Annotated in this window: 55 protein-coding genes and 1 pseudogene (2 of these 56 cut by a window edge); 32 read left to right on the forward strand and 24 right to left on the reverse strand. The window is 73.5% G+C overall.

Annotated elements, in window-relative coordinates; translation table 11 throughout:
* Window positions 1-477 carry the 5' portion of a hypothetical protein gene (locus tag ACIO5E_RS26995; RefSeq protein WP_400672455.1) on the reverse strand. The gene continues 273 nt to the left of window position 1, outside the view, so only the first 477 of its 750 coding nucleotides appear in the window; the start codon lies at window positions 475-477; its stop codon lies beyond the left edge, outside the window.
* Between the two features lie 97 nt (window positions 478-574).
* Window positions 575-1060, reverse strand: coding sequence for a cysteine/serine endopeptidase inhibitor (locus tag ACIO5E_RS27000; protein WP_400672458.1), 486 nt, complete (start codon window positions 1058-1060; stop codon window positions 575-577).
* A 255-nt stretch (window positions 1061-1315) separates the two neighbouring features.
* Between ACIO5E_RS27000 and ACIO5E_RS27005 the strand changes: the two genes are divergently transcribed.
* A complete protein-coding gene (locus ACIO5E_RS27005) occupies window positions 1316-1534 on the forward strand; it encodes a hypothetical protein (RefSeq protein WP_400672461.1) in 219 nt (72 codons plus the stop codon).
* A 16-nt stretch (window positions 1535-1550) separates the two neighbouring features.
* On the opposite strand, the gene ACIO5E_RS27010 is transcribed toward ACIO5E_RS27005, so the two are convergent.
* The gene (locus ACIO5E_RS27010; protein WP_400672463.1) at window positions 1551-2360 is read right to left on the reverse strand and encodes an SMP-30/gluconolactonase/LRE family protein; all 810 of its coding nucleotides are present in this window, start codon (window positions 2358-2360) and stop codon (window positions 1551-1553) included.
* A 552-nt stretch (window positions 2361-2912) separates the two neighbouring features.
* On the opposite strand from ACIO5E_RS27010, the gene ACIO5E_RS27015 reads away from it, so the two are divergent.
* Window positions 2913-3566, forward strand: coding sequence for a 4'-phosphopantetheinyl transferase (locus ACIO5E_RS27015; protein WP_400672465.1), 654 nt, complete (start codon window positions 2913-2915; stop codon window positions 3564-3566).
* Between the two features lie 41 nt (window positions 3567-3607).
* Window positions 3608-3991: a barstar family protein gene (locus ACIO5E_RS27020; protein WP_400672467.1), complete on the forward strand. Its 384-nt coding sequence runs from the start codon at window positions 3608-3610 to the stop codon at window positions 3989-3991.
* Window positions 3992-4048: 57 nt separating this feature from the next.
* Here ACIO5E_RS27020 and ACIO5E_RS27025 read toward each other — a convergent pair whose 3' ends face one another.
* A complete protein-coding gene (locus ACIO5E_RS27025; RefSeq protein ID WP_400672470.1) occupies window positions 4049-4945 on the reverse strand; it encodes a polysaccharide deacetylase family protein in 897 nt (298 codons plus the stop codon).
* 264 nt (window positions 4946-5209) lie between these two features.
* Complete coding sequence (locus ACIO5E_RS27030; protein ID WP_400672472.1) at window positions 5210-7894, reverse strand: hypothetical protein; 2685 nt, start codon at window positions 7892-7894, stop codon at window positions 5210-5212.
* 78 nt (window positions 7895-7972) lie between these two features.
* On the opposite strand from ACIO5E_RS27030, the gene ACIO5E_RS27035 reads away from it, so the two are divergent.
* Together ACIO5E_RS27035 and ACIO5E_RS27040 are read left to right on the forward strand one after the other, a co-directional pair.
* Window positions 7973-8323 (forward strand): hypothetical protein, encoded by a 351-nt coding sequence (locus ACIO5E_RS27035; protein WP_400672475.1) that lies wholly within the window; start codon window positions 7973-7975, stop codon window positions 8321-8323.
* A 135-nt stretch (window positions 8324-8458) separates the two neighbouring features.
* Complete coding sequence (locus ACIO5E_RS27040; protein ID WP_400672478.1) at window positions 8459-8953, forward strand: ATP-binding protein; 495 nt, start codon at window positions 8459-8461, stop codon at window positions 8951-8953.
* Between the two features lie 44 nt (window positions 8954-8997).
* Here the strand turns inward: ACIO5E_RS27040 and ACIO5E_RS27045 are convergent, their stop codons facing one another.
* Window positions 8998-9456 carry a DinB family protein gene (locus ACIO5E_RS27045; protein WP_400672968.1) on the reverse strand — a complete coding sequence of 153 codons (459 nt, stop codon included), beginning with the start codon at window positions 9454-9456 and terminating at the stop codon, window positions 8998-9000.
* Window positions 9457-9736: 280 nt separating this feature from the next.
* Between ACIO5E_RS27045 and ACIO5E_RS27050 the strand changes: the two genes are divergently transcribed.
* Window positions 9737-10549: a class I SAM-dependent methyltransferase gene (locus tag ACIO5E_RS27050; protein WP_400672481.1), complete on the forward strand. Its 813-nt coding sequence runs from the start codon at window positions 9737-9739 to the stop codon at window positions 10547-10549.
* Window positions 10550-10837: 288 nt separating this feature from the next.
* Complete coding sequence (abc-f, locus tag ACIO5E_RS27055) at window positions 10838-12505, forward strand: ribosomal protection-like ABC-F family protein (RefSeq protein ID WP_400672484.1); 1668 nt, start codon at window positions 10838-10840, stop codon at window positions 12503-12505.
* 88 nt (window positions 12506-12593) lie between these two features.
* Here the strand turns inward: abc-f and ACIO5E_RS27060 are convergent.
* Together ACIO5E_RS27060 and ACIO5E_RS27065 are read right to left on the reverse strand one after the other, a co-directional pair.
* Window positions 12594-12758, reverse strand: a pseudogene (locus ACIO5E_RS27060) (IS30 family transposase); the annotation flags it as partial.
* Window positions 12759-12844: 86 nt separating this feature from the next.
* On the reverse strand, window positions 12845-13174 hold the full coding sequence (locus ACIO5E_RS27065; RefSeq protein ID WP_400672486.1) for a transposase: 330 nt from the start codon (window positions 13172-13174) through the stop codon (window positions 12845-12847).
* A 60-nt stretch (window positions 13175-13234) separates the two neighbouring features.
* Here ACIO5E_RS27065 and ACIO5E_RS27070 point away from each other — a divergent pair, with 60 nt between their 5' ends.
* From ACIO5E_RS27070 to ACIO5E_RS27085, 4 genes are all read left to right on the forward strand, one after another.
* The gene (locus ACIO5E_RS27070) at window positions 13235-14578 is read left to right on the forward strand and encodes a condensation domain-containing protein (protein WP_400672488.1); all 1344 of its coding nucleotides are present in this window, start codon (window positions 13235-13237) and stop codon (window positions 14576-14578) included.
* Window positions 14579-14731: 153 nt separating this feature from the next.
* A complete protein-coding gene (locus ACIO5E_RS27075) occupies window positions 14732-15703 on the forward strand; it encodes an NAD-dependent epimerase/dehydratase family protein (protein WP_400672491.1) in 972 nt (323 codons plus the stop codon).
* Window positions 15704-15726: 23 nt separating this feature from the next.
* Complete coding sequence (locus tag ACIO5E_RS27080) at window positions 15727-16257, forward strand: GNAT family N-acetyltransferase (protein WP_400672971.1); 531 nt, start codon at window positions 15727-15729, stop codon at window positions 16255-16257.
* A gap of 98 nt (window positions 16258-16355) precedes the next feature.
* Window positions 16356-17204, forward strand: coding sequence for an aminoglycoside N(3)-acetyltransferase (locus ACIO5E_RS27085; protein WP_400672494.1), 849 nt, complete (start codon window positions 16356-16358; stop codon window positions 17202-17204).
* A 100-nt stretch (window positions 17205-17304) separates the two neighbouring features.
* Here ACIO5E_RS27085 and ACIO5E_RS27090 read toward each other — a convergent pair whose 3' ends face one another.
* The 4 genes from ACIO5E_RS27090 to ACIO5E_RS27105 form a co-directional block, all read right to left on the reverse strand.
* Window positions 17305-18837: a M1 family metallopeptidase gene (locus ACIO5E_RS27090; protein ID WP_400672497.1), complete on the reverse strand. Its 1533-nt coding sequence runs from the start codon at window positions 18835-18837 to the stop codon at window positions 17305-17307.
* A gap of 220 nt (window positions 18838-19057) precedes the next feature.
* Window positions 19058-19930 carry a sulfurtransferase gene (locus ACIO5E_RS27095; RefSeq protein ID WP_400672499.1) on the reverse strand — a complete coding sequence of 291 codons (873 nt, stop codon included), beginning with the start codon at window positions 19928-19930 and terminating at the stop codon, window positions 19058-19060.
* 130 nt (window positions 19931-20060) lie between these two features.
* The gene (locus ACIO5E_RS27100; RefSeq protein ID WP_400672501.1) at window positions 20061-20387 is read right to left on the reverse strand and encodes a hypothetical protein; all 327 of its coding nucleotides are present in this window, start codon (window positions 20385-20387) and stop codon (window positions 20061-20063) included.
* A gap of 177 nt (window positions 20388-20564) precedes the next feature.
* Window positions 20565-21428: a polysaccharide deacetylase family protein gene (locus tag ACIO5E_RS27105; protein ID WP_400672503.1), complete on the reverse strand. Its 864-nt coding sequence runs from the start codon at window positions 21426-21428 to the stop codon at window positions 20565-20567.
* 227 nt (window positions 21429-21655) lie between these two features.
* Between ACIO5E_RS27105 and ACIO5E_RS27110 the strand changes: the two genes are divergently transcribed.
* The gene (locus ACIO5E_RS27110; protein WP_400672505.1) at window positions 21656-22516 is read left to right on the forward strand and encodes an SAM-dependent methyltransferase; all 861 of its coding nucleotides are present in this window, start codon (window positions 21656-21658) and stop codon (window positions 22514-22516) included.
* A 140-nt stretch (window positions 22517-22656) separates the two neighbouring features.
* Here the strand turns inward: ACIO5E_RS27110 and ACIO5E_RS27115 are convergent, their stop codons facing one another.
* Window positions 22657-23526 carry an Fpg/Nei family DNA glycosylase gene (locus tag ACIO5E_RS27115; protein ID WP_400672507.1) on the reverse strand — a complete coding sequence of 290 codons (870 nt, stop codon included), beginning with the start codon at window positions 23524-23526 and terminating at the stop codon, window positions 22657-22659.
* 163 nt (window positions 23527-23689) lie between these two features.
* On the opposite strand from ACIO5E_RS27115, the gene ACIO5E_RS27120 reads away from it, so the two are divergent.
* The 5 genes from ACIO5E_RS27120 (at window position 23690) to ACIO5E_RS27140 (ending at window position 27052) form a co-directional block, all read left to right on the forward strand.
* The gene (locus ACIO5E_RS27120; RefSeq protein WP_400672510.1) at window positions 23690-24142 is read left to right on the forward strand and encodes an SRPBCC family protein; all 453 of its coding nucleotides are present in this window, start codon (window positions 23690-23692) and stop codon (window positions 24140-24142) included.
* 98 nt (window positions 24143-24240) lie between these two features.
* On the forward strand, window positions 24241-24900 hold the full coding sequence (locus ACIO5E_RS27125; protein ID WP_400672512.1) for a hypothetical protein: 660 nt from the start codon (window positions 24241-24243) through the stop codon (window positions 24898-24900).
* Window positions 24901-24998: 98 nt separating this feature from the next.
* On the forward strand, window positions 24999-25790 hold the full coding sequence (locus ACIO5E_RS27130) for a DsbA family protein (RefSeq protein ID WP_400672515.1): 792 nt from the start codon (window positions 24999-25001) through the stop codon (window positions 25788-25790).
* Window positions 25787-26404 carry a vitamin K epoxide reductase family protein gene (locus tag ACIO5E_RS27135; RefSeq protein WP_400672518.1) on the forward strand — a complete coding sequence of 206 codons (618 nt, stop codon included), beginning with the start codon at window positions 25787-25789 and terminating at the stop codon, window positions 26402-26404. Before ACIO5E_RS27130 ends, ACIO5E_RS27135 begins: the two co-directional genes overlap by 4 nt.
* 84 nt (window positions 26405-26488) lie before the next feature.
* Complete coding sequence (locus ACIO5E_RS27140) at window positions 26489-27052, forward strand: dihydrofolate reductase family protein (RefSeq protein ID WP_400328764.1); 564 nt, start codon at window positions 26489-26491, stop codon at window positions 27050-27052.
* Between the two features lie 69 nt (window positions 27053-27121).
* Here ACIO5E_RS27140 and ACIO5E_RS27145 read toward each other — a convergent pair whose 3' ends face one another.
* Window positions 27122-28114 carry an adenosine deaminase gene (locus ACIO5E_RS27145; protein ID WP_400672521.1) on the reverse strand — a complete coding sequence of 331 codons (993 nt, stop codon included), beginning with the start codon at window positions 28112-28114 and terminating at the stop codon, window positions 27122-27124.
* Between the two features lie 216 nt (window positions 28115-28330).
* Here ACIO5E_RS27145 and ACIO5E_RS27150 point away from each other — a divergent pair, with 216 nt between their 5' ends.
* Together ACIO5E_RS27150 and ACIO5E_RS27155 are read left to right on the forward strand one after the other, a co-directional pair.
* Window positions 28331-28609 carry a DUF6158 family protein gene (locus ACIO5E_RS27150; protein ID WP_280685048.1) on the forward strand — a complete coding sequence of 93 codons (279 nt, stop codon included), beginning with the start codon at window positions 28331-28333 and terminating at the stop codon, window positions 28607-28609.
* Between the two features lie 134 nt (window positions 28610-28743).
* Window positions 28744-30132 carry an NADP-dependent succinic semialdehyde dehydrogenase gene (locus ACIO5E_RS27155; RefSeq protein WP_400672524.1) on the forward strand — a complete coding sequence of 463 codons (1389 nt, stop codon included), beginning with the start codon at window positions 28744-28746 and terminating at the stop codon, window positions 30130-30132.
* A 48-nt stretch (window positions 30133-30180) separates the two neighbouring features.
* On the opposite strand, the gene ACIO5E_RS27160 is transcribed toward ACIO5E_RS27155, so the two are convergent.
* Window positions 30181-30462, reverse strand: coding sequence for a hypothetical protein (locus ACIO5E_RS27160; protein ID WP_280685050.1), 282 nt, complete (start codon window positions 30460-30462; stop codon window positions 30181-30183).
* A gap of 45 nt (window positions 30463-30507) precedes the next feature.
* A complete protein-coding gene (locus tag ACIO5E_RS27165; RefSeq protein ID WP_400672527.1) occupies window positions 30508-31497 on the reverse strand; it encodes a Ku protein in 990 nt (329 codons plus the stop codon).
* A 134-nt stretch (window positions 31498-31631) separates the two neighbouring features.
* Here ACIO5E_RS27165 and ACIO5E_RS27170 point away from each other — a divergent pair, with 134 nt between their 5' ends.
* The 3 genes from ACIO5E_RS27170 to ACIO5E_RS27180 all read left to right on the forward strand — a co-directional run bounded on the left by ACIO5E_RS27170 (window position 31632) and on the right by ACIO5E_RS27180 (window position 35048).
* Window positions 31632-31856: a hypothetical protein gene (locus ACIO5E_RS27170; RefSeq protein ID WP_400672530.1), complete on the forward strand. Its 225-nt coding sequence runs from the start codon at window positions 31632-31634 to the stop codon at window positions 31854-31856.
* A 265-nt stretch (window positions 31857-32121) separates the two neighbouring features.
* The gene (locus ACIO5E_RS27175; protein ID WP_400672533.1) at window positions 32122-33561 is read left to right on the forward strand and encodes an amino acid permease; all 1440 of its coding nucleotides are present in this window, start codon (window positions 32122-32124) and stop codon (window positions 33559-33561) included.
* Window positions 33562-33767: 206 nt separating this feature from the next.
* Window positions 33768-35048, forward strand: coding sequence for a helix-turn-helix domain-containing protein (locus tag ACIO5E_RS27180; RefSeq protein ID WP_400672536.1), 1281 nt, complete (start codon window positions 33768-33770; stop codon window positions 35046-35048).
* 97 nt (window positions 35049-35145) lie between these two features.
* Here the strand turns inward: ACIO5E_RS27180 and ACIO5E_RS27185 are convergent, their stop codons facing one another.
* Complete coding sequence (locus tag ACIO5E_RS27185) at window positions 35146-35934, reverse strand: S1 family peptidase (RefSeq protein WP_400672538.1); 789 nt, start codon at window positions 35932-35934, stop codon at window positions 35146-35148.
* Window positions 35935-36136: 202 nt separating this feature from the next.
* Here ACIO5E_RS27185 and ACIO5E_RS27190 point away from each other — a divergent pair, with 202 nt between their 5' ends.
* The 4 genes from ACIO5E_RS27190 (at window position 36137) to ACIO5E_RS27205 (ending at window position 42493) form a co-directional block, all read left to right on the forward strand.
* Entirely contained in the window at window positions 36137-36973 is an 837-nt protein-coding gene (locus ACIO5E_RS27190; RefSeq protein ID WP_400672541.1) for an EI24 domain-containing protein, read from the forward strand.
* 539 nt (window positions 36974-37512) lie between these two features.
* The gene (locus ACIO5E_RS27195) at window positions 37513-38181 is read left to right on the forward strand and encodes a transglycosylase SLT domain-containing protein (RefSeq protein WP_400672544.1); all 669 of its coding nucleotides are present in this window, start codon (window positions 37513-37515) and stop codon (window positions 38179-38181) included.
* A 198-nt stretch (window positions 38182-38379) separates the two neighbouring features.
* Window positions 38380-39384, forward strand: coding sequence for a glycosyltransferase family 2 protein (locus ACIO5E_RS27200; RefSeq protein WP_400672546.1), 1005 nt, complete (start codon window positions 38380-38382; stop codon window positions 39382-39384).
* A 196-nt stretch (window positions 39385-39580) separates the two neighbouring features.
* On the forward strand, window positions 39581-42493 hold the full coding sequence (locus ACIO5E_RS27205; protein ID WP_400672548.1) for an FAD-binding and (Fe-S)-binding domain-containing protein: 2913 nt from the start codon (window positions 39581-39583) through the stop codon (window positions 42491-42493).
* 7 nt (window positions 42494-42500) lie between these two features.
* On the opposite strand, the gene ACIO5E_RS27210 is transcribed toward ACIO5E_RS27205, so the two are convergent.
* The 4 genes from ACIO5E_RS27210 to ACIO5E_RS27225 all read right to left on the reverse strand — a co-directional run bounded on the left by ACIO5E_RS27210 (window position 42501) and on the right by ACIO5E_RS27225 (window position 46610).
* Entirely contained in the window at window positions 42501-43007 is a 507-nt protein-coding gene (locus ACIO5E_RS27210; protein WP_400672549.1) for a hypothetical protein, read from the reverse strand.
* A gap of 96 nt (window positions 43008-43103) precedes the next feature.
* Window positions 43104-43577 (reverse strand): CBS domain-containing protein, encoded by a 474-nt coding sequence (locus tag ACIO5E_RS27215; protein WP_400672552.1) that lies wholly within the window; start codon window positions 43575-43577, stop codon window positions 43104-43106.
* Between the two features lie 76 nt (window positions 43578-43653).
* On the reverse strand, window positions 43654-44622 hold the full coding sequence (locus ACIO5E_RS27220) for an SPFH domain-containing protein (protein ID WP_400672555.1): 969 nt from the start codon (window positions 44620-44622) through the stop codon (window positions 43654-43656).
* A 278-nt stretch (window positions 44623-44900) separates the two neighbouring features.
* Window positions 44901-46610 carry an Imm49 family immunity protein gene (locus ACIO5E_RS27225; RefSeq protein WP_400672557.1) on the reverse strand — a complete coding sequence of 570 codons (1710 nt, stop codon included), beginning with the start codon at window positions 46608-46610 and terminating at the stop codon, window positions 44901-44903.
* A gap of 273 nt (window positions 46611-46883) precedes the next feature.
* Here ACIO5E_RS27225 and ACIO5E_RS27230 point away from each other — a divergent pair, with 273 nt between their 5' ends.
* The gene (locus tag ACIO5E_RS27230; protein WP_400672560.1) at window positions 46884-48392 is read left to right on the forward strand and encodes a serine hydrolase domain-containing protein; all 1509 of its coding nucleotides are present in this window, start codon (window positions 46884-46886) and stop codon (window positions 48390-48392) included.
* Between the two features lie 162 nt (window positions 48393-48554).
* Window positions 48555-49334, forward strand: coding sequence for a uracil-DNA glycosylase (locus ACIO5E_RS27235; protein WP_400672563.1), 780 nt, complete (start codon window positions 48555-48557; stop codon window positions 49332-49334).
* Between the two features lie 43 nt (window positions 49335-49377).
* On the opposite strand, the gene ACIO5E_RS27240 is transcribed toward ACIO5E_RS27235, so the two are convergent.
* Window positions 49378-50265 carry a CHAD domain-containing protein gene (locus ACIO5E_RS27240; RefSeq protein ID WP_400672565.1) on the reverse strand — a complete coding sequence of 296 codons (888 nt, stop codon included), beginning with the start codon at window positions 50263-50265 and terminating at the stop codon, window positions 49378-49380.
* On the opposite strand from ACIO5E_RS27240, the gene ACIO5E_RS27245 reads away from it, so the two are divergent.
* The 4 genes from ACIO5E_RS27245 to ACIO5E_RS27260 all read left to right on the forward strand — a co-directional run bounded on the left by ACIO5E_RS27245 (window position 50264) and on the right by ACIO5E_RS27260 (window position 53079).
* Window positions 50264-50455: a hypothetical protein gene (locus tag ACIO5E_RS27245; RefSeq protein ID WP_400672568.1), complete on the forward strand. Its 192-nt coding sequence runs from the start codon at window positions 50264-50266 to the stop codon at window positions 50453-50455. The two genes, ACIO5E_RS27240 and ACIO5E_RS27245, sit on opposite strands and share 2 nt — an antisense overlap.
* A gap of 249 nt (window positions 50456-50704) precedes the next feature.
* On the forward strand, window positions 50705-51379 hold the full coding sequence (locus ACIO5E_RS27250; RefSeq protein WP_400672571.1) for a hypothetical protein: 675 nt from the start codon (window positions 50705-50707) through the stop codon (window positions 51377-51379).
* 153 nt (window positions 51380-51532) lie between these two features.
* Window positions 51533-52360, forward strand: coding sequence for a DsbA family protein (locus ACIO5E_RS27255; protein WP_400672574.1), 828 nt, complete (start codon window positions 51533-51535; stop codon window positions 52358-52360).
* Between the two features lie 68 nt (window positions 52361-52428).
* Window positions 52429-53079 (forward strand): vitamin K epoxide reductase family protein, encoded by a 651-nt coding sequence (locus ACIO5E_RS27260; protein WP_400672577.1) that lies wholly within the window; start codon window positions 52429-52431, stop codon window positions 53077-53079.
* 7 nt (window positions 53080-53086) lie between these two features.
* Here the strand turns inward: ACIO5E_RS27260 and ACIO5E_RS27265 are convergent, their stop codons facing one another.
* Both ACIO5E_RS27265 and ACIO5E_RS27270 read right to left on the reverse strand, forming a co-directional pair.
* Entirely contained in the window at window positions 53087-53584 is a 498-nt protein-coding gene (locus tag ACIO5E_RS27265; protein WP_400672580.1) for an NUDIX domain-containing protein, read from the reverse strand.
* 107 nt (window positions 53585-53691) lie between these two features.
* Window positions 53692-53813 carry the 3' portion of a serine hydrolase domain-containing protein gene (locus tag ACIO5E_RS27270; RefSeq protein WP_400672583.1) on the reverse strand. It continues 952 nt past the right edge of the window, so only the last 122 of its 1074 coding nucleotides appear in the window; the start codon falls outside the window, past its right edge; the stop codon is at window positions 53692-53694.

The raw sequence follows: 53813 nt of genomic DNA on the forward strand, positions 1-53813 counted from the left end.
GCCGGCCGGAACCGGCGCCGCACTGGGGAGTTGGACCATCCTGTACGCCGGGGTCGGGTAGTAGTTGTCCGGCAGGTAGGTCGGCCGCACGAGGTTGCGGCCGTCGAAGTGGACGACGGGCCTGCCCGTGGTGGCGTCCGTCAGGGATCTGCCGCCCAGCGGCGCCTTCAGCTGCGCCGTGATCCGTCCGTAGCCGCCGAGGTCGCAGAAGCCGGGTGCAACCGTGTGCCGGATGGACACCTTCACCGTGTCGGCGGTCTCTCGGACCACGAGGTCGGGTTGCCTCTCGCAGCTCCAGCCGATGCTGAGCGTCAAGGTGCGGCCGTCGGCGCTGACGAGCAACTGGCCGGCCGTGGCGCCCTCGTGGACCTTCATGCCGGGAGGCTGGAACACCCACGCCGCGACCGCGACGCCACCCATCACGACGCCTGCGGTCACCGTGGCGGCCGGATTCCTGCGCCGTCGAAGCCTCACCATGCGACGAACAGTACCGAACACGGGCGCGGCCGGCGCCGGGTGCCGCGCCCCCACGGCTTCGCGGGAGCGCGACACCCGGCGTCGCGGGGCCGCAGGATCAGCCGGTGGTGGAGCCGGCGATGGGCGCGGAGAGTTCGACGGTCTTGCCGTTGAGGCCGGTCTTCACGAACTGCCACGTGAGGCCGTTGATGACGCCCTGGCCGAGCGGGGCGAACTGGGCGAAGGCGGGCTGGCTGAGGTCGATGTGGGTGGATTCGCAGGAGAAGCACTTGTCCCGGACCGGGACGGTGACGGTCTTGCCCTGGTAGGTGACCTTGACCGAGATGCCCTGACACAGGGGGTCGTTGTTGGGGTTGGCGGCGGTCCACCAGGCGGGGGAGACGGCGACGAGCATCTGGCTGGACGCGTTGATCTGGGTGCCGCAGGCGCCGTAGCCGGCGTCGGTGTAGTAGGTGGCCTTGCCGGTCATGGGCTGGTTGATCGGTATCGCGGCGCTGGCGGTACCGGCGGTGAGGGCGATGAGGGCGGCGGCCGCGAGCGGGGCGCCCGCGAGGATCCTGAGGTTCTTGCTGATGGCGCGCATGGTTGCCTCCGTTCGATAGCCATGGGCATGACAGACGAAAGTCGCCGAAGCCGCAAGGGAGTTCGGCGGAGCCATGCCCATCCGAGTAACGGGAACGTATGCGCTCGACATTGGTGTGGTCCAGACCTCCGCCATGTTGGCATGAACACAAGGCATGAATCTTTACCAATGCGGCCGAAGGGGCGAAGATACGTGACCGCTCCGCAACGCAGGGTGTTGACAGGCCATCACGCCCGCCTACGGAGGCTCCGTCACATGCGCACCACACTCGCCGCCCTACTCCTCGGCGCCGTCCTGATCCCGGCCACCGCCACCCCTGCCACCGCCACCCCGGCCACGGCCGCACCCACCGCCGCCGCACCCCGCGAGGTGAACCAGGGCTACAGCATCCCCGTCGGCGCCGTCACCGATCTCGGCGCCCTGCCCGTACTCGGCAGCCTCGGGCTGGACTTCGCCCGGCTCCTGGGGCAGTAGCCGGGGCCGTGGGGGATCAGAGCCGAACGCTGAACAGCCCCCCGGAGAGCGGGTGCTGGTCCGACCGGGCGGAGGTGATGTAGAGCGTCCGCCCGTCCGCCCCGCCGAAGGCGCAACTGGTCACGCGCGGCACCGGCAGCTCCACCGAGGCCAGCACCACGCCCCCCGGCGAGAGGCAGTGCACCGCCCAGCCGTCCCAGAACGCCACCCACAGGTTGCCGTCGGCGTCGAGCGTCATGCCGTCCGGTGAGCCCGGCAGGTGGGAGACGTCGAGCGAGCGGATCCGCTCGACGACCGGGCCGTGCTCGGGGTACGCGTAGAGGGCGATGCGGCGTGTCGTCGTGTCGATGTGCCAGAGCCGGTCGGGCTCCGGCCAGGCCAGGCCGTTGGGGATGTCGAGCCCGCCGAGGATCGCCCGGACGCCGCCGTCGGGCTCCAGGCGGTACAGCGATCCGGGCTCGCGCGGTTCGCCGCGCCCCATCGTGCCGGCGACCGGGCGGCCGTACGGGTCGGTCTTGCCGTCGTTCATCCGGCGGTCCGGGCGGTCGGCCTCGACGGCGGCGACCAGCGTGGTGCGGCCGGTCGCCGGGTCGAACAGCTCGAAGCCCCGCTCGGTGGCGAGCATCAGCTCTCCGTCGCCGTACGGCATCAACGTGCCGGGGGTCACGTCGAGTTCGACGGACCGGATCTCGCCCGAGGACGGCTCCAGGGTGAGCACCCGCCGGTCGGGGATGCCGATCCAGCGCAGCAGTTGTGGGCCGGGTTCCCACAGCGGGCCCTCGCCCAGGTCCACGTAGGGCGTATCGGCGACGGGTTCGGCACGCACGGCAGGGCTCTCCTCAACAGGCGTCAGCGCAGCAGGACTTCGGGCGGCAGCGCGGTCATCCCACGGTCCACGGCGGGGCGGGCGCCGCCGGCGAACGACGGTTCCTCGCTCGCCGGGAAGCCGACCGCCCGGGCGGACCTCGGCTACCCGGGCGACCTCGGCCACGCTGCCGAGCCGCCCCGGTGGGGACGACCGTAGCACCGCCGCGCTCGGCTGCGGATCCGTCCGCACCTGCCCGCTCCGCCCGACCGGAACGACGTCGGGCGCACGCGTTGGCGGCCTGCACCAGGAGGCCGACCAGGGCGCCTCCGTCTCGCACGGTGCCCGGCACTCCGTCACCTACCCCCCGGCGCACCGGCCCCGTCCCCTGACGCGGTCGCCCAGGCGCTGCGCGAGGCGGGGCAGCGGCGGCCTTCGAGGAGCGGCGCCGGTGGTTCCAGTGATCCCGGTGGTCCCGATGGCGCTTCCCCCGAAGGCCACCGGGACCACCCCCACCCGGGTTAGGCTCGGTCCGCGCGGCGTCCGTCCGCGCCACCGACCGAGGGGGAGCGTGTGATCGGGGACCTGCTGCCGGACGCCGTCGTCACCGAGGTGGCCTACGACGACCCGCCGGAGGCCCGGCTGGAGCCCGCCGAGGCGGAGGCCGTCGCCCAGGCCGTCGCCAAGCGCCGCCGCGAGTTCACCACCGTCCGCCACTGCGCCCGCACCGCCCTCACCCGCCTCGGCGTCCCCTACCGCCCGCTGGTCCCCGGCCAGCGCGGCGCCCCGAGCTGGCCCGACGGCGTCGTCGGCAGCCTCACCCACTGCGACGGCTTCCGCGCCGCCGCCGTCGCCAGGGCGGACGACCTCGCCTCGGTCGGCATCGACGCCGAGCCCGCCCTCCCGCTCCCGGACGGCGTCCTGGACGTCATCGGGCTGCCCGACGAGCGCAAGCGGATCGCCGAGCTGCTCGCCGAACACCCGGACACCCCGTGGGACCGCATCCTGTTCAGCGCCAAGGAGTCCGTCTACAAGGCGTGGTTCCCGCTGACCGGGCTGTTCCTGGACTTCAGTGAGGCCGACCTGGTCCTCTCCCCCGACGGCTCCTTCACCGCCCGCCTGCTGGTCCCCGGCCCGACGGTCGGCGACCGCCGCGTCGAGGGCTTCGACGGCCGCTGGACCGTCCGGGACGGCCTGCTCGCCACTGCCATCGCGGTGGCCCGGTAGTGCGGCCCGCCGACGACCGCACTCGGCATATCCTCGACCCCGTGACCGTGACCTATGTGATAGCCGGCGCCCGGATCCACACGCTGGAGGACTTCTGGGACGTCGTCGGGGAGACCATCGGCAGCGACGGCTACTTCGGCCGGAACCTCGACGCCTTCGCCGACTGCCTGCGCGGCGGCTACGGCACCCCCGAGGACGGCGACTACCTGATCGAGTGGCGCGACCACGAGGTCTCCCGGCGTAACCTCGGCTACCCGGAGACGGTCCGCCAGCTGGAGCTGCGGCTGGGCCACTGCCACCCCGCCAACCGCGAGCACGTCCGCGCCGACCTCGCCGCCGCCCGGGCCGGAAAGGGGCCGACGGTCTTCGACTGGCTCGTCCGGATCATCGAGGAGGAGCACCCCGGAGGCCTCCGACTGGCCTAACGCGCCGCTGGATCCTGCCAGGCCCAGCACGACAGCCCGTGCGTCAAGCCCGGCACGTCAGCCCAGCACGTCCGACAGCCGGACGAAGCGCCGCCCCGCCGCCAGCAGCCCCGGCACCGCCGCCGCCACACCGGGGGCGGTGCCGCCGCCCGGGTGGTTCATGTGGCCGATCACGATCGACCCCGGCGGGGCCGCCGCGACCTCCTGCCGCACCTCCGAGGCGCTGAGCGTCGCCCCGCCGTCGCCGTTCACGGTGAAGCCCGCGACGCGCTCCCCCAGGTCGGCGACCATGCGGGTGGCGACGTCGTCGTAGTGCGCGGTGCCGGAGCGGAAGAACCGCACCGGGTGGCCGAGCAGCCCGGCGAGCTGGTGCGCGTTGCCCACCACCTCGTCGTACACCTCGCCGACGTCGCGGGTGCCGGCGATGCCGTAGGCGGAGCGGCCGCTGACCGAGAGCGGGCGGTGGACGGTGCCGTGGTTGCCGATCTCGAAGAGCGGGTCGGCGGCGAGCCGCTCGAACACGTCCGGGTTGGCGGCGATCCAGCGGGCGTTCAGGAAGAGCGTGGCCGGGACGGAGCGCGCCCGCAGGAAGTCGATCAGTTCGGCGTCGTAGCCGTTCCCACCGGGGCCGCCGCAGGCGTCGAAGGTGAGCGCCGTCGCCCGTTCGCCGTCCGGCAGCGCGGTGATCACCCCGGCGACCTCCAGCCCCCACTCCTTCGGCGCCGTGCCGCCGTACCGGTCGACCAGCTCCGCCCGGGTCGGCTCCCGGCGCGCGGCCGGGGTGGCCGTCGCAGCCGGGGTGGCCGTCGCAGTCAGGGCAGCCGTCGCGGCCGGAGTAGCCGTCGCGGAGAGCGCCGGGGACGGATCCCCCACCCCGCCTCGTGCCGATGGCCGGCACCCCGCCAGCGCGCTCCCGGCCACCGCCGCCAACAGCACCCGCCGGCTCAGTGCCACACCCGTCTCCTCCGCGACGATCCGGTCCTCATCATCCTCAGGAGAATGAACCGACCGATCGTCGCCACGTGCAACTCGCCGCCCCGGCGCCCGTGCCCCCTTCACCGACCCGCCCCACGCCCGTGGGCCCCGGCTCGCCCCTGATGCACCGCCACCGGTGGGGAGCAGACGGACCCGCCCGCCCCGGCCCGGAGGACCCGATGCCCGCCGACCACGGCACCCAGGACAAGGCCGCCGTGACCGGCGCGGCCCGGGCGCGATCGGTCAGAGCGACGGGGTCCGCAGCGCCAGTCGTTCGCGCAGAACCTGCTCCCAGCCGGCCAGCGCCCGGTCCCGCTCGGTCCAGTGTTCCTGACGCAGCACCGGCTCGGCCGGGTGCAGCCCGCGGACGGCCAGCCAGCGCTCGGCGATCTCGCCGAGCCCGGGGTGGCAGTCCGTCTCCCGCACGTACGCGATCAGGCGGTCGCCCGCCGCCAGGGCGCCCTGCCGGGTGCCGTCCACCAGCTCGTGGAACAGCAGCGCCAGCAGCACCATCCAGCGGTCCGCGCCGCCGTGCGTCTCGGCCAGTCGCCGCTCGCCCTCCGCGAGGTGCGTGCGGACCTCGGCTGCCGTGCCGTAACCGGTCCGGGCGACCCCGCGGAAGAGGTACGTCTGCGCCACCCCGACCGCCGCCTGCATCTCCTGGTTGACCTCAAGTGCCCGGTCCAGTACGGCGATCGCCTCCAGCGGGCGGATCCAGGAGAGCACCATGCCGAGGTGCCGCCAGCCGCCGTCCCGTCCGATGCCGGCCGCCGCCAGCTCGGGATCGTCCACCTCCGCACGCAGATGGCGCTCGGCGTCCGCGAACTCCCCCTGCAGATAGCTGAACTGGCCCAACAGGTCGAGCGCCTGGGCACGGTGGAAGCCGATGGCCGAGTCGAGGTGCGCCCGCGACCAGTCCACCAGCCGTCGGCCGTCGCCGCGCAGCCACTGCACCCAGGCCAGGTCCTTCTCCGCCGTGCTGCGCAGTGGGCTCTCGACCTCCGCCGCCTGCGCGATCAGCCGTTCCGCCTCCGCGTAGCGGCCGGCCTCCTCAAGTGCCTTGCCCAGCCGGTGCCGGACGAACAGGCTGGGGTAGCCGCCGCCGGCCAGCGCCGGGTGGGCGTCGGCCCGTTCCAGCAGCTCCAGCGCGGTGGCGCGACTGCCCAGGTTGCGCTGGGCGATGCCCTGGCAGGCGAGGGCGAAGGCGGCCGTGGGGCCGTCCGCCGGGACCGGCCAGTCGGCGGTGTCGGCGAGCACCTGGGTGCCGAACCGCAGCCGCAGGCCGTAGGCGAGGTCGTAGAGCCAGTCGGGGACCTCGCCGGTCTCGGCGGTGAGCAGCCCGGCGGTGGTGAAGCCCTCGGCCAGCCGGGCGCGGTCGGCCGTGGTCGGGTCGGCGGCGGTCTCGGCCAGCTGCCCGCCGAGGTGGCCGACCATGCGCTCGGCCGCCCGGCGCCACTCGGCCGTGGACCAGGCGTCGTCGGTGTCCTGGTCGTGCGCGCGGACCGCCTCCCGGACGTATTCGTCGACCGAGTGCCGCAGCCAGCCGGTGCTCCGCTGCTGCACGATCGGGCGGGCCAGGAAGCGGCGCAGCGCACTGTCCCGGGCGTCCGGGACGGCGGCGTTCAGCAGGTCGGCGTCGAAGCCGTGCACCAGCGAGGCGGCGCGCAGCAGCGCCCGCTCCTCGCGGTCCAGGTCGCGCATGATCCGAATGAACATCTCGGCGAAGGTCCCTCCGAAATCGGCCGGTTGGGGCGTTCGTCCGTCGGCGCTGAGCTGGTCGAAGTACTCGGCCGACAGCTCCAGATACAGCGGAGCTCCGCCGGAGGCCACGATGACGGCCTCGCGGATGTCCGCAGGGATCGCGGGCTCGCCACGCCGGGTCAGCCGCAGCCTCAGGTAGGTGTCGGCGTCGGTCGGCGAGAGGCCGGTCAGCTGGTGCTGGGCGCCGTGGTAGCCGGCCACCTGGAGGTCTCCTTGCCGCTGCTGCGGGAGGGTGACGGCCAGCGTGGGCCAGTAGTTGGGGCCCGAGTAGTGGATCGCCGGGTGGTGCCGGTCGCCCCAGTCGAGCCGGTTGCGCCCGGTGGCAACGAACAGCACGTTGGGCAGCAGGTAGACCAGTCTGGCCAGCCGGTCCTCGAATCCGCCGCCCATCCGCGGGCGGCGCTCGGTCCTCTCCAGCGTGTCGAGGAAGAACACCACGTCGAGGGGGTGTCGGTGGCTGTGCTCGGCGAGGTCCCAGGAGAGCAGGGCCGGCAGGAACGGCAGCTGCTCGGCCGGGTCCTCGATTTCGGTGATCGCCTCCAGCCCCGGGCAGGTGGCGAGCAACCGGTCCCGGCGGATCCGGTCCCGTATCCTGCTGATCAGCGCGGTGACCGCCCGGCGGGCCAGGCCCGCGATCGGGATCGGCCCGAGCAGCGCGTTGAGGGTCTCGTCGATCTGCTGGGGCAGGTCGGCCACGCCGTTGAGGCGGCGCAGCGCCGAGTCACGGGAGATCACCTGGTCCAGCGGCTCGCCGGGATGGGCCCGCTGCCAGTAGACGGCGAAGGCCAGGTCGAAGGCGGGCCAGTTGCGTTCGCGTTGGCCGACGGCCGCGCGCAGCGCGATGACCAGGTTCTCCAGCTCGGCGAAGGCCGGGTCCTCGAAGTCGATCCGGCAGCCGATCCTGCGCTCGGCGGGCTGGTCGTACTCGCCGTTCCGCAACCGCTGTTCGAGGTGTTTGGACAGCCGGGTCTTGCCGATGCCGCCGAGCCCGTGGAAGACCAGCAGGTTGCGCCGCTGGGCCGGGGCGGTGGCGGTGGGTGCCGCGTGCTGCCGCAGGTCGGCGACGGCCTGGTCGAAGGCCCTGATGAGCGGCCTGCGGTCGACGAAGACGTCCGCGACCTCGATCGCCGAGCGCCGTCGGCCGTCGAACAGCCGGTCCAGCTCCATGCGGGATACCCCCTTGTCGGGGGCTGTCCTTCCCGGCCTTCGTACCGTCAAACTCCCCTCAGAGCACGTGGAATTCCTGTGCTGCGCGGCTGCGGGCGCCGGGTGCTCCGGCGGACCTGCTCCGACCCCGTCCCCGGTGGGACGGTCCGCTTCCTCACCGACGAGGGCCAGCTGCACCAGGAATCCCTGCCCACCGACGGCTCCGGCACGGTGGTGTGGCGGACGACGGCCTCGCTCGCCGCCTACGCCCGGGCCGAGGTCCGCCACCCGAAGGCGGACGGGACGCCCGGCCGGGGCAACACGATGGGCCCGGACCTCCCCTGGGGCCCGATGACGGCCCCCACCAACCCGATCGTGCTCCGCGCCGAGGACCACCAGCAGGTGGTCCGGACCAGGAGGGGGACGACTCGGGGCACCGGCGTGGACTAGGTTGATCCCCGAATGCATCAGTCGTAGGAACGAGGCGGTCGGCTGTCCGCATCCGGGTCCGACCGGCCCTTCCGCACTCCGCCCGCCTCGCCCCGGCTACCCGTCCGTCCCCGGCCCGCGAAGGGATCAGCAGCTGTGAACCGTACGACCGTAGGTGGGCCGGAGCTCGGGGGCGGCCGGGGTGCCGGCGGCGTCCTCGTCCTCGTCGACCCGTCCGGGGCCGACCAGAGCCCGGTCGCGGCCCTGCTCGCGGAGGAACTGCACCCGAGCGTCCACCTGCGCACGCACGACTTCCTGCGGGTCATCCGGCGCGGCCAGCTGCCGCCCCACCTCCCCGAGGCCGAGCGGCAGAACACCACCGCCCTCGCCGCCGCCGCACAGGCCGCCTTCGCCTACGCCACCCGCGGCTACCAGGTCATCGTCGAGTGCCCGGCCGCCCCGTCCACCCTGGACACCTTCCGCCGCGAGAGCCGCACCACCGGCACCGCCCTGCATTACGTCGTCCTCCACCCGGCCCCGGACACCGCCACCGGCCCCCACACCCTGGACACCAGCGCGCTCACCCCCGAGACCACCGCCAAGTCCATCCTCACCGCCCTCACCCACCGCACCCACCTCCTCGGCTGGTAGCCCCGCCCGCCCCCGAGGCGGGCTGCGCCTGGGCCACGCCTGGGCTACGCCCCCACCGTGCCGTCGATGGCCTCGCGGAGGAAGTCGGCGTGGCCGTTGTGGCGGGCGTACTCGTGGATCAGGTGGAGCATCACCAGGCGGAGCGAGACCTCCGCCTGCCAGCGCGGCTGGTAGCCGGTGACGTCGAGGGAGGCGGCGGCGCGCTCGATGCGGCGGGAGTGCTCGACCTCGGCCTGCCAGGCGCCGAAGGCCTCGGCACGGGTGGCGCCGGTGGCGTCGTAGGCCACCTGGTAGTCGCCGTCCTCGGACCAGACCAGCGGGACGTCCTCGCCGTCGATGACGCGCCGGAACCAGGTGCGCTCCACCTCCGCCAGGTGCCGGACCAGGCCGAGCAGGGTCAGCGTGGACGGCGGGCTGGAGCGCTGCCGCAGCTGCTCGTCGGTGAGGCCCTCGCACTTCATCGCGAGCGTCGCCCGGTGGAAGTCCAGGAAGGCGCGCAGCATCTCGCGCTCGCCACCGGTCAGCGGCGGGGCGGGGCGTTCGTCGGTGTTCACGGAATCGTTTCTCCTCTGGCTGTGGAATCCTCGCGGACTGTAGCGAACCGATCGCCCTGCCTGACAACGCATTTCACTCCCGGCGGCGAGGCGGCGCGGACCCCCTCCGCCACCCAGTAGCATCCACCCCGAGACCGTCACTCGCCGTGTTCGGACGCATACCGGTTTGGGTACGTACCTCGGCGCGCCCGAGGGCCGGGCGACCACAGACCAGGAGACCCAGCGACCCATGGACCAGAACCGCATCCCCCCGACCGTCCGCCGGACCTACGGCGCCGGCGATCTGTCCCAAGCTGCCAGCTTCGCAGGCGGGTTCATCAACTTCGGCTACTGGCAGGGCATGGACCTCACCGCCCCCACCGCAGAGGACCGGGTGCACAGTCAGGAGCAGCTCTACCGCCGGGTCCTGCGCGCGTTCCCGGAGCCACACCAACACCTGCGCCTGGCCGAGGTCGGCTGCGGACGCGGACTCGGCGCCGCCCTCGCGCTGCGCGAGTTCCGGTTCGCCGCCGTCACCGGGGTCGACATCCACCCCGACCAGATCGAACGCGCCCGCGCCGTCAACGCCAAGGCCCTGGCCACCTACCCCGATCGGCTCGCCTACACCCTCGGTTCCGCTGACGAACTGCCCTTCGCCGACGCCTCCTTGGACGGCGTCTACTCCGTCGAGGCCGCCCAGCACTTCCGCGAACTCACCGGCTTCGCCCGCGAGGCCGCCCGCGTGCTACGCCCAGGCGGCCGACTCGTCGTCACCACCTTCTTCGCCACCGACGGCCCCGACATCGCCGAACGCCTCAGCATCCTCCTCGCCAGCTTCGCCGACGGCCTCGACGTCCCCCACCCGCTCACCACCTTCACCAGCGACCTCACCGCCGCCGGCTTCACCGCCGTCACCACCGAGACCATCGGCCCCGACGTCTGGCCCGGCCTCGACCGCTATCTCACCGAGACCGTCCCACCCGGCCACTGGACCCGCAACTTCCTCCCCGCCTGGCACAACGGCCTCCTCGACTACCACGTCATCACCGCCCACCGCCCCTGACCCGCCACTCCCATCAGCGTGCCGACCTGCCCGCCGCCACGGCAGGACGGCACGCGCCGGGCGGCCGGCACGCCCATGCTGGTAGCCTGGTAAGGACGTTGATCTTTTCTTGAGGAGACCGGACATGGTGGTGGACGACGACATCTCCGGGTGACACCCGGACCCGACAGGCCACCGGCCGGTGCGTGGAAGCACCGCTGCCGTGGCCTCGCTGTCGTCCCCTCTTCCCCCTTGTCCACCGCCGGGGCAGAAGTGTCATGCCTGCCCCCTCCCCGCGAGGTCACCTCCATGTCCGGCGTTTCCGGCGTTTCCGTCGTCTGCTCGAACCTGTCCTTCGCCTGGCCCGACGACACCCCCGTCTTCCAGGACCTGTCCTTCACCGTCGGCTCCGGCCGCACCGGCCTCGTCGCGCCCAACGGCGCGGGCAAGAGCACGCTGCTCAAGCTCATCGCCGGCGCCCTGCGGCCCGGCACCGGATCGGTCTCCGTCACCGGCACCCTCGGTTACCTCCCGCAAAGCCTCCCCCTGACCGGCAGTCTGACCGACAACCCCACCGACAACCCCACCGTCGCCGAACTACTGGGCGTCGCCGCGACCATCCGGGCCATCGACGCCGTGGAGTCCGGGGACGTCGACGAGAAGCACTTCACGACCATCGGCGACGACTGGGACATCGAGGAACGCACCCGCGCCCAGTTGGACCGCCTCGGCCTGGCCGGCCTCACCCTGGACCGCACGCTGAGCACCCTCAGCGGCGGCCAGGTCATCTCCCTCGGCCTCGCCGCCCAGTTGCTGAAGCGGCCGGACGTGCTGCTGCTCGACGAGCCCACCAACAACCTCGACCTCGACGCCCGGCACCGGCTCTACGACGCGCTGGAGGACTTCCACGGCTGCCTGCTCCTGGTCAGCCACGACCGCGCCCTGCTCGACCGCATGGAGCGCATCGCCGAACTCGACCGCGGCGAACTCCACTTCTACGGCGGCAACTTCACCGCGTACGAGGAGGCCGTGCGGGCCGGGCAGGAGGTCGCCGAGAAGAACGTCCGCACCGCCGAGCAGGAGCTGAAGCGGGAGAAGCGGGAGATGCAGCTGGCCCGCGAGCGGGCCGAACGCCGGCAGAGCAACGCCGCCCGCAACCTGAAGAACGCCGGTCTGCCCCGCATCTTCGCCGGCACCATGAAGCGGGGCGCGCAGGAGTCCGCCGGGCGGGCCGGCCAGCTGCACGCCGGCCGGGTCGGCGAGGCGAAAGCCCGGCTGGACGAGGCCGGGCGCGCGCTGCGCGAGGAGCAGCGCCTCACGCTGGACCTGCCCGACACCACCGTGCCCGCCGGACGCACCCTGTTCCTCGGCGAGCAGCTCCGCGTCCGGCTCGGCGACCAGGACGTGTTCACCGGTCGCGGTGTCGACCTGACCATCCGCGGCCCGGAACGCATCGCGCTGACCGGCCCCAACGGCGCCGGGAAGAGCACGCTGCTGCGCCTGCTGAACGGCGACCTGGCCCCGGAGGGCGGGGAGATCAAGCGGGCCGACGGACGCATCGCCTACCTCTCGCAGCGCCTCGACCTGCTGGACCTGGACGGTACGGTCGCCGAGAACTTGGCCGAGTACGCGCCGGAGCGGCCCGAGGCCGAGCGGATGAACCTGCTCGCCCGCTTCCTCTTCCGGGGTGCCCGCGCCCACCTGCCCGTCGGGGTGCTCTCCGGCGGCGAGCGGCTGCGCGCCACCCTGGCCTGCGTCCTGTGCGCGGAGCCGGCCCCGCACCTGCTGCTCCTGGACGAGCCGACGAACAACCTCGACCTCGTCAGCGCGGGCCAGTTGGAGAGCGCCCTGAACTCCTACCGGGGGGCCTTCGTGGTGGTCAGCCACGACGAGCGGTTCCTCCGCGAGATCGGTGTGAACCGGTGGGTGCGGCTGGCCGGCGGCGAGCTGAAGGAGACGGGGGCGCCCGAGGTGTGAGCCGACGCCGGGTCGGCCTGGCCGACGGCACACGGCCCCGGGGCCGTCGGCGGTTTCTATGGGTCGTTGCAACACGTGGTCGGTTTGATCAGGCCGCGATGAGTTTGTGCAGGCGCTCGGCTGGGGTTTCCCAGCCGAGCGTTTTGCGTGGGCGGCCGTTGAGTTCGGCGGCGACGGCGGCGAGGTGTTCCGGACCGCGGGAGGACAGGTCGGTGCCCTTGGGGAAGTACTGGCGCAGCAGCCCATTGACGCTTCCATGTCAAGCAGCGAGCTGATGTTGGGTGATGTGGTGCTGCCGGGTGGCTCGGTCTCTGGTCATTGCGCGGTGAATGACGTCGATCAGGTGTCGCTTGAGGATGCGCCGGGCGCCGCGGGCGCCCTTGGTGGGCTCATGGCGTGCCAGCAGTTCTCGGGCTCCGGGTGGAACCGCTGTTGGACGATGGATGCGGTGTAGAGCACGCTGTTGAGCCGGCGGTTGCCGCCGCGGTGCAGGCGGTGGCGCTCCTTGTCCGAGGAGTAGACCGGGATCGGGGCGCATCCGGTGTAGCGGGCGAGCTTGGCCGCGTTGGCGAAGCGGGTGATGTCACCGATCCCGCCCGGCCACGGCCACGGGCCCCGGTCAACCCTCGACGCCCGGCGGGCGGTGCGCCACACTCTCCCCAGCAGCATCCGCGCTCCCAACGCACCGGCACGACGTCACGATCCACCGCCACATCGGAGAGCCACACGGTGACCACTCGTCAACTGCTGGAGATCGTCTTCTCGTCCGGCCGGTCCGGCGCCGGACCCGCCACCTGGGGCCAACAGGCCGTCCGGGACGCCGTGAGCCGACTGGCCCCGGCCGACGTGCCGCGGTACAACATCGCCACCGCGGCTCCGCTCGACCCCGGGCTGCCACTGCCCGCCCTGCTCGACGGCCTGGAGCGGCTGCTGCACCTGCACGACTCCCTGCACACCCGGCTGGTGCCGAGCGAGGACGGTCGGCTGCTCCAAGTGCTGGACGGGGAGGGCCGGTTGGACGTCGAGGTCCGACCCTGCGCGGAGGGGTGCGACCCGGCACAGGCGGGCGGCCGACTGCACGACGAACTCGCGGCGCAGCCGTTCGACACCGCCGTGCAGTGGCCGATCCGGGTCGGTGTGGTGGAGGCGGGCGGGTTGGCCCGGTACGTGAGCCTGGTACTCTCGCACACCGCGGTCGACGGCACGGGGATGAACCGCCTGGTGGCGGACCTGACCGCGCTCTGCCTGGGCACCTCGCCGGACGAGCTGGCCAAGCGGCGCGAGCCTGGCCAACAGCCCCTGGAGGAAGCGGAGTTCCAGGTGTCGGAGCGTGGGCAGCGGCGGGACGCGGGCGCCCGCAAGCAGTTCCTGCGCAAGCTCCGGTCGGGCCCGGCCCGACTGTTTCCGCAGCCGTCCGGGCCTGCCGACGCGTTCCCGAACGCCGTGCTGCGCTCGCCGGCGTTGCCCGGCGCGGTGGAACGCGTGGCGGCCGCCCACCGGGTGAGCTCCTCCTCGGTGCTGCTGGCGGCGACGGCCGCGATGACGGCCCGACTGTCGGGTTCGGCGGAGGCGGTGCTGAACGTCGTGGTCAGCAACCGCTTCCTGCCCGGGCTGACCAACGCGGTGAGCGTGGTCGCGGGCGACGGCCTGTTCCATCTCCCGGACGCCACCGCCGAGTTCGGCGACGTCGTCCGGCGCACGCACGCTGCCGCGATCGGCACCTACCGCCACGCCTACTACGACAGGCTCCGGTTGGACGCCGAGATCGGGCGGCTCGCCGCCGAGGGCGCCCCGCTCGCCGACCGGTCCTGCGTCTTCAACGACACCCGCGAGCTGGTTCCGGCCGCTCCCGGCACCGACACCGGCGGCGACCGGACCACCCTGACCTGGCCGGTGGAGTTCGAACCGCGCCCCGGCCTGACCTACGCCCTGGACGCGCTGCAGTCCCCGGACGCGCTCAGCCTGACCATGACGGCCGACCCGGCCGTGCTCCCGCGCCCGGCGATGGAGCGCTTCCTGTACGGGATCGAGGAGTTGATCGTCACCGAGGCCCGCGCCGCCGAAGCGGGCTGACCCCGGTACCCGACACCTGCCGGACCGCGTCGCCGTGGCCCCGACGACGCGGATCCGGGCCGCCGCGGAGACGGCACGCCGCCGACTCCTCCGCACGGCGGGCGAGCGCCGGCCCCCGTATGCCGGCCGACCCCCCGCCGCTACGCTGGCCCCATGCGGATCCTCGTCCTCGGCGGCACCTCCTTCGTCGGCCGCGCGATCACCGACCACGCCCTGCGCGACGGTGCCGAGGTCACCCTGTTCAACCGCGGCCGGGCCAACCCCGGTCTCTTCCCCACCGCCACCCACCTCATCGGCGACCGCGACACCGGCGACCACACCGCCCTGCGCGACGGCCGCTGGGACGCGGTGGTGGACGTCAGCGGCTACCGCCCCCGCCAGGTCGACCAGGCGATGGCCGCACTCGGCGACCGGGTCGGCCGCTACCTGTTCATCTCCAGCCACGCGGTGTACGAGCGGACCGGCCTCGCCCCCGGCTCGGACGAGTCCGCCCCGCGCCGCGCACCGCTGCGCGACGCCGAGCAGCTGACCGAGGAGACGTACGGCCGGCTCAAGGTCGCCTGCGAGGACGCCGTCACCGCCCGCTACGGCGACCGGGCGACGATCGTGCGGCCCGGAAAGGTCGCCGGCCCCCACGACGACCAGCGCGGGCTCACCTACTGGGCCCGCCGGGCCGCCCGGGGCGGGCGGGTCGCGCTGCCGGGGCGGCCGGAGCAGCCCGTCCAGGTGGTCGACGTCCGTGACCTGGCCCGGCTGGTGGTCCGGCTGCTCCAGGACGACCGGGCGGGCGCCTTCCACGCCGTCGGCCCGGCCGAGCCGACCACGCTGGGCCGGCTGATCGCCACCTGCGCCGAGGTGGCGGGCACCGAGGTGGAGGTCGTCCCGGTGCCGCCGCAGAGCGCGCCGCCGCCGTTCTTCCCGCTGGTCCGCGCCGAGCCGCTCTGGCCCGGCCAACAGCGCAGCGCCGCCCGGGCGCGCGCGGCCGGGCTGCCGGCGACCCCGCTCGCGGTCACCGCCGCCGACGTGCTCGCCTGGGACCGGGCGCGCGGCGAACCTCCGCTCGGCCACGGCTTCACGCCCGAGCAGGAGGCCCGGGTGCTGGCCGAGTCGGCGGGCCCACGGTGACCGCCGACCCGCGCGTCACCCCGATGCGCCCCGAGCACGCCGAGGCCGTGCTGGCCGTCTTCCAGGCGGGCATCGACAGCGGAAACGCCACCTTCGAGACCAGTGCGGCCGACTGGACGGCCTTCGACGCGGCCCGCCTCCCGCTCCACCGCCTGGTCGCCCTCGACCACTCCCCCCTCGACCGCCCCCTCCTCGACGACGGTCCCCTCGACCACTCCCCGGCGCCCCGCGGCCGCGTCCTCGGCTGGGCCGCCGTGTCCCGGGTCTCCGCCCGCGCCGCCTACGCGGGCGTGGTCGAGCACTCCGTGTACGTGGATCCCGCCGCGCAGGGCCGGGGCGTCGGGCGGGCGCTGCTCGACGCGCTGCTCGCGTCCACCGACGCCGCCGGGATCTGGACCGTGCAGTCCGGCATCTTCCCGGAGAACACCGCCGGCCTCGCCCTCCACCGGCGCGCGGGCTTCCGCGTGGTCGGCACCCGCGAGCGGATCGGCCGGCTGCACGGCCGCTGGCGCGACGTCGTCCTGGTCGAACGCCGAAGCCCGGCCGTCGGCTGAGCCCGACCACCCCGTCCTGACCAGTTGTCAGTGGCACACGCTATGGTCGGCCCCGAACGATCCCACCAGCACCTGCACCAGCGCCACCAGGGGGCACCATGACCTCGCACCGCACCACCGCGCAGAGCACCGGCCCACGCACCACCCCGCCCGGAGCGCCGCTGAGCACCGCCGATCTCGCCGAGGGCTGGCGACGGGTCGGCGTCCGCGAGGGCATGGCGGTGATCGTGCACTCCTCGCTCTCCAGCCTCGGCCGGGTCGACGGCGGCGCCGCGGCCGTGGTGGCCAGCCTGCGCGAGGCGGTCGGGCCCGGCGGCACGGTCGCGGTGCCCACCTTCACCGGCGATGTCGTCAACGACCCGGCGCCGGAGCACACCGGCCTTCCGAGCCCCGAGATCGCCGAACGGCGGGCCGCCGTCCCGCTGTTCCACGCCGGGCTCCCCTCCCGGATGGGCGCCGTCCCGGAGGCGCTGCGCGCGCTGCCGGAGAGCCTGCGCAGCACACATCCGCAGGCCTCGGTCGCCGCGGTCGGGGCGCACGCCCGGGAGGTCACCGCCCGCCGCTCACTGGGCTTCGCGGTCGGTCGCGAGTCGCCCTTCGGCGCGCTGCACGATCTCGGCGGGTACGTGCTGCTGATCGGCGTCGGGCACAACCGCAACACCTTCCTGCACTACGCGGAGACCTTCGCGCCCAACCGCCGGCTCAAGCTCCGCCGCTTCCCGATGGCGATCCAGGGCGAGCGGGTCTGGATCGAGGCGCCCGACGTGGGCAACGACAACAACACCCACTTCCCCGTCGTGGGGCGGGAGTTCGAGGAGCAGGCGGGCATCCGCGAGGTGCTGGTCGGCAGCGCGCCCTGCCGGCTGATCCCGGTCCGGGAGCTCATACCCTTCGCCGTCCGCCGCCTCACCGAGCTGCTGGCGGCCGACGACCCCGGAGCGGTGTAGCCCGATCGACCGCCCGCTTCCTCAAGCGGCCGACCGGACCACACCCGTCACCAGGTCACCTGCTCACCTGCTCACCTGCTCACCTCAGACGCGCCGGACCTCAATGCTCCGCGTCGTGCAGCGAGTTGGTCTCCTGGATCTTCTTCCAGGACTTCGGCTCCACCGGCAGCTGCCCGTCGGCCCGACCCGCGTCCGCCCCCGGCGCCAGCGAGGCCGCCGCGGCCGCCCCGGCGGGCGCCGGCCCGGTGGCCGGCTTGGCCGCCGTGAACAGCCAGGTGGTGAAGAGGTCCCCGAGCTTCTTCCCGGAGATCTTCTCCGCGTACGCCTGGAAGTCCTGGACGGTGGCGTTGCCGTAGCGGTGCTCGGCCGGCCAGCCCTTCAGGATCCGGAAGAACGCGTCGTCCCCGACGGCGTTGCGCAGTGCCTGGATGGCCACCGCGCCCCGGTCGTAGACGGCGTTCGAGAACTGGTCGGCCGCGCCCGGGTCGCCCGGCTTGACGCTCCAGAACGCGTCGTCGGCCGGGTGCGAGGCGTAGACGTAGTCGGCGAGCTCCTGCGCCGTGCCCTCGTTCTCGTGCTCGGACCAGAGGAACTGCGCGTACCGGGCGAAGCCCTCGTTCAGCCAGATGTCGCTCCAGCGCGAGACCGAGACGCTGTCGCCGTACCACTGGTGGGCCAGCTCGTGCACGACGACGGAGGTGTTGGTGCCTCGCGCGAACTGCCGGGGGCTGTAGAAGACCCGGGTCTGGGTCTCCAGGGCGAAGCCGGTCTTGACGTTGGGCACGTAGCCGCCGACCGAGCTGAACGGGTAGTCGCCGAAGTAGCCGCTCAGCCAGTCGACCAGCTCACCGGTGCGCTCGACGCTGGCCTTGGCCGCGTCGGAGTTCTCGCCGAGGTCCTTGCTGTACGCGTTGTAGACGGGCAGCCCGCTCGGCGTGGTGTCGGTCGTGACGTCGAACTTGCCGACCGCGAGGGTGGCCAGGTAGGTCGCCTGCGGCTTGTTCTCGCGCCAGCTGTAGCGGGTCCAGCCGGCCTGGGAGGTGGCGCCGGTCAGGACGCCGTTGCTGATCACCTGGTTGCCGTCCGGCACCTGGACCGAGACGTCGAAGGTGGCCTTGTCGCTCGGGTGGTCGTTGCTCGGGAACCACCACCACGCCGACTCGGGCTCGCCGGCCGCCACCGCGCCGTCCGGCGTGCGCAGCCAGGCGGTGAAGCCGTACTTCTTCACGGTGGACGGGACGCCCTTGTAGCGGACCACCACGGTGGCCTGGCTGCCCTTGGCGAGCGGCCGGGCGAGCGTGATCTCCAGTTCCTGCTCACCGCTGGTGGCGAAGGTCGCCGGGCGCCCGTTGACCCGGACCTCCTGGACGTTCAGCGCGAAGTCCAGGTTGAACCGGGAGAGGTTCTCGGTCGCCGTGGCGAGGATGGTGGTGGTGCCCTCAAGTTCGTCGGTGGCGGGCTGGTATTTCAGCCGGATGTCGTAGTGCGAGACGCGGTACCCGCCGTTTCCGTAGGTCGGGTAGTACGAGTCGCCGACCCCGGCCGCGCCGGGTTGGAAGTCGGTCGCCGAGGCGGGGACGGCCAGGAACAGGCTCAGGGCGCTGGCGGCAGAGACGATCAGCCTCTTGCGCACGTGGTCCTCCAGGGTCACTGGGACGATGGGTCGGATCGATCCTTGTCCCGGTGACCCCGGATCCACTCCCTGACAGTGAGATGTTCATGAAAAGAAACAGGCCGAAATGGCACCGCCGCGACGCCGTCACACGCCACACCGGCCCCGCACGCCCCGGCAGCCCCTCACCCCCCTGCCGTCGACCCTGCCGCCGGCCCCCCGCCGCCACCCCCTGCCGCCGTCACCCTCCGAGCGCCACCGGCGCCCGCACCAGCGAGCCGTACTCCGTCCACGAGCCGTCGTAGTTCTTGACGTGCGGGTACCCCAGCAGCTCGGTGAGCGTGAACCAGGTGTGCGCGGAGCGCTCGCCGATCCGGCAGTACGCGATCACCTCGCGCTCCGGCTCCACGCCCTTCCCCCCGTACAGCGCCCGCAGCTCCTCCGCCGAGCGGAACGACCCGTCGTCGTTGGCCGCCTGCGACCAGGGGACGTTGACCGCGCCGGGGATGTGCCCGGGCACCTGCGCCTGCTCCTGCGGCAGGTGCGGCGGCGCGATCAGCTCGCCCCGGTACTCGGCGGGCGAGCGGACGTCGACCAGCACCGCGTCCGAGCCGGGCTTGGCGAACACCTCGGCCTTGCGGAGCACTTCGTCCCGCAGCGCCCGCAGCTCCGGGCGCTCGGGCCCGGTCAGCCGGTAGGTGGTGTGCTGGTAGTCCATCACCTCTTCGGTGAGCCCGCGCCCCTCCAGCTCCCACTTCTTCCGCCCGCCGTCCAGCAGCCGCACCGGCCCGAAGCCGCGCAGCCGCAGCAGCCAGTAGGCGTACGCGGCGAACCAGTTGTTGTTGCCGCCGTAGAGCACCACGGTGGTGTCGTCCTCCACCCCGGCCGCTCGCAACAGGTGCTGGACGCCCTCCCGGTCGGCGTAGTCGCGGCCGACCCGGCTGTGCAGGTCGGTCGTCCAGTTCCAGCCGACCGCGCCGGGGATGTGGTCCCGGTCGTAGGCGGTGGTGTCCTCGTCCACCTCGACGACCCGGATCGTCCCGTCGTCCAGGTGGTGGGCCAGCCACTCGGTGCGGACCAGCGCCTCGGGGTGTGCGTAGCCGTTGCCGGTCATCGCAGGCCCTCCTTCACTCTGCCCAGGCTGCGGCACCCGACCACGGGCACGAGGAGGCGCCGGCGACCGGGCCGGACAGTTCGAAATTACGCCGACCGTCCGACCCGGGCCACTCCGCGGTCCCGGCGGCTCAGGAGAAGACGACCGAGCGCAGCTTCAGCCGGTCGCCGAGCTTCTTGCCGGGGTTCATGACGTAGAAGACATCGCCCGAGCAGTGCTCGTCGAGGAACACCGTGGCCGTCGACTTGGTGAGGTTCTCGGGTGCGAAGCCCGGGTGGTCCTCAGTGGTCCCGAACAGATCGATGCACACCCGGCTCTCCGGGTCGGCCAGCCCGGCCAACACACCGGGCCCGACCTTGTACAGGAATTCACCGGTGGCGGCATTGGCCGACATCGGCACGGCGAGGACGAGGGCGACGGCGCTGGCGACGGCGAGCGCGGCATTGCGGAGACGCATGCGTGAGGGCCTTTCAGGTGGTACTCGGTGGTACCTGGTGAGTTGGTGCGAGATCACCCTAGAGGCCCAAAATTCGCAGAAACGGTTCTTCCAATCCACCCTTTCGAGTGGTTTGAAAGGCAAAGCCGCCACCCCGCCATCTCTTCGCATCCACTTGATGTCGGCGGAGCAACCCGCTCAGTTCGGCGGGGCCGTGAACAAGTACCCCGAGTCGAGCAGCACCGGCAGGTACGCCTTCAGCGCCGCCACCGTCTGCGAGCGGTCCCCACCGCCGTCGTGGTTGAGCACGATGGACCCGGGCCGGACGTTCTTGAGGACCCGCTCGGTGATCGCCGAGGTCCCGGGCCTGGCCCAGTCCCGCGGGTCCACCGACCAGCACATCGGCCGCATCCCGAGCTCGGCGCTCACCTTGAGCGTGACCGCCGGCCAGTCCCCGCCGGGCGACCGGAACCAGGTCGGCTGGCGACCGGTGGTCCGGTGCAGCAGGTCGGAGGTGCGTTCCAGTTCGTCCCGCACCTGGCCCTCGGACATGTGCCGCAGGTCGGGATGGGTCCAGGTGTGGTTGGCGATGTGGTGGCCGTGGTCGGCGATCTCCCGCACCAGGGCCGGGTGCTCGACGGCGTTCTCGCCGATCAGGAAGAAGGTCGCCCGGATCCCGTGCTGCTGGAGCAGCGCCAGCACGGTCGGCGTGTACCGGGGGTCCGGCCCGTCGTCGATGGTGAGCGCCACCGCCCGCCGGCCCGGGTCGAGTTCGTACAACGGCTTGGCTTCCGCCGCCGTGAGCACCCGGTGGACGGGCTCCGTGTTCGGCGCGGGGGCGGAGGGCGGCGGACTGCTGGGGAGCGGCGAGGGCGTCTTGGAGGGGGTGGCCGGAGCGGCGCCCGGCTTCCCCTCCCCGCCCGCCGAACCCGCCGTGGTCGCCGTGGCGCCCGCGGCGGCGTCCGGGGTGGCGCCGTCCCCGCTGCTCCAGGGGCTCCGGCAGCCGGCCGCCCCGAGCAGGGACATCCCGGCCGCGACCAGCAACAATCGACGGGAAGGCATTCGAGATGAAATCTGATGATCTGACAGCATTCTGAATGCTTCCCCCGCGCACCACCGTCGCTCTCCGGGCTCAACTCCGACGGACCCGATCACCACTCAGACGGCGCAAGCGCACCCCACCCCCGCAGGACTCCCCCGCTACACCCCCACCGGATGCCCCACCTCCCCTCCGGACCGCTACGCTGAGCCCTCCCCAGTGTGATGATCTGCCATCAGAGGACGTGGCCATGACGACAAGTCAGGACATCCCGGGCCAGGACCGGCCCGACAACGACCCCGCCGAGCTGAGCCAGTGGGAACGTTTCGGCGTCGACACCACCGCCCCGCACTCCGCACGGGTGTACGACTACTGGCTGGGCGGCAAGACCAACTTCCCGCCGGACCGCGCCATGGGGCAGGCCATCGAGGAGGCCGTGCCGAGCGTCAAGGAGATGGCCAAGGCGAACCGCGCCTTCCAGGGCCGGGCCGTCCGCCACCTCGCCCGGGAGCACGGCATCCGCCAGTTCCTCGACCTCGGCACCGGCATCCCCACCTCGCCGAACACCCACGAGATCGCCGAGGCGGTCAGCCCCGGCACCCGGGTGGTCTACGTCGACAACGACCCGATCGTGCTCGCCCACGCCCGCGCCCTGATGGTGTCCAGCCCGGCCAGCCGGACCACCTACATCCACGCCGACCTGCGCAAGCCCGAGGAACTGTTCGCCGATCCGGCGCTCACCGCCACCCTCGACCTCACCCAGCCGGTCGGCCTGCTGATGATCGCCGTCCTGATGCTGATCGCCGACGAGGACGACCCCTGGGGCCGGGTCGCCGCGCTGCGCGACGCCCTGCCGGCCGGCAGCTGCATCGCCCTCACCACCCCCACCCAGGACTTCGACCCGGAGGCCGTCGGCAAGGTCACCGAGGCGGCCCGGGCCGGCGGGATGACCCTCGTCCCGCGCACCCGCGACGACGTCCTGCGCTTCTTCGACGGCTGGGACCTGGTCGAGCCGGGCCTGTCCCCGGTCCTCGCCTGGCGCCCGGACGGCGAGCCGCCGGCCGACCCGAAGGCCGCGTACTACTGGGGCGGCGTCGCCATCAAGCGCTGACCCACCAGGCGCTGCCCCATCGAACGCCGACCCATCGAGCGCCGACCGGGGCCGGCCCCACCCGAGGGCCCGGCCCCGGCCCGGGTGGGGCGGACGGACGCCCGAGCGAACGGGCCCCACCGCCGCCCCACCCGCAGGCCTCACTTCAGCAGCCGCGACAGCCGACGGTCCGCCAGCGGCTTGCCCCCGGTCTGGCAGGTCGGGCAGTACTGCAGCGAGGAGTCCGCGAACGACACCTCGCGCACGGTGTCCCCGCAGACCGGGCACGGCAGGCCCGTCCGGCCGTGCACCCGCAGCCCCAGTTTCTTCTCCGCCTTCAGCTCCCCGGCCGCCAGCCCGCGCGAGCGCTCCACCGCGTCCCGCAACGTGGCGCCGAGCGCCTGGTAGAGCTGTGCCGTCTCCTCCCCGGTCAGGCTGGACGCCAGCTTGTACGGGGACATCCGGGCCGCGTGCAGCACCTCGTCCGAATAGGCGTTGCCCACCCCGGCCAGCACGCTCTGGTCCCGCAGGACGCCCTTGAGCCGGCGCCGCTCACCGCTCAGCAGAGCCGCGAAGTCCGCCAGGGTGAAGTCCGGGTCCAGCGGGTCCGGGCCCAGCCGGGCCACCCCGGGCACCTCGGCCGGGTCCTTCACCACGTAGACCGCGAGGCCCTTCTTCGTCCCCGCCTCGGTCAGGTCGAAGCCGTCGCCGGCCTCCCCGGCCAGGCGCAGCCGCAGCGCCAGCGGGCTCCTCGGACTCGGGCGCGGCGGCTCGGCGGGCAGGCCGTCCTTCCAGCGCAGCCAGCCGGCCCGGGCCAGGTGGACCACCAGGTGCAGCCCGCCGGCCTCGATGTCCAGGAACTTGCCGTGCCGGGTGACCGAGCCCACGGTCCGCCCCTCCAGCGCGGTGATCGGCGGGTCGTACGTCTTCAGCGCGCTGATCGCCACCGGCTGCGCGCGGGCGATGACGCGCCCGGTCAACCGCTCGGACAGGAAGGCGCTCAGCGCCTCGACCTCGGGCAGCTCCGGCATGCGCCCAGTCTCCCGCAGCCCCGCGCCCACCGCCCGCCCGAACCCCGCCTCCTGCCCGCGGCCCGCCTCCCACCCGAGCCGCACGCGTTGCCCGGCCCCACCCGTTGCCCGACCCCCGCCCGGGGAGCAGGCTTGTACTAACCCCCCTCCACGGAGCACCGTGATGAGCACCCTTGAGGAACAGATCGACATCGACGCCCCCGTCCTCGCCGCCTGGGAGCAGCTGCACCGGGTGCACGAGTACCCGCAGTTCGTCGACGGCGTCCGCAGCGCCCATCCGCACGGGCGGAACCTGGCGCACCTCGGGGTGCGGTTCGGCAGCGCCGATCGGGAGGTCGACACCGAGATCACCGACCGCGGCCGGGGCCGGGTGATGTCCTGGCGGACGCTCGACGGGATCCCGCTGCGCGGCACGTTCGCGCTGCTGCCGCTGGACGCCCGGCACACCCGGCTGCAGATCCGGGTGGAGTACGACCCGGAGGCGGTGCACGAGGCGTTCGGCGGACCGCGCGGCTTCGCCCAGGCCGGGGCGATCGAGCGGACCGTCCGTGGCGACCTGAAGCACTTCCGGGAGCTGGTGGAGGCGCGGGTGAGCTCGGCGGGCACTCACCCGTAAGGACCGGATAAGCCCAGCTCAGTGCCGGTGGTGAGGCTCTTCACAGCGGACCTTCGGCCCGACCGTTTCGCTTTCAACCTGTGGCAGACTCGGATGCCATGAGCATCGGCCCGGTCACCAGGACGCTCCGCGCGGCGGTCTTCGCCGCGCTGCTCGTGCTGCTCGCCGGACTCGGCCAGGTGCTCGTCACCGGCCGCTCGCTGCCGGTCGGCACGATGGCCCTGGCCTCCGTCGCCGTGTTCGCGGTGGCGTACGCGCTGGCCGGCCGCGAACGCGGGTACCCGGCGGTCGCGGCGGTGTTCCTGCCGCTGGAGCTGGGCGTCAGCGCACTGTTCGACCTCGCCCAGACCGCCTGCCCGTCCCTGCCGCCCGGTGCCGCGCACGGCTTCCAGCCGCTGCTGTGCGGCGGCGGCTCGCTGGGCGGGTTCCTGCTCGGCCACGGCGTCTCCCAGCAGGTCGGTGTCCTGCTGCTCCTGCTGTTGCACGCCGCGATCGCGCTGTCCGGCGCGTTCTGGCTGCGCCGCGCGGACGCCGCGCTGGCCGGCCTCGCCCGCACCGTCCGGATGCTGGGCGACTTCCTGCACCGGTACCTGCCGGCCGCCGCGCGCTGGCTGCGGCTGCTCGTCGCGCCCGTCCCGGCCCGTCCGGTGGCGCGGGTGCCGTTCCCCCCGGCCAGCCGGACCCTGATCCCGGCCGAGGACGTCGTCGTCCGCCCGGCCGTCCGGCGCGGTCCGCCGGCGCTCGCCCTGGCCTGCTGAGCAACGCGCGCCTCCGAGCGCCGTTCCCGGCCGGTCCTCTCGCCGCGCGCCCCGCGCGCCCGCACCCCCGCACGCCCGAGAGCACAGGACGACACTCCATGAGCAACACCCGCAAGACCACCGGCAGGACCTCCGCCACCGACCGCATGCGCGCCGCCCGCGCCCAGGCCGAGCGCTCCGACCGGATCCGCCGCCGGGTCGTGGTCGGCGGCGCCTCCGCCGCCGTGCTCGCCCTGGTGGCGGGCGTGGCCTTCGCCGTCAGCGGCTCCTCCGGCTCCACGGACGCGGCCACGAACGGCCCGCTGGTCGTCCCCGCCAACGCGAGCGGCACCGACGGCACCGTGATCACCTACGGAAAGGCCGACGCCCCGCACACCCTGGAGGTCTACGAGGACTTCCGCTGCCCGTTCTGCGAGCAGTTGGAGACCACCACCGGCAAGGCCATCCAGCAGCTCGCCGACGCCGGCACCTTCAAGGTCGAGTACCACCTGGCGACGTTCCTGGACAAGAACCTCGGCGGCAAGGGCTCGCGCACCGCGCTGGCCGCCGCCGGCGCCGCGCTCAACGAGGGCGTGGACAAGTTCAAGCAGTTCCACGACGTGCTCTACGCCAACCAGCCCGACGAGCGCACCGACGGCTTCGGCGACGTCAACCACATTCTCGACCTGGCCGGCCAGGTGCCCGGCCTGAAGACCGACGGCTTCGTCAAGGCCGTCCAGGACGGCACCTACGCGCCGTGGGCGGCCCGGGTGAACGAGGAGTTCAACAAGAGCGACGTCACCGGCACCCCGACCGTGAAGCTGGACGGCAAGAAGCTGGACGTCCTCACCGGTGGCAAGGCGGTCTCCCCCGAGCAGTTCACCGCGATGGTCAAGCAGGTGACCGGATGACGACCGCCGCCCCCGCCGTGCGGACCTACGGCTCCGGCCGCCCGTTCGCCTGGCTGCTGCTGATCGGCGGCGCGGTCGGCCTGTTCGCCTCCTCGGTCCTCACCCTGGACAAGATCCGGTTGCTGGAGGACCCGTCCTACGTCCCCAACTGCAACATCAACCCGATCATCAGCTGCGGGTCGATCATGCGCAGCGACCAGGCCGAGGCCTTCGGCTTCCCCAACTCGCTGCTCGGCCTGATCGGCTTCGCGGTCGTGATCGCGATCGGCGCCGGACTGCTCGCGGGCGCCGCCTACCGGCGCTGGTTCTGGCTCGGCCTCCAGGCCGGGACGGTCTTCGGCATCGGCTTCGTGACCTGGCTGATGTACCAGGCGCTCTACCGGATCGGCGCGCTCTGCCCGTACTGCATGGTGGTCTGGGCCACGATGATCCCGCTGTTCTGGTACACCACCCTGCACAACCTGCGCTCCGGGATCATCCCCACCGGCCGCGCCCTGCGCCCGGTCGTCCGCGAGGCGGCCCGCTACCACTGGGTCGTCCCGGCCCTCTGGTACGCGGTGATCGCCCTGCTGATCCTCAACCGGTTCTGGTACTACTGGAGCACCCTGATCTGATCGCCGTCCGCCGCCCCCACCCCCGGGGGGCGGCGGACCATCCTCCGCCCGAGGCCGCCCATGCGACGCAGGATCGTCCTCTTCATGTCCGTCTCTCTCGACGGCTACTTCGAGGGCCCGGACCACGACCTGGGCTGGCAGCTCGTCGACGACGACCTGCACACCCACTTCAACCAGGAACTCGCCCGGATGGGCGGCTTCCTCTCCGGCCGGGTCACCCACGAGCTGATGGCCTCGTTCTGGCCCACCGCCGACCGGGACCCGGCCAACGCCGGCCCGATGGCCGAGTTCGCCGCCATCTGGCGCGAGATGCCGAAGACCGTCTTCTCCCGCACCCTCCGGCACGCCGACTGGAACACCGCCATCGCCCGCGAGGTCACCCCCGAGGCGATCGCGGCCCTCACCACCGCCCCCGGCGGCGACCTCGCCCTCGGCGGCGCCGACCTGGCCGCGTCCTTCCTGGCCCACGACCTGGTCGACGAGTTCCGCCTCTACGTCCACCCCGTCGTCCTCGGCCGCGGCACCCTCCTGTTCCGCCCCACTCCCCACCCCGTCCCGCTCGCCCTGACCGGCACCCGCCGCTTCGCGAGCGGCGTCACCCTGCTGCACTACACCCGGGCCGGGACGGCTCCTTCGGCAGTCCCGTGAGCCCGCTGACGGCGGCGGTGCCCGAGCAGCCGGCGAGGAAGCCCGCCCGGGACCGGGGTTCGGTCGGTCTTAGACCGCGTCGAACACGAACTCCTCGACCTCGGCGAGGAGTCGGGCCCTGCGCTCGTCGTCGATGAAGGAGGCCCGGAAGGAGTTGGCGGCGAGGCGGCGGAGGGTCTCCTGGTCGAGGGCGAGGGCCTGCCGGACGGCCTGGAAGTTGTCGTCGACGTAGCCGCCGAAGTAGGCCGGGTCGTCGGAGTTGACGGTGACCAGCAGGCCGGCCTCCAGCATCTCGCGCAGCGGGTGGTCGACGAGGGTGTCGATGCAGCGCAGGCGGACGTTGGAGAGCGGGCAGAGGGTGAGCGGGATCTGCTCGCGGACCAGGCGGGCGACCAGGTCGCCGTCCTCCAGGCAGCGCAGGCCGTGGTCGATGCGCTCGACGCCGAGGACGTCCAGCGCCTCGGTGATGTAGGAGGCCGGGCCCTCCTCGCCCGCGTGGGCGACGCGGTGCAGCCCGGCCTCGGCGGCCCGCCGGTAGACCTCGCGGAACTTGGCCGGCGGGTGGCCGACCTCGGCGGAGTCGAGGCCGATGCCCGCGATCCGGTCGAAGTAGGGGCGGGCGGCCTCGAAGGTCTCCAGCGCGGACTCGGCGGATTCGTCCCGCAGGAAGCACATGATCAGCCGGGTGCTGATCCCGTACCGCTCCTCGCTGCGCGCCAGCGCCCGGGCGAGCCCGTCGACCACCACGCCGAGCGGCACGCCGCGCGCGGTGTGCGCCTGCGGGTCGAAGAAGATCTCCGCGTGCCGGACGCCCTGCTCGGCCGCGCGGGCGAGGTAGGCGTCGGCGAGGTCGGCGAAGTCCTCCTCGGTGCGCAGCACGGCCATCAGCGCGTAGTACAGGTCCAGGAAGGACTGCAGGTCGCTGAAGGAGTACGCCGCACGCAGCTCCTCGGTGCCGGCGTAGGGCAACGTGACGGCGTTGCGGGCGGCGAGGGCGAAGGCGAGTTCGGGCTCCAGGGTGCCTTCGATGTGCAGGTGGAGTTCGGCCTTGGGGAGCGGCATGGGGGATCTGTCCGAGCTGTAGGGGGTGGGGGCGAAGCGTCCGGAGATTCATCCTACGAGCTGTTCGATCACGACCGGCCCGGACGAGCGGGTCGCGGAGGGCGGGCACGTCGCTCGCGGAGGCCGGGCCGGTCGTGAAGGGTGCACGGCTGGGGTGTACCGGCCGGGGGCAGCGGGCAACCAGTGGGAGGGGGCTTCCGTCGAGGAGGTACCGAGATGCGGTACATCGACCCGCACGTCCGGCCCGAGGGCGTCTCCCCGCACGCCCTGGGCAACGACACGCTGCTGCACGAGCTGGAGCAACTCCACCGCACCCGCCACGAGACGTTCCTGTACGGCTCGGACGAGGCGCTGAAGCGACACACCCTGCGCACGGGGCAGCTGGAGGCCGAGTATCTGCACCGTTTCCCGGACCGCCTGGTGACGGCCGGGCGGACCAGGGCCGGTGCCCGGGCCCGGGAGGCGGCGGCCCGGGTGGAGTCGCTGCCCGAGTAGCTGCCCGGGTAGTCGCCCGGGTGGAACCGGCTCCCGGCGGGACACGCCGGGCTGTGGTGGCGTGCCCGCGGGCGGGCTGTCGGAGAGGGTGAGAGGCGCAGACGCACCGGACCCCGACCCCCTGGGAGCCCCGCATGCCCATCGCCAGCGTCAATCCCGCGACCGGCGAGATCCTGGAGACCTTCGAACCCCTCGACGCGGCCGGCGTCGAACAGCGGCTGGCCCGCGCCGCGGCCGCGTTCCACGGCTATCGCACCACCCCCTTCGCCGCCCGCGCCGACCTGCTGCGCCGGGCCGCCGACCTCCTCGACCAGGACCTGGAGGCGATCGCCCGCACGATGACCGAGGAGATGGGCAAGCCGCTCGCCGCCTCCCGGGCCGAGGCCGCCAAGTGCGCGAAGGCGATGCGCTGGTACGCCGACCACGCCGAGGCGCTGCTCGCCGACGAGCACCCGGCTCCCGCCGACGTCGCCGACTCCGGCGCCGCCCGCGCCTACGTCCGCTACCGCCCGCTCGGGGCGGTGCTGGCCGTGATGCCGTGGAACTTCCCGTTCTGGCAGGTGATCCGGTTCGCCGCGCCGGCCCTGATGGCGGGCAACGTCGGCCTGCTCAAGCACGCCTCCAACGTGCCCCGGACGGCGCTGGCGCTGGAGGAGCTGTTCCGGCGGGCCGGCTTCCCGGAGGGCTGCTTCCAGACCCTGCTGATCGGCTCGGGCGCGGTCGAGGGCGTGATCCGGGACCGCCGGGTGGCCGCGGTGACGCTCACCGGCAGCGAGCCGGCCGGGCGGGCGGTCGCCGCTACCGCCGCCGACGAGGTGAAGAAGGCCGTCCTGGAGCTGGGCGGCAGCGACCCGTTCGTGGTGCTGCCCAGCGCCGACCTGGACGCGGCGGTGCGCACCGCCGTCCGGGCCCGGGCGCAGAACAACGGCCAGTCCTGCATCGCCGCCAAGCGCTTCATCGTGCACACCGACGTCTACGAGCGCTTCACCACCGCGTTCACCGAGGCGATGCGGGAGCTACGCGTCGGCGACCCGATGGACGAGGCGACCGACGTCGGCCCGCTGGCCAGCCGCCAGGGCCGGGACGACCTGGAGGAACTGGTCGAGGACGCCCGCACCCACGGCGCCCGGGTCGAGTGCGGCGGCGGGCGCCCGGAGGGCTGGGACACCGGGTACTTCTACGAGCCGACGGTGCTGACCGGCATCACCCCGGCCATGCGGATCCACCAGGAGGAGACCTTCGGCCCGGTCGCCACCGTCTACCGGGTCGCCGACCTGGACGAGGCGGTGGCGCTCGCCAACGACACGCCGTTCGGGCTCAGTTCCAACGTCTGGACCCGGGACGAGGGCGAGCAGGAGCGCTTCGTGCGCGACATCCAGGCCGGCGGGGTGTTCTTCAACGGGATGACCGCCTCCCACCCGGCGCTGCCGTTCGGCGGCGTCAAGCGCTCCGGGTTCGGCCGGGAGCTGTCCGGGCACGGGATCCGGGAGTTCTGCAACGTCACCACGGTGTGGATCGGCTGAGCGCCCCCGGATCCGCCGGACGCGAGCGGCGCAACCGGCACGGCCGGGTCAGGACGCCATCCGGTGCCTGCCCCGGCCGGGAGTCATCCAGCGGGCGACCACGCCGACCAGGGCGAGGAGGGTCGCGCCCCAGACGATGGCCATCAGCACCAGCATCGGCAGCCAGCTCACCTGGGCGCCGACCATGGCCAGGCCGAGCGAGAGCGCGACCATGAACACCACGGCGGTCGGATTGAGGCTGAGCAGCCAGTGCCAGGCCCGCTGGGCCGGGCCGAGGTGCTGCGGGGTGTCGGGGTCGGTGTCGAGTTCCTTGTAGGTCAGCAGATCCATCGGGATCGCCTCCGGGTTCTCGGGGGGCTGCCGGATCCGCGGGGCTCAGGAGGCCTTGCGCGGAGCCGTGGACTTTCCGGTCGTGGACTTTCCGGTCGTGGTCTTCCTCGCCCCGGCGGCCCTCTTGGCGGCGGGGGCGGCGGCTTCTGGGGCAGGCCCGGAGGCGGCCTCCGCCGACGCGGTGCGCTTCTTCGCCGGGGCGCGCCTGCGGGGCGCGGGCCCGTCCTCCTCCGGCCCGGATCCGGCGGCGGTGGCCCGCCCGCCCTTGGCCTGCTTGAGGCTGCTGCGCAGCGCCTCCATCAGGTCGATCACGTTGTCCGGCGCCTCGCCCGCCTCCTCCTCGTGCGGGAGCTCGACGCCCTCCAGCCGGGCCGTGATCACCTGCTGCAGGGCCTGCTGGTAGTCGTCGTGCAGCTGGGCGAGGTCGAAGTCCTCGGAGAGGGTGTCCATCAGCGACCGCGCCATCTTGAGCTCCTGCGGCCGTACGGTGACGTCCTCCTCGGGCGCGATGCCGGCCGCCGGGCGGACCTCGTCGGGCCAGATGCAGGTCTGCAGCACCAGCGTGCCGTCGTGCACCCGTAGCACCGCGGGCGATTCGCGGGTGCGCAGCGCGATCTTGGTGACGGCGATCTGCCCGGACTCGGTGAGCGCGTCGCGCAGCAGGGCGTACGGCTTGGCGGCGGCCTTGTCGGCGACGCCCACGTAGTAGGCCTTGGAGAACATCAGCGGGTCGATCTCGCCGGCGTCCACGAAGGCCAGCACGTCGATGATCTTCTTGCTGGGCAGCGGCAGGTCGGCGAGGTCCTCGTCGGTGAGCGTGACCGTCCGGCCGTCGGGCGACTCGTAGCCCCTGGCGATCTCCCCGTACGGGACCTCCTTCTCCTCCTGCTCGCAGTACCGCTTCATCCGCACCCGTCCGCCGTCCTTGGCGTGCACCTGGTGCAGCGGGACGTCGTGTTCCTGGGTGGCCGAGTAGAGGTGGACGGGGATGCTGACCAGCCCGAAGCTGATCGTCCCCTTCCAGGTGGTCTGCATGGGGTCGCTCCTTCCCGGAGGTTCCCGCCCGACGGGGCGTCCCCGCACCGGGGACGTGCCGAGAATCCCACTGTGCCCGGGTTTGCCCCGATCGGCCACACCGGGCCGACAATGAGCCGAGGAGGTCGATGCGGATGACCGTCCGAAGCCGTGGGCAGGACGCGCCACCGCCTCCGGAGCGGACCGTGTACCGGGTGGTCTACGCGGTACGGGGCGAGGCCGGCGTGCGGCGGGCGGAGGTCGCGGTGCTGCCCGGGTACTCGCAGGAGGGCGACCTCCCCCGGATCCTGGCGGCGCGCCTCACCGGCCGGCCGACGGACGCGGCGCGGATCACCCTCCTCGACGTACGCGAGTGCTGAGCGTGAACGCACGGGCGACGCGAGCCGCCGCCGGGCCCGAAGTGCCGCCAACCCACTGTCGCTGCGTCAGATTTGAGCTTTTCGCACTGCTTGTCCACCCCCCTGACCTGGCCTTTCGTGTCCGGTGAGCGAACAGTTACCGAAGTGCTGTTCCGATAAGCGGCCAAAGAAGTTAGGTTGCACCGCAATGCGCGGGTCCGTCCCCCACCCTCCGGCGCGACGAGCCGAGGGAAACGCCGCGCGGGAAAGGCACAGGGCACCTTTGATGAGTGCGGACACCACCAAGCCGCAGGTGGCCCCCCAGGGCGGCCACCACGCGGGACCGCCCGGGCACGGCGGCGAAGGCCATCTGAAGGCCGGGCTCAAGAACCGCCACCTGTCGATGATCGCCATCGGCGGGGTGATCGGCGCCGGGCTGTTCGTCGGCTCCGGCGCGGGCATCGCCTCCACCGGGCCGGGCATCCTGCTCTCCTACACGCTGGCCGGGGTGCTGGTCGTGCTGGTGATGCGGATGCTCGGCGAGATGGCGGCGGCCGACCCGCAGAGCGGCTCGTTCTCGGCGTACGCGGACCGCGCGCTCGGCCGCTGGGCCGGGTTCACCATCGGCTGGCTGTACTGGTTCTTCTGGGTCGTGGTGCTCGCGGTGGAGGCCACCGCCGGTGCGAAGATCCTGAACGCCTGGATGCCCGGCGTGCCGCAGTGGGCGTTCGCGCTGATCGTGATGGCGGTGCTGACCGCCACCAACCTGTTCTCGGTGGCCTCCTACGGCGAGTTCGAGTTCTGGTTCGCCGGGATCAAGGTGGTGGCGATCGCCGCGTTCCTGGTGATCGCCACGCTCGCCGTCTTCGGCCTGCTGCCCGGCACCCACGCGGTCGGCACCAGCAATCTGACCGGCCACGGCGGCTTCCTGCCGCACGGCGTGGGCGCGGTGTTCACCGGCATGCTCACGGTGGTCTTCGCCTTCATGGGCAGCGAGATCGTCACCCTCGCCGCGGGCGAGTCGGAGGACCCGGAGCGCGCGGTCAGCAAGGCCACCAACAGCGTGATCTGGCGCATCGGCATCTTCTACCTGGGCTCGATCCTGCTCGTGGTCACCCTGCTGCCGTGGGACTCGGCCGCCGTCAAGGGCAGCCCGTACGTGGCGGTGCTGGAGCACGTGGGCATTCCGGGCGCCGGCCAGGTGATGAACGTGATCGTGCTGACGGCCGTACTGTCCTGCCTCAACTCCGGGATGTACACGGCCTCCCGGATGGCCTTCTCGCTCGGCCAGCGCGGGGACGCGCCCAAGGCCTTCGCGACCGTGACCAACCGGGGCGTGCCGCGGGTGGCCATCCTCTCCTCGGTGGTCTTCGGCTTCGTCGCCGTGTTCTTCAACTACACCTCGCCGGACACGGTGTTCGCGTTCCTGCTCAACTCCTCCGGCGCGGTTGCGCTCTTCGTCTGGCTGGTGATCTGCTTCTCCCAGCTGCGGATGCGCCGGATCATCGAGCGGGAGACTCCCGAGCGACTGACCGTCCGCATGTGGCTGTACCCCTACCTGACCTGGACGGCCATCGGCATGATCGGGTTCGTGGTGGCGTACATGTTCACCGACTCCGACGGGCGCAAGCAGATGTACCTGTCGCTGGCCGCCGCGGCGATCGTGCTCGCGGCCTCGGCCGTGGTGGGCCGCCGGCGGCGGGCCGCGGTGGCGGCGGAGTCCTGACCCGTCCGCGCCGCGGCGGTGCCGGGCCCGGGAGCCGTTGCGGAGGCTCCCGGGCCCGGTGCCGTTCCCGGGCCCGGCACCGGGCCCGGACCTCGATCCACAACGAGATGGCCACGGGAACGACAGTTTGACGATGGCACGTCAAGGGGGATACCTGGGCATGGCGCTCCCCCACGAGCGCTCCCCCACCCTTCCCGGGAGACCTCTTGCCGCTCCTCCCTGCCCCTGCGTCCGCGCGCCTACGCTTCGGCCACCGGCTGCGCCACTGGCGCGAGGCCCGCGGGCTCAGCCAGACCGAACTCGGCCGCCTGCTCGGCTACCACAACTCACTGATCAGCCGAGTGGAGAACGCGCGCCGCTGGCCGCCCCCGGGGCTGCCCGCCCGGGCCGACGAACTCCTGCTCACCGGAGGCGAGTTGGCCGCCCTCTGGCAGCCCGTCCGACGGGAGCGCGAGCGCCTCGGCGAGCTCGCCGCCCCCGCCCGGCCGCCCTTCGACGGGGCCGGACCAGGGCTCTCGGCGGACCGGCCGGACGCCGTCACCTTCGAGGTGCTCGGCCACCTGCTCGACGTCTACCGCGCGGCCGCCACCCACATCGGCGGCGAGCAGCTGACCGCCGTCCTCGAACACCACACCCGCACGCTGGCCGGCTGGCAGCACACCACCCCGCGCGGGACCGCCCCCGCCGTCCGCTCGCTCGCCGCCCGCTATGCCGAGCTCGCCGGCTGGGCCCACTTCGAGGGCGACCGCCGCACCCGCGCGCTCGGCTGGTACGCGGCCGGGCTGGAATGGGCCCGCGCGGCCGACGACCAGCCGACCACGGCCGCCCTGCTGGCCCGGCAGAGCACCCTGCACTGGTGGAGCGGCGACCCGGCCGCCGCGCTCGCCCTGGCCGAGGCCGCCCACGCCGTCGCCCGCTCGCTGCCCGGCCTGCGGGCCTGGGCCGCCCTCGCCCAGGCACACGCCCACGCCCTGGCCGGCGCGGCGCCCGCGGCGTGGCGGGCGCTGGCCGAGGCCGAGCGGCTGACCGAGACCGCCCGGCGGGCCGGCGAACCGACGCCCAGGCCGGCCCGGGCCGATCTGGTGCTGGGCGTCGCACACGGCACCTGCCACCGGGACCTCGCCGTCCGCACCGGCCGCTCCGACCACGCCCACGCGGCGGTGGCCCACCTGGGCTCCGCCCTGGGGCGCCTGGACCCGGCCGTCCACCCGCACGACCACGCGCTGATCGCCGGCCGCCTCGCCGGGGCGTACGCCCGGGCCGGGCGGCGCGAGGCCGCGGCCGCCGTGCTCTCCCGGCTGCCGCCGGACGCCACCGGCCGGATCGCCTACGAGCGGCGCCGGGCCCGGGCCTGGCTGGGCGGTTCAGTGGCGGACCGGACGGCGGCGGACGGCCCCTCGGCGGAGAGGCCCTCGGCGGACGGACCCTCGGCGGACGGTCCTGCGACGGACCGGCTCCGGCCGGACCGGCCTTCGGCGAACTCCTGAGCGCCCGGGGGTGGTGGCCCCCCGGGCGCTCCTCCGAACGCTCTCACAGCCGCTCCGCGGGCGCCCCTCCGAGCGCCCGCTCAGACCCGCGCCGGCGTCAGAGCCCGGCCGCCGCCGAGGCGATGTCGGCCGCGTAGGTGCTCACCTTGGTGTAGACGCCCGGGTAGCCCGGCCGGGCGCAGCCGTTGCCCCAGCTGACGATGCCGACCTGGACCCAGCGGCCGGCCGAGTCCCGGCGCACCATCGGCCCGCCGGAGTCGCCCTGGCAGGTGTCGACGCCGCCCTGGTCGACGTAGCCCGCGCAGAGCGAGGCCGCGGTGTTCAGGCCCGGGTAGGCGTTGGCGCAGGTCGAGTCGTCGACGAAGGGCACGGTGGCCTTGAGCAGGTAGCGCTGTTGGGCGCCACCCTCGGTCGCGGCGCCCCAGCCCATGATGGTGAAGGTGCCGCTGTCGTTGGCGGTGGAGTCGGTGGTCGGCAGCGTGGTCACCAGACTGCTGCCGACCGGCGAGGACAGCTTGATCAGCGCCCAGTCGTCGCCGTTCTCCGCCCCGGTGAAGCCGGGCGCCTGGTAGACGTACGACGAGCGGGCCTTGACCGCGCTGCCGCTGCGCAGGTCGACCACGCCGAGGGTGACCGTGATGCCCGTGTCGGCGCCGGTGCCGTTGACGCAGTGGGCGGCGGTGAGCACGATCTGCGGGCTGTAGAGCGCGCCGCCGCAGCCCATCGAGAGCCGCACCACGAACGGGAACTCGCCCTGCGCCGCCCGCGTGCCGCCGACCACGGTCGGCGAGGGCGCGGGCGAGGCGGCGGCGGGCAGCACCAGCGCGCCGGCGCCGAGCACCAGGGACGCCAACAGGACGATCAATCTACTGAATTGACGCTTCATCAGGCTCCTCCATGACAGGTCGGGGAGCACCGAGGGTGGCCCGGCGGGAGGCGCGACGGGAGGAGTCGGGCTTTGCCGGTCGAAACTGGCAGGAACACGGAAATGCAGGGTTCCGGGCGGGGAAGCCCTTAGACCGACCGGCACATGGTGGGTGGCGTCACGACGCCGCCCACCATGTGCCGGTCGGTCTAAGGTGATCGCCATGCGAGATCTTGCGGCGGGGATGAAGTACCTGATCGAGGGCCAGAAGTGGGTGGCCCGGCACGGCCGCTGGTGGGGCTTCGGCATGCTGCCCGCACTGCTCACCCTGGCCGGGTACGCCGTCGCGCTCGTCTTCCTCGGCGGCTGGTCGAAGGACCTCGCCGGCTGGGCCACCCCGTTCGCCGACCACTGGGGCTCGCCCTGGCAGAGCCTGCTGCGCGACGCGCTCGCGGCGATCGTCTTCGGCGGCGGCCTGCTGCTCTCGCTGCTCACCTTCACCGCCGTCACACTGCTGGTCGGGCAGCCCTTCTACGAGGCGCTCTGCGCCAAGGTCGACGAGACCGAGGGCGGCGCGCCCACGCCACTGGAGTCGCCGCTCTGGCGCGAGCTGGTGATCGCGGTGCGGGACAGCGTGTACGTGCTGGTGCGGGTGGCCGCGTTCGGCGTGCTGCTGTTCGCCTGCGGGTTCATCCCGGTGATCGGGCAGACGGTGGTGCCGGCGCTCGGCTTCCTGGTGTCCGGCTTCTTCCTGACCGTCGAGCTGGCGGCCGTCGCCCTCCAGCGGCGCGGGGTGCCGCAGTCCGAACGGATCCGGCTGCTGCGCGCCCGGCTCGGGCTGGCGCTGGGCTTCGGCACACCGCTGATCCTGGCGTTCCTGATCCCGCTGGTGACGGTCCTCGCCATGCCGGGGGCCGTCGCGGGCGCCACCCTGCTGGCGCGCGACCTGGTCCCGGCGGAGGAGGAGCCGTCCCCCGACTCCGACACCGCCGCCGCCGGCACCGACATCACCCCCGTCGGCGCGCAGCCCGTCCCCGGGAACCCGTACGCGGCCTCCTGAGGCGGTGACCGGCCGGTCACCCTGCGCCGAAGTCGGACCACCGAACATGTGAGGCCGCCCACACGGGGTTCGCCGTCTACGGCCCCCGATAGTGGAAGACCTTGCCCGGGGCGCCGCCCGACCACCCGACCCCGGGCCGCCGCCGCACCCCCGAGGCCGGACCCACCCCGAACAGCGCAGGCCACCACCCCTCCCGCCCTCGCGTTCCGCCCGCGCCGCCGACTTCCGACCCCCAAACGAACAAGTCGGACAAATTACCCCAAAATCACCGACGTGCCCCGTCGCGACCGCCCCGCGGCTACTACTCGCCGTAGTGGCGGACGCCTTTGCGGCCTGTCCCCGACCCTGCCAAGAATGGCCCGTCGCCAGGCAGCGCGGCCGACCCCGACGCCGCGCAGCCCGCCCGCCCCGCCAGTTCCGCCGGGGCGCCACGGCCGTCCCGGACGGCCGCGCGGGCCCCCGCTCACCCGGGAGCCCGTGCGATGCCCCGCACCCAGTGCCACCGGCACGGCCCCCGACGGAAAAGGATCGCCCGCTTCATGCAGCTCAGCCATGCCCGCCGCAACTCCCTGATCACCGGTATCGCCACCCTCGTCGTCGCGAGCGCCGCCACCGCCGCCCTCGCCGTCCCGCAGGCCGGGAACACCGCCGAGGCCGCCGCTCCCGCGGCCGCCGTCACGGTGGACGGCAGGCCGGTCAACGACCAGGCCCAGGCTGACACCGCTGCCGCTGCCGCCGCCCAGGCCGCCCAGGCCCAGGCCGAGGCTGAGGCCGCCGCCCAGGCGAAGGCCCAGGCCGACGCGCAGGCCCAGGCCGAGGCCGAGGCGAAGGCCCAGGCGGACGCCAAGGCCCAGGCCGACGCCCAGGCCGCCGCCTCCCGCTCCCAGCAGCGCCAGAACCTCACCAGCGCCCCGGCCCCGGCCGGCAGCCCGCAGCAGATCGCCGCCCAGCTCGTCCCGGCCGGCCAGCTCCAGTGCTTCAGCAACATCGTGTCCCGCGAGAGCAGCTGGAACCCGCTCGCCGTCAACGCCTCCTCCGGCGCCTACGGCCTGGTCCAGGCGCTGCCCGGCACCAAGATGGCCTCGGCCGGCTCCGACTGGCGCACCAACCCGGCCACCCAGATCAAGTGGGGCCTGGACTACATGAACTCCCGCTACGGCAGCCCCTGCGCCGCCTGGTCGTTCTGGCAGAACCACCACTGGTACTGAGCCGACCCTTCGGCACGTTCCGGGCCCGCGACGCGCAACGCGTCGCGGGCCTCGCGCCGTCCGGCCGACTGTCGTGGACGCGTCCGGCAGGCGGCGTGAAGATATGGCGTACGGTCGTACGATTTGCCGCAGATTGCTCGGAATTACGCACCGTCAGGGCTTTGCCACGGTCAGCGCGCCCTCTTACGCTCCGGCGTCATGCCCTCACCCCTCATCAGCGTCGTGCTCCCCGCCTACGACCAGCAGAAACAGCTCGCGGACTGCCTGGACTCCCTGCTCGCCCAGTCCTTCCGCGACGTCGAGGTGATCCTGGTCGCCGACCGCTCCCCCGACGCCGCGGGCGGGCTCGCCGACGCGTACGCGGCCCGGCACCCGCGGCTGTCGGTCCTGCACCTCAACGCGGCGGTCGGAGTCGGGGTGAGCCGGAACGCGGGGGCGGCGCGGGCGACCGGTGAGTACCTGCTGTTCCTCGACGCCGACCACCTGCTGCCCCGGGACGCGCTGCAGACCCTCGTCGACCGGCTGCAGCAGACCGGCCCGGTGGACCTGCTGCTGTTCGGCCACTCCCGCCGGCACAACGACCGGGACTGGCCGGGCGGAGCGGAGGCGCTGCTGGCCGAGGCCGGCCCCGAGGTGTTCGAGCCCTTCGACCGCCCCGCGCTGTTCGGCGCGCCGCCACTGATCTGGGACCGCCTGATCCGCCGCGGCCACTGGGAGGAGCAGCGGCTGGCCTTCCCCGCCGGCCGGTACGAGGAGATCCCGGTGGTGCACGCGGCGCTGCTCGCCGCGCGGCGGATCGCCGTGCTGCCGCGCGAGTGCGTGCAGCTGCGCCGCCGCGAGACCGTCCACCCGACCGGATCGCCGGGCAGCAGCGTGTTCGACCTCTTCGACCAGTACGAGCGCAGCTTCGCGCTGCTGGAGGACCAGCCGCACCTGTACGCGGTGCGGGACGCGCTCTTCGTCCGGATGATCCGGCACTACCTGTTCGTCTTCGACCTCGCCGGGTGCGTCACCCGCGCCGAGCGGCCGCCGTTCTTCCACCGGGCCGCCGAGCACCACCGGCGCTTCCAGCCGCCCGGCCACCGCCGACCGGCCGGGCGCGAGGGGATCAAGTTCTCGCTGCTGGCCGGCGGCGCCTACCCGGCGTTCGAGATGGCCAAGCTCTCCCACATCGCCCGCGGCACGCTCACCGGGCGCAAGTGACCAGGCGACAGGCGTGCGCGGCGCCGCCGTCCGCCGGCCACCGGCCGGGGCGGCGGCCCGGGGGTCGGTGATCACGCGCCCCCGGAGTGCCGCAGGACACCCCGTCGGCGGTACCCCCGTCGCGCCCGGTACCCCTGCGGGCCCGCGGCTGCCATGATCGGCCGAAGCCGTCGCCGTCGCCGCCCGGAGGTCCCTGGTGAGCCGTCCGTCCGCCGTCCCCGGGGCCGAGCTGGCCCGCGAGCTGGCCGCCGTCCTACGCGGGGAGGTCCGTTTCGGCACCGCCGAGCGGACCGTCTACAGCCACGACGCGTCCAACTACCGCCAGCTGCCGCTCGGCGTGGTCAAACCCGCCGACCTGGACGACGTCCGCACCGCGCTCGCGCTCTGCCGCCAGTACGGCGTGCCGGTGGTGCCGCGCGGGGCGGGCACCAGCATCGGCGGACAGGCGATCGGCCCGGGCGCGGTGGTGCTCGACTTCCGACGCCACCTCGGCGCGGTCCTGGACGTCGACCCGCAGGCCCGCACCGCCCGGGTCCAGCCGGGCACCGTCCTGGACGACCTCCAGCGCGCCGTCCGGCCCCACGGGCTGCGCTTCGGCCCCGACCCGTCCACCCACAGCCGCTGCACCCTCGGCGGCATGATCGGCAACGACTCCTGCGGCTCGCACTCGCTCGCCTGGGGGCGCACCGCGGACAACGTCGAGCAGTTGGAGCTGCTGCTGGCGGACGGCACCGAACTGACCGTGGGCGGGCGGCTCACCCCCGAGGAACGCGCCGCGCTCCGCGCCCTGCCCGGACGGGCCGGAGAACTCCACCGCGGGCTCCAGGAGTTCACCGACCGCAACCTCGCCATCATCCGCCAGGGCCTGCCCGAACTGCCGCGCCGCACCTCCGGCTACCCGCTGGACGCCCTGCTGCCCGAACGCGGCCACGACCTGGCCCGCGCACTCACCGGCACCGAGGGCACCTGCGCACTCCTGCTCGGCGCCACCGTCCGACTGGTCGAGGAACCGCCCGCGCGCGCCCTGGTGGTGGCCGGCTACCCCGACGAGGGCGCCGCCGCCGACGCGATCCCCGCGCTGCTGCCGCTGCGGCCGCTCACCGCCGAGGGCATGGCCGCCGACCTGATCGCCGCGCTGCTCGCCGCCGGCCCCCGCCCGCCCGCGCTGGACCGGCTGCCCGCGGGCGAGTGCTGGCTCTTCCTGGAGACCGGCGGCGCCACCCCCGTCGAGGCCTACCAGGCCGCCCGCCGGCTCGCCGACGAGGTGCGCCGCGAGCGTTCCGCCGCCGTCGCCCTCGTCACCGACCCCGCCGAGCAGCGCCAGCTCTGGGCCGTCCGGGAGGCGGGCGCCGGGATCGTCACCCGGCTGCCCGGAGGCGGCGAGGCCTGGCCCGGCTGGGAGGACTCCGCCGTCCCGCCCGAGCGCCTCGGCGACTACCTGCGGGACCTGCGCGGCCTGCTGCGCCGGCACAGCCTGCGCGGCGTCCCGTACGGGCACTTCGGCGACGGCTGCGTGCACCTGCGGATCGACTTCCCGCTGGACGAGCCCCAAGGGGTTCTGGTCTTCCGGGAGTTCCTGGAGCAGGCGGCCGACCTGGTGGTCTCGTACGGCGGTTCGCTCTCCGGCGAGCACGGCGACGGGCAGGCCCGGGCCGAACTGCTGCCCCGGATGTACCCGCCCGAAGTCATCGCCCTGTTCGGCGAGTTCAAGCGGATCTGGGATCCGGAGAACCTGCTCAACCCGGGCGCCCTGGTGGACCCGCGCCCGCTCGACGCCGACCTGCGCTTCGTCACCGCGCCGCGCCGCCCGCTGCCGCTCGCCCTCCCGTACGAGCAGGACGGCGGCAGCCTGGCCAAGGCGGTTCACCGCTGCGTCGGCGTCGCCAAGTGCGTGGACCCGAACACCGGGGTGATGTGCCCCAGCTACATGGCCACCGGCGAGGAGCGGCACTCCACCCGGGGCCGGGCCCGGCTGCTCGCCGAGATGCTGCGCGGCGCGGGGGAGCCCTCCGGCCACCGGACGGAGGGGGCGATCCCCGACGGCTGGCGCTCGGCCGAGGTCCGGGAGGCGCTGGGCCTCTGCCTGAGCTGCAAGGGCTGCGCGAGCGACTGCCCGGTCCACGTCGACATGGCGACCTACAAGACCGAGTTCCTGTACCAGCACTACCGGCACCGGCTCCGCCCGCTCGCCCACTACTCGATGGGCTGGCTGCCGCTGTGGCTGCGGGCCGCCGCCCTCGCCCCGGGCGCCGCCAACACCATCGCCCGCTCCCCGGCCGCCGGGCTGCTCAAGCGGCTCGGCGGGATCGACCGACGGCGCGTCCTGCCGGTCCTCCCGCCGGAGACCTTCACCCGCTGGTACCGGCGCCACCGCGCCGCGCACCCGGCCCCGGCGGGCGCGCGGCCGGTGCTGCTGTGGCCGGACACCTTCTCCGACCACCTCCAGCCGAACGTCCTGCGCTCGGCCGTCGAGGTACTGGAGCACCTGGGCTTCGACGTCCGACTGCCCGCCGGCCCGGTCTGCTGCGGCCTGACCTGGTACTCCACCGGCCAACTCGGCACCGCCCGCCGGGTGTTGCGCCGCAGCCTGCGGGTGCTGGCCGGCGACGCGCTGCCCGCCGACACCCCGGTGGTCGGGATGGACCCGAGCTGCACCGCCACCCTGCGCGAGGACCTGCCCCGGCTGCTCGGCCCGGACGGCCGCCCGCTCGCCGAACGCACCCGCACCTTCGCCGAGTTCCTCGACGAGTACGCACCGCACGCCCCGCTCCCCCGGATCCCGCTCGACGCCGTCACCCAGACCCACTGCCACCAGCACGCCGTCCTCGGCAGCGCCGCCGACCGCCGGGTCGAGCAACGGCTGGGCCTGCGCAACCGGGTGCTGGACTCCGGCTGCTGCGGCCTGGCCGGCAACTTCGGCTTCGAGCAGGGCCACTTCGAGGTCTCCGAGGCGATCGCGGAGCGCGTCCTGCTCCCCGAGGTCCGGGCCGCCGCCCCCGACACGGTGGTGCTGGCCGACGGCTTCAGCTGCCGCACCCAGATCGCCCAACTCGCCGAGGGAAGGCAGGCCCTGCACCTGTCGGAGCTGATCGCCCGGGCGCTGCGCTAGGGCCCCCTCAGTCCGCCGCGTGCTCCTTGAGGAAGGCGCCGGCGTGGGCGGCAGCCTCCTCCTTCGCCGGGTAGCCGCGGTCGGCCGCGCCGAGCGCCCCGTCGGCGCCGACGCCCGTCCAGTGCCAGCCGCCGGACTCCGCGTCCTGAACCAACTCCGCGGTGCCGCCGAACAGTTCCAGCCTGCCGGGCTGCGCCGCCGGGCGGGCGTCGGGCCACTTCTTCCGGGCGCCCTGGCGGGTGATGCCCCAGGCCGCGCCCAGTTGCTCGTAGCTCGCGCCGTAGGAGCCGGCGGTCCCGGCCGCGATCGCGGTCAGCCGCTTGACCTCCGCGTCCACCACCTTCCAGGCGGCGAGGACGGAGAGGGCGACCTCGGCCGGCTCCCCGTGCCACATCCGGTCCTCGGGCAGCCCGGTCTCGCGGGAGCGCACGGCGGCGGCGAGGGGGTTCAGGGCGTCAGCGAGGGCCTTGACCAGCGCGGACTGTTCCTCGGGGGTGATCTCGATCGACGTCATGCGACAACGATAGTTAACAAGTGCGGGTTTCGGTAACAAAAGTTACCAACCGAGCCGGATTCTCGGCGTACGACCTCCGCCATCAGACCTCCGCCATCAGACCTCCGCCTCGGGCGCCTTCGCCGTCAGGGCCTCCACCTTGGGCGGCTCGTCCGCGCAGACCGCCGCCACGAACTCCGCGACCCGCGCCTGCGGCATCCCGCGCGCGATGTCCGCCTCGCTGATCATCCCGACCAGCTTGTGCTCCGGGTGGTTGATCACCGGCAACCGGCGCACCCGGTACTGCTCCATCACCCGTAGCACCTGCTCGGTGTCCTCATCCGCCTCCACCGTCATCGGCCGGCCCATCGCCAGTTCGCCCGCCGTCACCCGGGCCGGATCCCGGCCCTCCGCGACGCAGCGCAGCACGATGTCACGGTCGGTCACGATGCCCAGCAGCTTGTCGTCCTCCCCGCAGATGGGCAGCGCGCCGACGTGCCGTTCCCGCATGATCCGGGCGGCGGCCGCGAGCGTCTCGTGCTCGCGAATGCACTCCGCGCCCGGGTGCATGATGTCGCTGGCTCTGGTCATGATCCGCCTCCTGACCTGGCTTCCGCCCCCTTGTCCATCGTGGTCCGGGCCCGCGGCGGACGCCACTGGGCACCGGTCAGGCCGCCGAGTCCGACTCCTCACGCCCGTCCGCCGCGTCCGTCCTCGACAGCGGCGACTGATCCAACAATTCCTCCAGCGGAGGCAGTTCGGGCTTCGGCTCCTGCTCGACCTCCGCCTGCGCGGCCTCCTCCCGATCCACGGCGGCCCGTTCGGCGGCCGTCGCCGCGGCAGCCGCAGCCGCCACCGCGGCCCGCTGCTGGTTCTCCGTCGCGCTGTCCAGGAACCGCAGCAGCTCCACCGGGAAGGGCAGCACCAGCGTCGAGTTCTTCTCCGCCGCCACCTCCACCACCGTCTGCAGCAAGCGCAGTTGGAGCGCCGCCGGGGTCGCGCTCATCACCGCTGCCGCCTCCGACAACCGGGCCGAGGCCTGGTACTCGCCGTCCGCCGTGATGATCCGCGCCCGCCGCTCCCGCTCGGCCTCCGCCTGCCGGGCGATCGAGCGCTTCATCGACTCCGGCAGCGCGACGTCCTTGATCTCCACCCGGTCGATCTGGACGCCCCAGCCCAGCGCCGGGCTGTCGATCATCAACTCCAGCCCCTGGTTGATCGGTTCGCGGTTGGCCAGCAGGTCGTCCAGCTCGCTCTTGCCGATGATCGAGCGCAGCGAGGTCTGCGCCACCTGGGAGATCGCGAAGTTGTAGTCCTGCACGTTGACGGTGGCCTTCACCGGGTCCTCGACGCGGAAGTACACCACCGCGTCCACCCGGACGGTCACGTTGTCCCGGGTGATGCCCTCCTGCGCCGGGATCGGCATCGTCACGATCTGCACGTTCACCTTGCGCAGCTTGTCCGCGATCGGCAGCAGCGCCACCAGCCCGGGCTGGCGCACCTCCTCGCGCACCCGGCCGAAGCGGAACACCACCCCCTTCTGGAACTGCTGGACGACCCGGACACTCAGGCCCACCCAGATCGCCCCCAGCCCGGCCAGCCCCCCGATGGCACCCAGCACCACATCAACGATCATCGCGGCCTCCTTGCGGCCTGCTCGCGCACCGGCGAGTCCCGGCCGTCGCCGACCCGGCCCAGCCGGGGGCCACCGGAGCAGCTGATTCCACGCTACGCCTGCCCGGGCACAGCCGGAACGAAGCCGGCGGTCGGGCCGGGGCGCTCGCGTACGCGGCCCGACCACGTCATCGCGGACCAGGGCCACAGCTCCCGCAGGATCCGCGCCTACCTGCGCAGACGCGGCATCCGGCACCATCGCCGCAATCCTCCTCCGGATCCGACCTTTGAAGACGATCTCTAGGCGAGCAGGCGGGCCGGGAGGTACGGGGACTCGACGCGGACGGCCCAGCCCCGGCGCCGGGCGTGGCAGGCGAGGGCGAGGATGTCGAGGCTGATCGCGGCGTCGGAGTCGGTGGCGCGGTCGGCGACCGAGTGGTGGTCGCGGTGGGCTTCGAGGGCGTCGATCAGCGCCAGGTTGAAGCTGGTCTCGTCCCCCTCCACGAGCTGGGAGAAGAGGACGACCGGCGGCGGGAGGAAACCCCGGTCCTTCGCCTTCTCGACCTCGCGCAGGGCCTGTTCGGTGGCCGGGAGCGGGTCGACGCCCCGGAAGTAGTCGTGCAGGGCGACGCGGTAGGAGGCGTACGCGGAGCGGTCGGCGGTGGAGTGGGTGGGGCCGGCGAGGACGACCGGGGCGAGGTCCTCGCGGACGCCGGTGATCAGGGCGAGGTCGAGGGCGAGCTGCCAGTGGCCGGGGCCGGAGTCCTCGCCCCGGGTGGCGGGGTAGCGGACCGTCCGGCCGTCGATGGACACCTCGGCCTCGGTGCCGGGCTCGGCGAGGGCGATGCGGAAGAGCGCGGCGCCCAGCTGGGAGGCCAGGCGCAGGCCGGCGAGCTGGGTGTCGGTGACGTCGGCGGACTGCGAGGCGCGGGCCCGGAGGAGGAGCGCCTGCTTGCCCAGGGCGCGGGCGAGCCGGGAGACGGTGTGGCGGTCGTCGGGCCCGGGGTTGATCGCCTCCCGGGTGCGCTGCTCGTACAGCGCCTCGCTGTCGGCGTGGAGGGGGAGGGCCGGGCTCGGTCGGTCGACGCGGACGGGCCCGGCGGCGAGCTGGGCGACGGCGTCGGGGCGCCGGTCGCGGCCGAGGCCTCCGACGCGGGCGCCGGGGCCCGCGAAGCCGGTGACCAGGGCGTGCGGGAGGTAGTCGGTGTCGACGGCGGGGAGCCAGCCGTGGGCCCGGTGGGCGAGCGCGGCGAGGGCGAGCGGGAGCAGCGGGAGGAGGCTGCGGGGGCGGGTGCCGTCGGCGCGGTCGAGGAGGGCGAGCATCCCGGAGTCGAAGGCCTCGCGGTCCTCCGCCGCGAGGGCGCGCAGAGTGTGGAGGGCCTGGGTGGCGTCGCTGTCCCGGTCCTCGATCCGGGCCAGCGCGGCGTCGATGGCGGCGAGCCGCTGCTCGGCGGTCTCGGCGTCGGGCGCGTTCTCGTCGCGGGTGCAGCCCAGGAGGTGGGCCATGAAGCCGTTGACCAGCTGGGCGGCGGAGTAACCGCCGCCGGCGGGCATGGTCTGCCAGGTGAAGGCGAAGGCCTCGCCGTGCCGGGCGACCTTGTCGGAGAGGATCGCGAGGCAGAGCGCGTCGAGCCAGTACTGCGGGAGGACGAGGCTGCGGCGCACGCTCCCGTCCGCGTCCTCGGGGTCGTAGCTCATCCCGAAGTTCGGGTAGTCGAGGAACACGTGGAAGGTGTCGTGCGAGTAGTACGCGGCGAACGCGATGGCGCCGGCGGCGGCCTCGGTGGCGTCCTTGAGGACGGCCCTGGCCTCGGGGGTGTCGAGGGCGGGGCAGTCGGCGGAGAGTGCGCCGAGGTAGTCGAGGAACTCGTCGGCGATCAGCCGCCATTCGGTGGCGGTCATCAGGTCGGCGCGCGAGAAGGAGTGGACCATCCCTCCGATCCGGTCGGCGAAGCCCTCGCGGGCCGCCGAAACCGCCGACTCGTCCACCTGGTGACGCTCGATCCGCACAGCTCTGCTCCTTGATCCCTTGCCCGGCCGCCAGCCTAGGCGTGGGGTCCGACAGCGTGCCGTGCGGGGGGCGGTGGAGGCCACAGGGTTTCAAACGCTGTTTGAAAAAGGTCGTGATCGCGCTAGTGTCGTGATCGGCAGCATCGGACCGCGCCGGGGGCGCGGCCTGGGATCCGGGTGCCACGGGGGAGTTGACGGTCGGTTCTGCCGGATCGCACGCGTGCCGAGTCCACCGCTGCCGCATCGAACCGTCGTGACCACGAGGGAGAGCACATGTCGGAAAATCTGAGCCGCGAAGTGTCCAGGGTCGTCGACCAGGAGGTGGCCAGGCTCCTGGAGCAGACGGAGCGGGACGTCACCCGCACCGTCAACCGGGCGCTGGGCGTGCCCGAGGAGACGCCGGCCTTCGACACCGCCCGCTGGCAGGCCCGGCTCGACGAACTCCTCGCCGCCCACCGCATCCACGGCGCCACCCTGGCCGTGCTCGCCGACGGTGAGATCCACGAACTGGCCTCCGGCATCCTGCACTCGGAGACCGGCGTCGCCGCGACCACGGACTCCGTGTTCCAGATCGGCTCCGTCAGCAAGGGCTACACGGCGGCGATGGTGGTGCTGCTCGCGGAAGCCGGAAAGCTCGACCTCGACGCGCCGGTCGTGGACGTCCTGCCCGAGTTCGCGGTCGCCGACGCCGAGGCCGGCCGCACCATCACGCCGCGTCAACTCCTCAACCACACCAGCGGCATCGAGGGCGACCACGTCAGTGACACCGGCCGCGGGGACGACTGCCTGGCCCGCTACATCGAGGGCGCCCGGACGGTCGGACTGACCAACCCGCCCGGTGCGACGGTGTCGTACTCCAGCACCGCGTACAACGTCCTCGGCCGGATCGTCGAGGTCGTGACCGGCGGCACGTGGGACGAGGCGCTCAAGGAACTGCTGACCGGCCCGCTCGGGCTGGAGCACACCATGACCCTCCCGGAGGAGGTGCTGCGCTTCCGCGCCGCGATGGGGCACATGGGCGACCCGGGCGAGGAGCCGGTGCCCACGCCGCTGTGGAACATGATGCCGCGCTCGGCCGGCCCGTACGGCGGGATCTGCGCGACGGCGGCCGATGTCGCCCGGTTCGCGCGGTTGTTCGTGGACGGCGGCGCCGCGCCGGACGGGACGCGGGTGCTTCCGGAGGCCGTGGTCGAGGCGATGCTGAACCGCGAGGTCGAGATGCCCGACCAGTGGTTCCTCGGCGCGCACTGGGGGCTCGGCTGGGGGCTGTTCGAGTGGGACGGCGTCCGGGGATTCGGGCACGACGGGAGCACGTTCGGGCAGCTGGCCTACCTGCGGGCGATGCCGGAGAAGGGCGTCGCGGTGGTGCTGCTGACGAACGGCGGAGGGGCCGCGCCCAAGGTGTTCGAGGCGCTGTGCAGGGAGCTGTCGGCGGAGTTCGCGGGCGTGACGATGCCCGGGTTCGAGCCGCCGGCCGAGCCGCCGGTGGTCGAGGTCGGTGAGTTCCTCGGGACGTACAAGCGCGAGGGCTTCCTGATGACCATCGCCGAGGGGAGCGGCGAGAGCGCGCTGACCCTGACGTACGAGGGGGCGGACGGGCTCGCGGGGACGTTCGACCCGCTGGTGTGGCAGCTGACGGCGGTGTCGCATACGCCGACGAAGACCGTGTTCGCGGGGCGGCGGAACGAGAAGGACGCGTGGATACCGGTGGTGTTCTACGCGCTGGCCGACGGGAGCCGGTACGTGCACTTCGGCGTACGGGCTACGGCAAAGGCTGCGTAGGGATGGAGGGGAGGGTCGTTCGACGAACGGCCCGCCCCTCGCTGGTCTGGATCAGACGTCGAACTCGCCGGCCCGACCCGCGCGTCCTACCGGACCGCCGTCACCATCGCCGCGGTCCTGCTCCGGATCCGACCCTTTGAAGACAGGACCTAGGATCTGGCCATGCCGCAGTCCCCCGCCGACGACCCCGGCGACCCCCGCCACCCCGCCGAGGCCGCCGCCCGCGCCGACTCGCTGACCGTGCTGGACCGCGTCGTCACCGGCTGCCGGGCCTGTCCGCGCCTGGTCGAGTGGCGCGAGGAGACCGCCCGCACCAAGCGCCGCGCCTACCAGGACTGGGACTACTGGGCCCGCCCGATCCCCGGCTTCGGACCGCCCGACGCCCCGCTCGTCCTGGTCGGCCTCGCCCCCGCCGCCCACGGCGCCAACCGCACCGGCCGGATCTTCACCGGCGACCCCTCCGGCGACCTGCTCTACGCGGCACTCCACGACCTCGGGCTCGCCAACCGCCCGGAGTCCGTCCGCTACGGCGACGGCCTGCAGCTGTACGGCGTGCGCATCACCGACCCGGTCCGCTGCGCTCCGCCCGACAACAAGCCCAGCACCGCCGAACGCGACACCTGCCGCCCCTGGATCACCCGCGAGCTCCAGCTGCTGCGCCCGACCGTTCGGACGGTCGTCGCCCTCGGCGGTTTCGCCTGGCAGGCCCTCCTGCCGGCCCTCGCGGACGCCGGCTGGCAGGTCCCCCGGCCCCGCCCCGTCTTCGGCCACGGCGCCCAGGTCACCCTCCCCGCCGTCGACGGCGGCCCCGCCCTCCAGCTGTTCGGCTGCTACCACGTGAGCCCGCGCAACACCAACACCGGCCGCCTCACCACCCCCATGCTCCGCGCCCTGCTGCGCACCGCCGCACGGTCGGCGGGGCTCAGCCCCGCGCCGGAGTAGCCGCGGACGGTGTGGCGGCCCTGCGGGCGCCGCCGGACAGGCCCTATTCGAACCGGAGCAGCTTGTGCCCCGCCGCCCGGGCCCACACCTGCGGCAGGCCGGCTCGGGCCGCCTCGGCGGCGGCGAGCTGGCGCGCGTACAGCGCCCCGAGGCCGAAGGGCTCGCCGCTGCCGGCGGCCTGCCCGGCGAGCGTGTCGGCGGCGACCACGGCGTCCTGGTGCTCGCCCAGGAGCTCCTGGACGGCCTTCATCCGCTCCGCGTACCTCTCGGCGGCCGCGCCGACCGCCGGGGCGGCGGTCTCGCCGGCGTAGCGGGCGCGCTTGGCGGCCTTGCGGGCGTCGTGCAGGGCGCGGTCGCGCTGCTCGGCGGGCGCGGTCCCGGCGGCGAGGGCCGCCCGGACGCGCTCGCCGGTGCGGCGTTGCTCGCGTTCGGCGATCCGGGCCAGTTCGGGGGTGGCGGCGCGGTCGGCCCGGCGGCGCAGCGGGGGGTCGGCGAGGAGGGCGGCGAGGCCGTCGGCGAGGGCGCGGCGGCGCGGGCTGTCGAGCGCGGCGACCACCTCGGGCCAGATCTGCCGGTACTCGGCCCGCCCCCACCGCTCCAGCTCCGCCGCGACCTGCTCCGGGCGACAGTCGGCGGGCAGTTCGCGGGCCTGGGCGGCCAGTCGCTCGGCGAGCACCTCGCGGTCCCGCGCGCCGCCGAGGGCGGCGGCGAGCCAGCGCAGTTCGGTGACCAGGTGGTCGGTGGCCCCGGGCGTGAACAGCCGCCGGAAGGTCCGCAGGGCGCTGCGCAGCCGCCGACAGGCGACCCGCATCCGGTGCACCGCGTCCGGTTCGTCCGCCCGGACGGCGTCGTCGAGGCTGGCCAGCACTGTCACCTGGCTCTCGATGCGGGCCAGCAGCACCTGCCCCACCGTGGCCTTGGGACGCGCCATGAGCGCTCACCCCCTCGTCGGGGTCGCCGGGAACGCCATCCAGGTTAGACCGACCGCGCCGTGCCCGGACCGCCGGCTCCCGACCAACGGCTCCGGCCTACCGGCTCCGGAGCATCACGACGACCGCGACGACAACCGCCGCGAGCAGGCCCGCGACGGCTCCGGCCACGGTGGGGCGAACGCCCCTTGAAGGGCCAACCCGACGCCCAGTGGCGCGAGCTGCGACCAGGACGGTCGATACCGGTCTGTCCCACCGGAAGCTCAGTTCGTTCGCGGCACGCACGCTACGCCCCGGCCGATCGAACGGAGAAGCGACCTCGGCCGTCGCCGCTGACAGGGCGTCAGGCAGATGAACGACCGCCCTCCGGCAGGAAGCCGCTCCCCCTCACCGGGTACGCACCCTCGTGCCGGGTGTAAGCGTCGTGGCATACTCCGGGGCGTGACGACCTCCACCCATGCGACCAGGGCCCTGCGGGCCGCGGTGTTCACCGCGCTCGCCGTGCCGCTGTCCGCGCTGGGCCAGGTGGTCATCACGGGTCGCCCGCTGCCGCTCTCCCTGGTGGCCGCCGCGACCGCCGTCGTCTTCCTGGTCGCGGCCGCACTGGCCGGCGGGGAGCGGCGGATGCTGCACATCTCCGGCGTGCTGGTGCCGGTCGAGCTGATACTCAACACCACGTTCAACCTGGGGCAGACCGGCTGTGGGCCGATCCTGTCCGAGCACGTGCCCGCGCGCGGCGTGAACCTGCTGGTGTGTGGCGGCGGTTCGGTGGACGGATCGCTGCTGTCCGGCCCGCTGGGCCACGCGGGGTCGCTGGCCCCGGCGGCGACCCAGCTGCTGCTCCTGCTGGTGCATCTGGTGATCGCGCTGGCGGCCGCGGCCTGGCTGCGGCTGGGCGATGCGGCCCTGTCGGGCCTGTCCCGGGCCCTGCGCGCGCTGCGCCAGTCGCTGGCCCGCCCGCTGCGCGCCCTGGTCCTGCTGCTGCTCCCGGCTCCGGTGCGCCCGGTGCTGCGGGTGCCGCTGCCGGTGTCGGACCACCCGCGGCCGCGCCGCGAGGACGTGGTGCTGAGCCCGGCTCCCCGGCGTGGCCCGCCGGTCTTCGCGCCTGCCTGCTGATCCCGGTCCCGCCCGTTCGTCTTCGTCGACCGACGACCGACGACCGACGACCGTCCGCAGGCAGCGCGCACAACTCCCGCGTTCAGCCATCCCGCCGCACCCCGTGCGGCTCCCCGCGCGCATCCGCGCGCCGCGTACAGGAGTTGACTTCCCATGGCTCAGACCTCCGGCAACCAGCAGTCCAAGCGCATCAGCGCCCGTGAGCGGATCCAGGAGGCGCAGCGCCTCGAACAGCTGGCGGCCAAGCGTCGTCAGCGGATCGTCGTGGCGGTGTCCGCCGTCGTGGTGCTCGCCCTCGCGGGCGGCACCGCCCTCGCGATCAACTCGGCGTCGGGCAAGAACGAGACGCCGGCCACAGCCGGCGCGCCCGCACCCGCGCCGACCGAGCTGGTCGTCCCGGCGAACGCCTCCGGTCCGGACGGCACGGTGATCACCTACGGCAAGGCCGACGCCCCGCACACCATGGCGGTGTACGAGGACTTCCGCTGCCCGATCTGCAAGCACTTCGAGGCGGCGAACGGCGAGACGGTCAAGAAGCTGACCGAGGACGGCTCGATCAAGGTCGAGTTCCACCTCGCGGCGTTCCTGGACAGCAGCCTCGGCGGCAAGGGCTCGCACACCGCGCTGGCCGCCGTGGGCGCCGCGCTGAACGAGGGCGTGGACAAGTTCAAGCAGTTCCACGACGTGCTGTACGCCAACCAGCCCGACGAGCGGGAGGACGGCTTCGGCAACGTCAACCGCATCCTCGACCTGGCCGGCCAGGTGCCCGGCCTGAAGACGGACGCCTTCGTGAAGGCCGTCACGGACCGGACGTACGCGCCGTGGGCGGCGAAGGTCGCGGACGCGTTCAACGACAGCGGGGTGACGGGCACCCCGACGGTCAAGGTGGACGGCAAGCCGATCACCCTGTTCAGCGGAAAGGCCACGGTGACGCCCGAGCAGTTCACCGCCCAGGTCAAGCAGGCCGCCGGCCTGCAGTAAGCACGGCACCACCGGCCCGGCCGAACCCCGGCCGGGCCGGCCCCTCCCAGCCACCGGAGTGTGCTGCCATGACCGCCGCGACCCCTGTGCACCTCTCCTGCCCCGTCCCCGGCGCCGCCGGCCGTGCGCCGGTCGGCGCGGGCCGGGTGTTCTCCCTGCTGCTGTTCCTCGGCGGGCTGGTCGGGCTGGCCGCCTCGGCCGTCCTGACCTTCGACAAGCTCCGCCTCCTGGAGAACCCCTCCTACATCCCCAGTTGCAACGTCAATCCGGTGATCAGCTGCGGTTCGGTGATGCGCACCGAGCAGGCGGAGGTCTTCGGCTTCCCGAACCCGCTGCTGGGGCTGGCCGCCTTCGGTGCGCTGGCGGCGATCGGGGCTGGGCTGCTGGCCGGCGCCGCGTACCGGCGCTGGTTCTGGCTGGGACTGCACGCGGGCACTCTGCTGGGGGTGGTGTTCGTGCACTGGCTGATCGACCAGGCGCTGTACGACATCGGCGCGCTGTGCCCGTACTGCATGGTGGTGTGGGCGACGGTGGTGGTGCTGTTCTGGTACACCACGCTGCACAACCTGCGCACCGGGGTGATCCCGGTGGGCCCGCGGCTGCGGACGGTCGTGCGGGAGGCGGCGCGCTACCACTGGGCGGTGCCGGTGCTGTGGGCGGCGGTGATCGCGCTGCTGATCCTCAACCGGTTCTGGTACTACTGGAGCACCCTGGTCTGACGCTGCGTCACCCGACGTAGCCCGCGGAGTGCAGCAGCGCGGTGGCGCCGGTGCGCCGGGCCTCCAGGGCCCGGTTGAGCCGGCGCGCCGCACAGGGGTGCAGCAACGCGGACGCCTGTGCGGGGGTGAAGTACCCGTAGTCGGCGATCTCCTCGACCTGCACCCGGACGGCGGCGCCGGCCCCGACCGTACCGCCGTCGAACATGAACTGCACGGCGGGGTAGGCGTGTTCGCCCTGTCCGGGGATCGGGTCGCGCCACTCGACGACGAGCAGCCGCAGCCCCTCGGCCACCAGCCCGGTCTCCTCGCACAGTTCGCGGGCCGCACAGTCGGCGGGGCCCTCGCCCGGGTCCATCGCCCCACCGGGGAACTGCCACTGGGCGCGGTAACTGGCCTTCAGCAGCAGGACGTTGCCCACCCGGTCGGTGAGCAGCACACTGCAGCCGACGTAGGCGCGCAGCAGCCCGGCCAGCCAGTCCTGCTCCGAGAGCCAGGTGTCCGTCATCGCGCCTCCTCCGCCGGTGCCCTGTCGCGGTGGCCACTCTGCCGCAACCCCGGTGCCCGATGCGGTGGTTCGTACCCTAGTCCACCCGATCGGGTACCGGACAGGCCCTAGCCGAACACGGCCCGCCGGTAGGCGTTGCGCAGGTCGGTGAGCGGCTGGATGGCGCGGCCGTAGTGGACCTTGTTGGTGAGCAGGAGCGCCCACCGGCCGAGACGGCGGGAGATCCAGA

It is taken from the genome of Kitasatospora sp. NPDC087314 (assembly GCF_044744365.1).
Classification (GTDB): Bacteria; Actinomycetota; Actinomycetes; order Streptomycetales; family Streptomycetaceae; genus Kitasatospora.

Excerpts from the sequence above, each read along its gene's own strand:
- ACIO5E_RS27170 (WP_400672530.1), top strand. The coding sequence starts at position 31,632 with ATGACCGTCCGAAGCCGTGGGCAGGACGCGCCACCGCCTCCGGAGCGG.
- ACIO5E_RS27160 (WP_280685050.1), bottom strand. The coding sequence starts at position 30,462 with ATGGATCTGCTGACCTACAAGGAACTCGACACCGACCCCGACACCCCG.
- ACIO5E_RS27105 (WP_400672503.1), bottom strand. The coding sequence starts at position 21,428 with ATGCCTTCCCGTCGATTGTTGCTGGTCGCGGCCGGGATGTCCCTGCTC.
- ACIO5E_RS27135 (WP_400672518.1), top strand. The coding sequence starts at position 25,787 with ATGACGACCGCCGCCCCCGCCGTGCGGACCTACGGCTCCGGCCGCCCG.
- ACIO5E_RS27155 (WP_400672524.1), top strand. The coding sequence starts at position 28,744 with ATGCCCATCGCCAGCGTCAATCCCGCGACCGGCGAGATCCTGGAGACC.
- ACIO5E_RS27240 (WP_400672565.1), bottom strand. The coding sequence starts at position 50,265 with ATGGCGCGTCCCAAGGCCACGGTGGGGCAGGTGCTGCTGGCCCGCATC.
- ACIO5E_RS27245 (WP_400672568.1), top strand. The coding sequence starts at position 50,264 with ATGAGCGCTCACCCCCTCGTCGGGGTCGCCGGGAACGCCATCCAGGTT.
- ACIO5E_RS27220 (WP_400672555.1), bottom strand. The coding sequence starts at position 44,622 with ATGATCGTTGATGTGGTGCTGGGTGCCATCGGGGGGCTGGCCGGGCTG.
- ACIO5E_RS27260 (WP_400672577.1), top strand. The coding sequence starts at position 52,429 with ATGACCGCCGCGACCCCTGTGCACCTCTCCTGCCCCGTCCCCGGCGCC.
- ACIO5E_RS27085 (WP_400672494.1), top strand. The coding sequence starts at position 16,356 with ATGACCTCGCACCGCACCACCGCGCAGAGCACCGGCCCACGCACCACC.
- ACIO5E_RS27110 (WP_400672505.1), top strand. The coding sequence starts at position 21,656 with ATGACGACAAGTCAGGACATCCCGGGCCAGGACCGGCCCGACAACGAC.
- ACIO5E_RS27075 (WP_400672491.1), top strand. The coding sequence starts at position 14,732 with ATGCGGATCCTCGTCCTCGGCGGCACCTCCTTCGTCGGCCGCGCGATC.
- ACIO5E_RS27000 (WP_400672458.1), bottom strand. The coding sequence starts at position 1,060 with ATGCGCGCCATCAGCAAGAACCTCAGGATCCTCGCGGGCGCCCCGCTC.
- ACIO5E_RS27140 (WP_400328764.1), top strand. The coding sequence starts at position 26,489 with ATGTCCGTCTCTCTCGACGGCTACTTCGAGGGCCCGGACCACGACCTG.
- ACIO5E_RS27185 (WP_400672538.1), bottom strand. The coding sequence starts at position 35,934 with ATGAAGCGTCAATTCAGTAGATTGATCGTCCTGTTGGCGTCCCTGGTG.
- ACIO5E_RS27045 (WP_400672968.1), bottom strand. The coding sequence starts at position 9,456 with ATGCTGCGCGCCTTCCTGGACTTCCACCGGGCGACGCTCGCGATGAAG.
- ACIO5E_RS27065 (WP_400672486.1), bottom strand. The coding sequence starts at position 13,174 with ATGCTGCTGGGGAGAGTGTGGCGCACCGCCCGCCGGGCGTCGAGGGTT.
- ACIO5E_RS27080 (WP_400672971.1), top strand. The coding sequence starts at position 15,727 with ATGCGCCCCGAGCACGCCGAGGCCGTGCTGGCCGTCTTCCAGGCGGGC.
- ACIO5E_RS27175 (WP_400672533.1), top strand. The coding sequence starts at position 32,122 with ATGAGTGCGGACACCACCAAGCCGCAGGTGGCCCCCCAGGGCGGCCAC.
- ACIO5E_RS27230 (WP_400672560.1), top strand. The coding sequence starts at position 46,884 with ATGTCGGAAAATCTGAGCCGCGAAGTGTCCAGGGTCGTCGACCAGGAG.
- ACIO5E_RS27150 (WP_280685048.1), top strand. The coding sequence starts at position 28,331 with ATGCGGTACATCGACCCGCACGTCCGGCCCGAGGGCGTCTCCCCGCAC.
- ACIO5E_RS27195 (WP_400672544.1), top strand. The coding sequence starts at position 37,513 with ATGCAGCTCAGCCATGCCCGCCGCAACTCCCTGATCACCGGTATCGCC.
- ACIO5E_RS27130 (WP_400672515.1), top strand. The coding sequence starts at position 24,999 with ATGAGCAACACCCGCAAGACCACCGGCAGGACCTCCGCCACCGACCGC.
- ACIO5E_RS27100 (WP_400672501.1), bottom strand. The coding sequence starts at position 20,387 with ATGCGTCTCCGCAATGCCGCGCTCGCCGTCGCCAGCGCCGTCGCCCTC.
- ACIO5E_RS27165 (WP_400672527.1), bottom strand. The coding sequence starts at position 31,497 with ATGCAGACCACCTGGAAGGGGACGATCAGCTTCGGGCTGGTCAGCATC.
- ACIO5E_RS27255 (WP_400672574.1), top strand. The coding sequence starts at position 51,533 with ATGGCTCAGACCTCCGGCAACCAGCAGTCCAAGCGCATCAGCGCCCGT.
- ACIO5E_RS27095 (WP_400672499.1), bottom strand. The coding sequence starts at position 19,930 with ATGACCGGCAACGGCTACGCACACCCCGAGGCGCTGGTCCGCACCGAG.
- ACIO5E_RS27050 (WP_400672481.1), top strand. The coding sequence starts at position 9,737 with ATGGACCAGAACCGCATCCCCCCGACCGTCCGCCGGACCTACGGCGCC.
- ACIO5E_RS27120 (WP_400672510.1), top strand. The coding sequence starts at position 23,690 with ATGAGCACCCTTGAGGAACAGATCGACATCGACGCCCCCGTCCTCGCC.
- ACIO5E_RS27215 (WP_400672552.1), bottom strand. The coding sequence starts at position 43,577 with ATGACCAGAGCCAGCGACATCATGCACCCGGGCGCGGAGTGCATTCGC.
- ACIO5E_RS27235 (WP_400672563.1), top strand. The coding sequence starts at position 48,555 with ATGCCGCAGTCCCCCGCCGACGACCCCGGCGACCCCCGCCACCCCGCC.
- abc-f (WP_400672484.1), top strand. The coding sequence starts at position 10,838 with ATGTCCGGCGTTTCCGGCGTTTCCGTCGTCTGCTCGAACCTGTCCTTC.
- ACIO5E_RS27115 (WP_400672507.1), bottom strand. The coding sequence starts at position 23,526 with ATGCCGGAGCTGCCCGAGGTCGAGGCGCTGAGCGCCTTCCTGTCCGAG.
- ACIO5E_RS27125 (WP_400672512.1), top strand. The coding sequence starts at position 24,241 with ATGAGCATCGGCCCGGTCACCAGGACGCTCCGCGCGGCGGTCTTCGCC.
- ACIO5E_RS27200 (WP_400672546.1), top strand. The coding sequence starts at position 38,380 with ATGCCCTCACCCCTCATCAGCGTCGTGCTCCCCGCCTACGACCAGCAG.
- ACIO5E_RS27190 (WP_400672541.1), top strand. The coding sequence starts at position 36,137 with ATGCGAGATCTTGCGGCGGGGATGAAGTACCTGATCGAGGGCCAGAAG.
- ACIO5E_RS27030 (WP_400672472.1), bottom strand. The coding sequence starts at position 7,894 with ATGGAGCTGGACCGGCTGTTCGACGGCCGACGGCGCTCGGCGATCGAG.
- ACIO5E_RS27145 (WP_400672521.1), bottom strand. The coding sequence starts at position 28,114 with ATGCCGCTCCCCAAGGCCGAACTCCACCTGCACATCGAAGGCACCCTG.
- ACIO5E_RS27005 (WP_400672461.1), top strand. The coding sequence starts at position 1,316 with ATGCGCACCACACTCGCCGCCCTACTCCTCGGCGCCGTCCTGATCCCG.
- ACIO5E_RS27265 (WP_400672580.1), bottom strand. The coding sequence starts at position 53,584 with ATGACGGACACCTGGCTCTCGGAGCAGGACTGGCTGGCCGGGCTGCTG.
- ACIO5E_RS27210 (WP_400672549.1), bottom strand. The coding sequence starts at position 43,007 with ATGACGTCGATCGAGATCACCCCCGAGGAACAGTCCGCGCTGGTCAAG.